Source organism: Nocardia sp. CA-135398, assembly GCF_050955845.1.
Classification (GTDB): Bacteria; Actinomycetota; Actinomycetes; order Mycobacteriales; family Mycobacteriaceae; genus Nocardia.
The window spans coordinates 859,630-916,186 of sequence record NZ_CP192084.1 but is presented as its reverse complement, the minus strand read 5'-3'; the positions used below and the strand labels follow the sequence as shown (position 1 = coordinate 916,186).

Annotated in this window: 56 protein-coding genes; 24 read left to right on the top strand and 32 right to left on the bottom strand. The window is 66.0% G+C overall.

Going from position 1 to position 56,557, the window contains the following annotated elements; all coding sequences use genetic code 11:
- The first annotated feature begins 70 nt into the window (after positions 1 to 70).
- Together ACQP1T_RS04260 and mscL are read left to right on the top strand one after the other, a co-directional pair.
- Positions 71 to 805, top strand: coding sequence for an SDR family NAD(P)-dependent oxidoreductase (locus tag ACQP1T_RS04260; RefSeq protein WP_433758655.1), 735 nt, complete (start codon positions 71 to 73; stop codon positions 803 to 805).
- A 124-nt stretch (positions 806 to 929) separates the two neighbouring features.
- Positions 930 to 1,376, top strand: a complete 447-nt coding sequence (mscL, locus tag ACQP1T_RS04255) for a large conductance mechanosensitive channel protein MscL (protein WP_433758654.1) — start codon at positions 930 to 932, stop codon at positions 1,374 to 1,376.
- Between the two features lie 50 nt (positions 1,377 to 1,426).
- Here the strand turns inward: mscL and ACQP1T_RS04250 are convergent, their stop codons facing one another.
- The 5 genes from ACQP1T_RS04250 to ACQP1T_RS04230 form a co-directional block, all read right to left on the bottom strand.
- Entirely contained in the window at positions 1,427 to 3,802 is a 2,376-nt protein-coding gene (locus tag ACQP1T_RS04250; protein ID WP_433758653.1) for an ATP-binding cassette domain-containing protein, read from the bottom strand.
- A 174-nt stretch (positions 3,803 to 3,976) separates the two neighbouring features.
- A complete protein-coding gene (locus tag ACQP1T_RS04245; protein WP_433758652.1) occupies positions 3,977 to 4,387 on the bottom strand; it encodes a VOC family protein in 411 nt (136 codons plus the stop codon).
- 20 nt (positions 4,388 to 4,407) lie between these two features.
- Positions 4,408 to 4,842: a helix-turn-helix transcriptional regulator gene (locus tag ACQP1T_RS04240; RefSeq protein ID WP_433758651.1), complete on the bottom strand. Its 435-nt coding sequence runs from the start codon at positions 4,840 to 4,842 to the stop codon at positions 4,408 to 4,410.
- Positions 4,843 to 4,880: 38 nt separating this feature from the next.
- Positions 4,881 to 6,122, bottom strand: coding sequence for a L,D-transpeptidase (locus ACQP1T_RS04235; protein ID WP_433758650.1), 1,242 nt, complete (start codon positions 6,120 to 6,122; stop codon positions 4,881 to 4,883).
- 67 nt (positions 6,123 to 6,189) lie between these two features.
- Positions 6,190 to 7,296 (bottom strand): UDP-N-acetylmuramate dehydrogenase, encoded by a 1,107-nt coding sequence (locus ACQP1T_RS04230; protein ID WP_433758649.1) that lies wholly within the window; start codon positions 7,294 to 7,296, stop codon positions 6,190 to 6,192.
- 25 nt (positions 7,297 to 7,321) lie between these two features.
- Here ACQP1T_RS04230 and ACQP1T_RS04225 point away from each other — a divergent pair, with 25 nt between their 5' ends.
- A complete protein-coding gene (locus ACQP1T_RS04225) occupies positions 7,322 to 7,807 on the top strand; it encodes a DUF2505 domain-containing protein (protein WP_433758648.1) in 486 nt (161 codons plus the stop codon).
- Here the strand turns inward: ACQP1T_RS04225 and ACQP1T_RS04220 are convergent.
- Positions 7,779 to 8,324, bottom strand: a complete 546-nt coding sequence (locus ACQP1T_RS04220) for a VanZ family protein (RefSeq protein WP_433758647.1) — start codon at positions 8,322 to 8,324, stop codon at positions 7,779 to 7,781. The genes ACQP1T_RS04225 and ACQP1T_RS04220 overlap by 29 nt on opposite strands.
- 121 nt (positions 8,325 to 8,445) lie before the next feature.
- Between ACQP1T_RS04220 and ACQP1T_RS04215 the strand changes: the two genes are divergently transcribed.
- Both ACQP1T_RS04215 and ACQP1T_RS04210 read left to right on the top strand, forming a co-directional pair.
- The gene (locus ACQP1T_RS04215) at positions 8,446 to 8,967 is read left to right on the top strand and encodes a DUF2505 domain-containing protein (RefSeq protein ID WP_433758646.1); all 522 of its coding nucleotides are present in this window, start codon (positions 8,446 to 8,448) and stop codon (positions 8,965 to 8,967) included.
- Positions 8,937 to 9,740: a class I SAM-dependent methyltransferase gene (locus ACQP1T_RS04210; RefSeq protein WP_433758645.1), complete on the top strand. Its 804-nt coding sequence runs from the start codon at positions 8,937 to 8,939 to the stop codon at positions 9,738 to 9,740. The genes ACQP1T_RS04215 and ACQP1T_RS04210 overlap by 31 nt, the downstream gene beginning before the upstream one ends.
- Positions 9,741 to 9,820: 80 nt before the next feature.
- Here the strand turns inward: ACQP1T_RS04210 and ACQP1T_RS04205 are convergent, their stop codons facing one another.
- Together ACQP1T_RS04205 and ACQP1T_RS04200 are read right to left on the bottom strand one after the other, a co-directional pair.
- Positions 9,821 to 11,302: a hypothetical protein gene (locus tag ACQP1T_RS04205; protein WP_433758644.1), complete on the bottom strand. Its 1,482-nt coding sequence runs from the start codon at positions 11,300 to 11,302 to the stop codon at positions 9,821 to 9,823.
- Positions 11,303 to 11,396: 94 nt separating this feature from the next.
- The gene (locus ACQP1T_RS04200; RefSeq protein ID WP_433758643.1) at positions 11,397 to 12,005 is read right to left on the bottom strand and encodes a type IV toxin-antitoxin system AbiEi family antitoxin domain-containing protein; all 609 of its coding nucleotides are present in this window, start codon (positions 12,003 to 12,005) and stop codon (positions 11,397 to 11,399) included.
- Positions 12,006 to 12,104: 99 nt separating this feature from the next.
- Between ACQP1T_RS04200 and ACQP1T_RS04195 the strand changes: the two genes are divergently transcribed.
- On the top strand, positions 12,105 to 12,833 hold the full coding sequence (locus ACQP1T_RS04195) for an LmeA family phospholipid-binding protein (protein ID WP_433758642.1): 729 nt from the start codon (positions 12,105 to 12,107) through the stop codon (positions 12,831 to 12,833).
- Positions 12,834 to 12,985: 152 nt separating this feature from the next.
- Here ACQP1T_RS04195 and deoC read toward each other — a convergent pair whose 3' ends face one another.
- Positions 12,986 to 13,672 carry a deoxyribose-phosphate aldolase gene (deoC, locus tag ACQP1T_RS04190; RefSeq protein ID WP_433758641.1) on the bottom strand — a complete coding sequence of 229 codons (687 nt, stop codon included), beginning with the start codon at positions 13,670 to 13,672 and terminating at the stop codon, positions 12,986 to 12,988.
- A 140-nt stretch (positions 13,673 to 13,812) separates the two neighbouring features.
- Here deoC and ACQP1T_RS04185 point away from each other — a divergent pair, with 140 nt between their 5' ends.
- Positions 13,813 to 14,367 carry a GNAT family N-acetyltransferase gene (locus ACQP1T_RS04185; RefSeq protein ID WP_433758640.1) on the top strand — a complete coding sequence of 185 codons (555 nt, stop codon included), beginning with the start codon at positions 13,813 to 13,815 and terminating at the stop codon, positions 14,365 to 14,367.
- A gap of 105 nt (positions 14,368 to 14,472) precedes the next feature.
- Here ACQP1T_RS04185 and ACQP1T_RS04180 read toward each other — a convergent pair whose 3' ends face one another.
- Entirely contained in the window at positions 14,473 to 14,748 is a 276-nt protein-coding gene (locus ACQP1T_RS04180) for a hypothetical protein (RefSeq protein WP_433758639.1), read from the bottom strand.
- 94 nt (positions 14,749 to 14,842) lie between these two features.
- On the opposite strand from ACQP1T_RS04180, the gene purU reads away from it, so the two are divergent.
- Positions 14,843 to 15,733 carry a formyltetrahydrofolate deformylase gene (purU, locus tag ACQP1T_RS04175; protein ID WP_433758638.1) on the top strand — a complete coding sequence of 297 codons (891 nt, stop codon included), beginning with the start codon at positions 14,843 to 14,845 and terminating at the stop codon, positions 15,731 to 15,733.
- A 4-nt stretch (positions 15,734 to 15,737) separates the two neighbouring features.
- Here the strand turns inward: purU and ACQP1T_RS04170 are convergent, their stop codons facing one another.
- The 5 genes from ACQP1T_RS04170 to ACQP1T_RS04150 form a co-directional block, all read right to left on the bottom strand.
- On the bottom strand, positions 15,738 to 16,772 hold the full coding sequence (locus tag ACQP1T_RS04170) for an alpha/beta fold hydrolase (RefSeq protein ID WP_433758637.1): 1,035 nt from the start codon (positions 16,770 to 16,772) through the stop codon (positions 15,738 to 15,740).
- A 713-nt stretch (positions 16,773 to 17,485) separates the two neighbouring features.
- Complete coding sequence (locus ACQP1T_RS04165) at positions 17,486 to 17,782, bottom strand: DUF2516 family protein (protein ID WP_040696344.1); 297 nt, start codon at positions 17,780 to 17,782, stop codon at positions 17,486 to 17,488.
- A 72-nt stretch (positions 17,783 to 17,854) separates the two neighbouring features.
- Positions 17,855 to 18,502: a heparin-binding hemagglutinin gene (locus ACQP1T_RS04160; RefSeq protein WP_433758636.1), complete on the bottom strand. Its 648-nt coding sequence runs from the start codon at positions 18,500 to 18,502 to the stop codon at positions 17,855 to 17,857.
- Positions 18,499 to 18,999 carry a helix-turn-helix domain-containing protein gene (locus tag ACQP1T_RS04155; RefSeq protein WP_062983652.1) on the bottom strand — a complete coding sequence of 167 codons (501 nt, stop codon included), beginning with the start codon at positions 18,997 to 18,999 and terminating at the stop codon, positions 18,499 to 18,501. Before ACQP1T_RS04155 ends, ACQP1T_RS04160 begins: the two co-directional genes overlap by 4 nt.
- A 164-nt stretch (positions 19,000 to 19,163) precedes the next feature.
- On the bottom strand, positions 19,164 to 20,486 hold the full coding sequence (locus tag ACQP1T_RS04150; RefSeq protein ID WP_433758635.1) for a DUF445 domain-containing protein: 1,323 nt from the start codon (positions 20,484 to 20,486) through the stop codon (positions 19,164 to 19,166).
- Positions 20,487 to 20,720: 234 nt separating this feature from the next.
- Between ACQP1T_RS04150 and ACQP1T_RS04145 the strand changes: the two genes are divergently transcribed.
- From ACQP1T_RS04145 to ACQP1T_RS04100, 10 genes are all read left to right on the top strand, one after another.
- A complete protein-coding gene (locus tag ACQP1T_RS04145; protein ID WP_433761967.1) occupies positions 20,721 to 21,401 on the top strand; it encodes a TetR/AcrR family transcriptional regulator in 681 nt (226 codons plus the stop codon).
- A 157-nt stretch (positions 21,402 to 21,558) separates the two neighbouring features.
- Entirely contained in the window at positions 21,559 to 22,998 is a 1,440-nt protein-coding gene (locus tag ACQP1T_RS04140) for an ABC1 kinase family protein (RefSeq protein WP_433758634.1), read from the top strand.
- Between the two features lie 27 nt (positions 22,999 to 23,025).
- Positions 23,026 to 24,279 carry a saccharopine dehydrogenase family protein gene (locus ACQP1T_RS04135; RefSeq protein ID WP_433761966.1) on the top strand — a complete coding sequence of 418 codons (1,254 nt, stop codon included), beginning with the start codon at positions 23,026 to 23,028 and terminating at the stop codon, positions 24,277 to 24,279.
- A gap of 219 nt (positions 24,280 to 24,498) precedes the next feature.
- On the top strand, positions 24,499 to 25,131 hold the full coding sequence (locus ACQP1T_RS04130) for a class I SAM-dependent methyltransferase (RefSeq protein ID WP_433758633.1): 633 nt from the start codon (positions 24,499 to 24,501) through the stop codon (positions 25,129 to 25,131).
- Positions 25,132 to 25,264: 133 nt separating this feature from the next.
- Positions 25,265 to 25,681 (top strand): hypothetical protein, encoded by a 417-nt coding sequence (locus ACQP1T_RS04125; protein ID WP_433758632.1) that lies wholly within the window; start codon positions 25,265 to 25,267, stop codon positions 25,679 to 25,681.
- A 3-nt stretch (positions 25,682 to 25,684) separates the two neighbouring features.
- Positions 25,685 to 26,344 (top strand): hypothetical protein, encoded by a 660-nt coding sequence (locus ACQP1T_RS04120; protein ID WP_433758631.1) that lies wholly within the window; start codon positions 25,685 to 25,687, stop codon positions 26,342 to 26,344.
- On the top strand, positions 26,341 to 27,036 hold the full coding sequence (locus ACQP1T_RS04115; RefSeq protein ID WP_433758630.1) for an ESX secretion-associated protein EspG: 696 nt from the start codon (positions 26,341 to 26,343) through the stop codon (positions 27,034 to 27,036). The genes ACQP1T_RS04120 and ACQP1T_RS04115 overlap by 4 nt, the downstream gene beginning before the upstream one ends.
- Before the next feature lie 213 nt (positions 27,037 to 27,249).
- On the top strand, positions 27,250 to 28,095 hold the full coding sequence (locus tag ACQP1T_RS04110) for a polyphosphate kinase 2 family protein (protein WP_433758629.1): 846 nt from the start codon (positions 27,250 to 27,252) through the stop codon (positions 28,093 to 28,095).
- Positions 28,096 to 28,221: 126 nt separating this feature from the next.
- Entirely contained in the window at positions 28,222 to 29,013 is a 792-nt protein-coding gene (locus ACQP1T_RS04105; protein WP_433758628.1) for a DsbA family protein, read from the top strand.
- A complete protein-coding gene (locus ACQP1T_RS04100) occupies positions 29,010 to 29,576 on the top strand; it encodes a vitamin K epoxide reductase family protein (protein WP_433758627.1) in 567 nt (188 codons plus the stop codon). Before ACQP1T_RS04105 ends, ACQP1T_RS04100 begins: the two co-directional genes overlap by 4 nt.
- On the opposite strand, the gene ACQP1T_RS04095 is transcribed toward ACQP1T_RS04100, so the two are convergent.
- Positions 29,573 to 30,691: a S1C family serine protease gene (locus tag ACQP1T_RS04095; RefSeq protein ID WP_433758626.1), complete on the bottom strand. Its 1,119-nt coding sequence runs from the start codon at positions 30,689 to 30,691 to the stop codon at positions 29,573 to 29,575. The genes ACQP1T_RS04100 and ACQP1T_RS04095 overlap by 4 nt on opposite strands.
- A gap of 108 nt (positions 30,692 to 30,799) precedes the next feature.
- Between ACQP1T_RS04095 and ACQP1T_RS04090 the strand changes: the two genes are divergently transcribed.
- Positions 30,800 to 31,852 carry an NAD(P)-dependent alcohol dehydrogenase gene (locus ACQP1T_RS04090; RefSeq protein WP_433758624.1) on the top strand — a complete coding sequence of 351 codons (1,053 nt, stop codon included), beginning with the start codon at positions 30,800 to 30,802 and terminating at the stop codon, positions 31,850 to 31,852.
- A 46-nt stretch (positions 31,853 to 31,898) separates the two neighbouring features.
- The gene (locus tag ACQP1T_RS04085; RefSeq protein ID WP_433758623.1) at positions 31,899 to 33,086 is read left to right on the top strand and encodes an AI-2E family transporter; all 1,188 of its coding nucleotides are present in this window, start codon (positions 31,899 to 31,901) and stop codon (positions 33,084 to 33,086) included.
- Here the strand turns inward: ACQP1T_RS04085 and ACQP1T_RS04080 are convergent, their stop codons facing one another.
- Entirely contained in the window at positions 33,087 to 34,382 is a 1,296-nt protein-coding gene (locus tag ACQP1T_RS04080) for a phthiocerol/phthiodiolone dimycocerosyl transferase family protein (RefSeq protein WP_433758621.1), read from the bottom strand.
- Positions 34,383 to 34,515: 133 nt separating this feature from the next.
- On the opposite strand from ACQP1T_RS04080, the gene ACQP1T_RS04075 reads away from it, so the two are divergent.
- Positions 34,516 to 35,076, top strand: a complete 561-nt coding sequence (locus tag ACQP1T_RS04075; RefSeq protein ID WP_433758619.1) for a TetR/AcrR family transcriptional regulator — start codon at positions 34,516 to 34,518, stop codon at positions 35,074 to 35,076.
- Between the two features lie 148 nt (positions 35,077 to 35,224).
- Here the strand turns inward: ACQP1T_RS04075 and ACQP1T_RS04070 are convergent, their stop codons facing one another.
- The 5 genes from ACQP1T_RS04070 to aceA form a co-directional block, all read right to left on the bottom strand.
- A complete protein-coding gene (locus ACQP1T_RS04070; RefSeq protein ID WP_433758618.1) occupies positions 35,225 to 35,791 on the bottom strand; it encodes a TetR/AcrR family transcriptional regulator in 567 nt (188 codons plus the stop codon).
- A complete protein-coding gene (locus ACQP1T_RS04065) occupies positions 35,791 to 36,210 on the bottom strand; it encodes a VOC family protein (RefSeq protein ID WP_433758616.1) in 420 nt (139 codons plus the stop codon). The genes ACQP1T_RS04070 and ACQP1T_RS04065 overlap by 1 nt, the downstream gene beginning before the upstream one ends.
- Positions 36,211 to 36,318: 108 nt before the next feature.
- Positions 36,319 to 38,625, bottom strand: coding sequence for a 5-methyltetrahydropteroyltriglutamate--homocysteine S-methyltransferase (gene metE, locus ACQP1T_RS04060; RefSeq protein ID WP_433761964.1), 2,307 nt, complete (start codon positions 38,623 to 38,625; stop codon positions 36,319 to 36,321).
- A gap of 339 nt (positions 38,626 to 38,964) precedes the next feature.
- Entirely contained in the window at positions 38,965 to 39,834 is an 870-nt protein-coding gene (locus ACQP1T_RS04055; RefSeq protein WP_433758615.1) for a 3-hydroxybutyryl-CoA dehydrogenase, read from the bottom strand.
- Positions 39,835 to 40,229: 395 nt separating this feature from the next.
- Positions 40,230 to 41,519, bottom strand: a complete 1,290-nt coding sequence (gene aceA / locus ACQP1T_RS04050) for an isocitrate lyase (protein ID WP_433758614.1) — start codon at positions 41,517 to 41,519, stop codon at positions 40,230 to 40,232.
- Between the two features lie 431 nt (positions 41,520 to 41,950).
- Between aceA and ACQP1T_RS04045 the strand changes: the two genes are divergently transcribed.
- Positions 41,951 to 43,072: a lipase family protein gene (locus tag ACQP1T_RS04045; protein ID WP_433758613.1), complete on the top strand. Its 1,122-nt coding sequence runs from the start codon at positions 41,951 to 41,953 to the stop codon at positions 43,070 to 43,072.
- Here ACQP1T_RS04045 and puuE read toward each other — a convergent pair.
- From puuE to uraD, 9 genes are all read right to left on the bottom strand, one after another.
- Complete coding sequence (gene puuE, locus ACQP1T_RS04040) at positions 43,069 to 43,974, bottom strand: allantoinase PuuE (protein ID WP_433758612.1); 906 nt, start codon at positions 43,972 to 43,974, stop codon at positions 43,069 to 43,071. The genes ACQP1T_RS04045 and puuE overlap by 4 nt on opposite strands.
- A 5-nt stretch (positions 43,975 to 43,979) precedes the next feature.
- On the bottom strand, positions 43,980 to 44,963 hold the full coding sequence (gene alc / locus ACQP1T_RS04035) for an allantoicase (RefSeq protein ID WP_433758611.1): 984 nt from the start codon (positions 44,961 to 44,963) through the stop codon (positions 43,980 to 43,982).
- Positions 44,964 to 45,031: 68 nt separating this feature from the next.
- Positions 45,032 to 46,219: a DUF6986 family protein gene (locus ACQP1T_RS04030; protein WP_433761963.1), complete on the bottom strand. Its 1,188-nt coding sequence runs from the start codon at positions 46,217 to 46,219 to the stop codon at positions 45,032 to 45,034.
- Between the two features lie 41 nt (positions 46,220 to 46,260).
- The gene (locus ACQP1T_RS04025; RefSeq protein ID WP_433758610.1) at positions 46,261 to 49,230 is read right to left on the bottom strand and encodes a molybdopterin-dependent oxidoreductase; all 2,970 of its coding nucleotides are present in this window, start codon (positions 49,228 to 49,230) and stop codon (positions 46,261 to 46,263) included.
- Positions 49,227 to 50,084, bottom strand: a complete 858-nt coding sequence (locus ACQP1T_RS04020) for an FAD binding domain-containing protein (protein WP_433758609.1) — start codon at positions 50,082 to 50,084, stop codon at positions 49,227 to 49,229. Before ACQP1T_RS04020 ends, ACQP1T_RS04025 begins: the two co-directional genes overlap by 4 nt.
- Positions 50,085 to 50,571: 487 nt before the next feature.
- On the bottom strand, positions 50,572 to 51,933 hold the full coding sequence (locus ACQP1T_RS04015) for an 8-oxoguanine deaminase (RefSeq protein WP_433758608.1): 1,362 nt from the start codon (positions 51,931 to 51,933) through the stop codon (positions 50,572 to 50,574).
- Between the two features lie 5 nt (positions 51,934 to 51,938).
- Positions 51,939 to 52,844: a factor-independent urate hydroxylase gene (gene pucL / locus ACQP1T_RS04010; protein WP_433758607.1), complete on the bottom strand. Its 906-nt coding sequence runs from the start codon at positions 52,842 to 52,844 to the stop codon at positions 51,939 to 51,941.
- Between the two features lie 7 nt (positions 52,845 to 52,851).
- Positions 52,852 to 53,169: a hydroxyisourate hydrolase gene (uraH, locus tag ACQP1T_RS04005; RefSeq protein ID WP_433758606.1), complete on the bottom strand. Its 318-nt coding sequence runs from the start codon at positions 53,167 to 53,169 to the stop codon at positions 52,852 to 52,854.
- Entirely contained in the window at positions 53,166 to 53,669 is a 504-nt protein-coding gene (gene uraD / locus ACQP1T_RS04000) for a 2-oxo-4-hydroxy-4-carboxy-5-ureidoimidazoline decarboxylase (protein ID WP_433758605.1), read from the bottom strand. The genes uraH and uraD overlap by 4 nt, the downstream gene beginning before the upstream one ends.
- 140 nt (positions 53,670 to 53,809) lie before the next feature.
- Between uraD and ACQP1T_RS03995 the strand changes: the two genes are divergently transcribed.
- Both ACQP1T_RS03995 and ACQP1T_RS03990 read left to right on the top strand, forming a co-directional pair.
- A complete protein-coding gene (locus ACQP1T_RS03995; RefSeq protein ID WP_433758604.1) occupies positions 53,810 to 54,397 on the top strand; it encodes a nucleotidyltransferase family protein in 588 nt (195 codons plus the stop codon).
- Between the two features lie 14 nt (positions 54,398 to 54,411).
- Complete coding sequence (locus ACQP1T_RS03990) at positions 54,412 to 55,449, top strand: XdhC family protein (protein ID WP_433758603.1); 1,038 nt, start codon at positions 54,412 to 54,414, stop codon at positions 55,447 to 55,449.
- A gap of 2 nt (positions 55,450 to 55,451) precedes the next feature.
- Here ACQP1T_RS03990 and ACQP1T_RS03985 read toward each other — a convergent pair whose 3' ends face one another.
- Positions 55,452 to 56,543: an ABC transporter substrate-binding protein gene (locus tag ACQP1T_RS03985; protein WP_433758602.1), complete on the bottom strand. Its 1,092-nt coding sequence runs from the start codon at positions 56,541 to 56,543 to the stop codon at positions 55,452 to 55,454.
- Positions 56,544 to 56,557: the final 14 nt, after the last annotated feature.

The following is a 56,557-nucleotide window of genomic DNA, read 5'->3' as shown; positions in this document are numbered from 1 at the left end:
CCGGTCCGCTGCGGTGATCCGGGCAACAACCGAGCTCACCAGCAAACCACCTGCACTTAGGATCGGATCCATGAGCATTCGCACTGCCGTCGTGACCGGAGCCAGTTCGGGAATCGGCGAAGCCACCGCCCGAGAGCTCGCCAAACAGGGCTATCACGTGATCGTCGGCGCGCGCAGGCTCGATCGGCTGCGGCGCCTGGCCGACGAAATCGACGGTACCGCACTCGAACTCGATGTGACCTCGGAAGATTCCGTGCGCGCGTTCACCGATGCGATCGAGAACGCCGATGTGCTCATCAACAATGCGGGCGGCGCGAAGGGTCTGGCCCCGGTGGCCGAGGCGGATCTGGACGACTGGCGCTGGATGTGGGAAACCAATGTGCTCGGCACGCTGCGGGTGACCAAGGCCTTGCTGCCGAAGCTGATCGCGTCGGGTGACGGGCTCATCGTCACCATCACCTCGGTCGCCGCCTTCGAGGCCTACGACAACGGGTCCGGCTACACCTCGGCCAAGCACGCACAGGCCGTACTGCACCGCACATTGCGCGGCGAACTGCTCGGCCAGCCGGTGCGGCTCACCGAAATCGCGCCCGGCGCAGTCGAAACCGAGTTCTCGCTGGTGCGATTCGCCGGGGACGAGGAGCGTGCGGCCAAGGTGTACGAGGGCATCGATCCGCTGGTCGCGCAGGATATCGCGGAGATCATCGGGTTCGTGGCGTCGCGACCGTCACATGTGAATCTGGACCAGATCATCGTCAAGCCCCGTGACCAGGCCGGGCCGGGTCGCTTCGCTCGCCGCGGCTGACGTAATCGGCGATACTCCACCCGAATCGAATGTTTCTCGATTGCTGAGAATTCGCTCATGCTTGGCGAGAACGTTAGCATCGGGTGCTTGAAACGCGTTTAGACCGGATTGGAGTGGCTCGCCCATGCTCAAGGGTTTCAAAGATTTCGTGATGCGCGGGAACGTTATCGATCTCGCTGTCGCGGTGGTCATGGGTACCGCGTTCACCGCGGTGGTGACGGCGGTGACAAAGGGAATCATCAATCCGCTGCTCGCGGTATTCGGTAAGCCCAATGAGCTGGGACTCGGCGTTCAGCTGGTCTCGGGTAAACCGGCCACCTTCATCGCGCTCGGGCCGATCATCACCGCGCTCCTCGACTTCGTGCTGGTCGCAGCGGTGTTGTACTTCGTGCTGATGGTGCCGATGAAGACGCTGAAGAACCGCTTCGGCACCGCCAAGGTGGCCGAGCCGTCCGAAATCGAATTGCTGATCGAGATTCGCGATCTGCTCGCCAAACAGCAGAAGGATTCGGTCGTCGATGCCGAATCGTTCGGTAAGGACGGTTCGCTCGTCAAGGAGAATGCGCGGTAATCGCCACGCATTTCGCCCCCGCACGGTCGTCCGAGCGGGGGCGATTTCGTTTATGCGCCGACGTATGCCGCCAGATGTTCGCCGGTGAGGGTGGCCCGCTCGGCGACCAGGTCGGCGGGCGTGCCCTCGAAGACGATCTTGCCGCCGTCGTGGCCCGCCCCGGGACCGAGGTCGATGATCCAGTCGGCATGAGCCATGACCGCCTGGTGGTGCTCGATGACGATCACCGACTTACCCGAGTCGACCAGCCGGTCGAGCAGGCCGAGCAGCTGTTCGACATCGGCGAGGTGCAGGCCGGTCGTCGGCTCGTCGAGGACGTAGACGCCGCCCTTCTCGGCCATATGGGTGGCCAGCTTGAGCCGCTGCCGCTCGCCGCCGGACAGCGTGGTGAGCGGCTGGCCGAGGGTGAGGTAGCCGAGCCCGACATCGGCGAGCCGGTCGAGGATCTTCTCCGCGGCGGGTGTGCGTGCCGCGCCGTCGCTGAAGAACTCCTGCGCCTCGGTCACCGACATCGCGAGCACCTCGCTGATATCGCGGCCGCCGAGGTGGTACTCGAGCACCGCGGCCTGGAACCGCTTGCCCTCGCACTCCTCACAGGTGGTCGCGACACCGGCCATCACCGCCAGGTCGGTGTAGATGACGCCCGCACCGTTGCAGTTGGGGCACGCGCCCTCGGAATTCGCACTGAAAAGTGCTGGCTTGACGCCGTTTTCCTTCGCGAACGCCTTGCGGATCGGGTCGAGCAGTCCGGTGTAGGTCGCCGGATTGCTCCGGCGGGAGCCGCGGATCGGGCCCTGATCGACCGACACGACGTCCGCGCCGGCGGGTATCGATCCGTGCACCAGCGAGCTCTTACCCGAGCCCGCGACGCCGGTGATGACGGCGAGCACACCGAGTGGAATGTCCACATCGACATCGCGCAGGTTGTTTGTCGACGCACCGCGGATCTCCAACGCGCCGTTGGGCTTTCGCACCGTGTCCTTCAATGCGGCGCGGTCGTCGAAGTGGCGGCCGGTAATGGTGCCGCTGCCGCGCAGCCCATCGACGCTGCCCTCGAAGCAGACGGTGCCGCCGCCCGTACCCGCGCCGGGCCCAAGGTCGACGATGTGGTCGGCGATGACGATCGTCTCCGGCTTGTGCTCGACGACGAGCACCGTATTGCCCTTGTCCCGCAGCCGCAGCAGCAGTTCGTTCATCCGCTGGATGTCGTGCGGGTGCAGACCGGCGGTCGGCTCGTCGAATACGTAGGTGACGTCGGTGAGCGAGGAGCCGAGGTGGCGGATCATCTTGACGCGCTGCGCCTCACCGCCGGAGAGCGTGCCCGCGGGCCGTTCCAGCGAGAGGTAGCCGAGGCCGATCTCCACGAACGAGTCGAGGGTGTGCCGCAGCGAGGTCAGCAGCGGCGCCACCGACGGTTCCTTCAGCCCACTGACCCATTCGGCCAGATCGCTGATCTGCATGGCACACGCGTCGGCGATGCTGATGCCCTTGATCTTCGACGATCGCGCCAACTCGCTCAGCCGGGTGCCGTCGCATTCCGGGCAGATCTGGAAGGTGACCGCCCGCTCCACGAAGGCCCGGATATGCGGCTGCAGCGCGTCGACGTCCTTGGCCAGCATCGACTTGCGGATCCGCGGGATCAGACCCTCGTAGGTCAGGTTGATGCCTTCGACCTTGATCTTGGTCGGTTCCTTGTAGAGCAGATCGTTGAGTTCGCGCTTGTTGTACTTCTCGAGCGGCTTGTCCGGATCGAAGAAGCCGCAGCCGGTGAAGATGCGTCCGAACCAACCGTCCATGCTGTAGCCGGGGATGGTGAGCGCGCCCTCGTTCAGCGATTTGGTTTCGTCGTACAGCTGGGTCAGATCGATATCGTTGACCGAACCCCGGCCCTCGCAGCGCGGACACATGCCGCCGGTGATGCTGAAGCTGCGGCGCTCCTTCACCGTCTTCCCGGCACGCTCGATCGCGACCGCACCCGCGCCACTGATCGAGGCGACATTGAAGGAGAACGCCTGCGGCGAGCCGATATGCGGTTTGCCCAGTCGGCTGAACAGGATGCGCAACATGGCATTGGCGTCGGTGGCGGTGCCGACGGTGGAGCGCGGGTCGGCGCCCATGCGCTGCTGGTCGACGATGATCGCGGTGGTCAGCCCGTCGAGCACGTCGACCTCGGGCCGCGCCAAGGTGGGCATGAAGCCCTGCACGAAGCTGCTGTAGGTCTCGTTGATCAACCGCTGCGACTCGGCGGCGATGGTGTCGAATACCAGCGAACTCTTGCCCGAGCCGGAAACCCCGGTGAACACCGTCAGTCGGCGCTTCGGGATTTCGATGCTGATGTCCTTGAGATTGTTCACGCGTGCGCCGAGCACGCGGATCAGATCGTGGCTGTCGGCAGCGTGCGTTCGCGTGTCCGTCTTCTTGGCCATCTGATCGCTTCTCCATCTGGTTGCGCGGGCCGCATGCGCGGTCTCCGTCGGAGTCGACTAGCTCGATCTAATCAGCTTCGAGCAGTGCGTTTCGGTACTTCTCTTGGTGGTAATTGCCCGGCTCGACGCCGGTGACCCGCGGTCGCCACCGGTGTCGAAACGGTGCTGCGATGCTCAGCTCAACTGCTGGATACGGACCATGTTCCCGGCGGGATCGCGGAAGGCGCAGTCGCGAACCCCGTACGGCTGATCGGTCGGCTCCTGGACGACCTCGGCATTGGTGGCCTGCACCTTCTCGAAGGTGGCGTCGACATCCTTGGTAGCCAACAGGATGCTGGCGTAGGTGCCCTTGGCCATCATCTCCGCGATGGTGCGGCGCTCGTCATCGGTGATGCCCGGATCGGCGGCCGGTGGGTGCAAGACGATGGATGTGCCGGGCTGGTCGACCGGGCCGACCGTGAGCCAGCGCATTCCATTGAATCCGACGTCTTTGCGCAGCTCGAAGCCGAGGGCGTCACGGTAGAAGGCCAGCGCGGCCTCGGGGTCGTCCTGTGGGAGGAAGCTCGCTTGAATGGTGATGTCCATGGCTTTCACGCTAGTTGCTGCTAGGTGACCCCCGCTTCTCGATTCCTGATCGGTCTGGTCACCCGTTTCACGATCAGCGTCGGCAGATCCACCGTGGCGTGCTCGGCCTGCTCCCGGTAGGCGCTGGGCGGCATCCCGACCAACTCGGTGAACCGAGTGCTGAAGGTGCCCAGCGACTGGCAGCCGACCGCGAAACAGACCTCGGTGACGCTGAGATCGCCACGCCGCAACAGCGACATCGCGCGCTCGATGCGCCGCGTCATCAGGTAGGAGTACGGCGACTCGCCGTAGGCGAGCTTGAACTGACGGCTCAGGTGACCGGCCGAGATGTGCTCGTCACGCGCCAGCCGCTCGACGTCGAGCGGCTGCGCGTACTCCCGGTCGATCCGGTCGCGGACGCGACGCAGGCGCGCGAGCTCGCGCAGGTTGTCCGCCGGGGCGGGTCTACTGGTCACCTGACCGATCGTCGCACGTCGCGCCGGGTTTGCCTAGCTCAGCGACCACCGGCGGGCAGCGGCGGCACCGGGGTCGCGGACACCGGATTCTTGGGCTCGCCCTGCAATGCCGACAGCCCGGTCCAGGTATTCCAGTCGATGGTCCAGTCGTAGAGATCGCCGTCGGCGGCCGACAGTGCGATCGATGTGCCGGTCACCTCGACCGGGTCGCCGTAGAGCGCGGTCGGGAAGAAGGCCTGCGCGTCGGTCGGCGAGAGGTTGATGCAGCCGTTGGTGACATTCGAAGAGCCCTGTGCCGAAAGGGATTGCGGGTTGGCGTGGATGAATTCGCCGTTATTCGAGATGCGTACGGCCCAACGTTCGCGAACGTTGGTGTAGAACGGCGGATTCGACATCATGAAATCTTCGTACTTCTCGGTGACGACGTGCACACCGGACCGCGTGACATTGCGCGCCTCATTGCCCTCGCCATAGCTGACCGGGAAATCGAAGACGACCTGTCCGTCGCGCACGACCTGCATGCGATGGCTCGGTGCGTTGGCCTTGACGATCTGGCTGCGGCCGATCCGGAAATCCGAAGTGAGATCGGAATATCCGTAGTTTCCGCCGCCGAGATCCAGACCGTAGAGCTTGGCCGCGACGTGCACGGTGGTGCCCGGCGCCCAGTAGTCCTTCGGCCGCCAGTGCGCGCGCGAGCCGCCGTTGTCGTCCGGGAACCAGGCCCAGGCGCCCTCGGTCGGCGGGTTGGTGGTGACGGTGAGCGCCTTTTCCACCGCGGCCTTGTTCTGCACAGAACCCTTGAACTGCAAGATGATCGGCGCGGCGATGCCGACTTCCTGGTTATCGGCGATATTGAGCGTCGCGGGGAAGGTGTTCTTCGGTGCGATGGTGGTGAAGGCACCCTCGATCGGGACCTGCTTGTGGTCGGGCCCGACGGCGGTGCCGGACCAGGTGTATTTGGCGTCGTAGCCGAGCGGTTCGGTGGTCTTGTAGCTGTGCTTGTCCGCGGCGAGTTCGCCCGCGACCTGCTTGCCGTTGGCGTTGCTCAGCGCGATCTGATCGATGGTGCCGTCGGTGACGGTGACCGAGATCGGTGCGGTCGGATTGACGTTCTTGGCGTCGGCGGCAGGGGTCAGCGTGACCTTCGCGACGGGGGTGTTGTCTTTGGCGGAGTCACTTCCGCCTTTGTCGGACGTGCATCCGGCCACCAGCGCGACTACCACGAGCAGCACGGCGGAGACGGCGGCGGCCGGTCTGTGGATGACTGGACGATGGCTCACTTCATCGAATTTACGCGGCGAAAACCGGGTGTCCGGCCCGCGAAGAGTGTGGTGTCCGTTTCACCGTTTAGAGATCCACCCCGATGGGTACCGGCTCCGGTTCCAGTCGGATACCGAATCGCTCGGCGACACCGTCGCGGACCGTGCGGGCCAGTGCGACCAGATCGGCGGCGGTCGCGCTGCCGCGATTGGTCAAGGCCAGCGTATGTTTCGTGGACAGCCGGGCCGGGGCGTCCGGACCCGGGAAACCCTTGGCGAAACCCGCCCGCTCGATGAGCCAGCCCGCGGAGAATTTCACCCCGTCCGGCGCCGGATAGGTCGGGATCGTGACGTCGCCCACATGGGCGATGATCGCAGCCTTCACTTCCTCGACCCGATGGTTCGCGACGACCGGATTGGTGAAGAACGAGCCCGCGCTCCAGGTGTCGTTATCGGCCGGATCCAGCACCATGCCCTTGCCCGCGCGCAGCTTCAGCACCGCCGCCCGGACCTGATCGGCGGGACGTGAGTCACCGTTGCCCGCGCCGAGTGCGTGCGCGAGTTCGCCGTAGCGCAGCGGTGCGCTCGAGCCGTCGGGATCGAGTGCGAAGTCCACCGCGAGCACGACGGCGGTATCGCGATGCTTGAGTGCGCTGGTGCGGTAGCCGAAGCCGAGTTCGGCCGGTTCCACCCAGCGGATCTCGCCGCTGGCCCGATCCAGCAGCCGCACCCGGCGCAATAGGCTCTCGACCTCCACGCCGTACGCGCCGACATTCTGTACCGGCGTCGCACCGGCCGATCCGGGTATGCCCGACAGGCATTCCAGGCCGCCGAGCCCGGCCTCGATCGTGGCCGCGACCACCGTGTCCCAGTTCGCCCCGGCCTCGGCGACAACGCCGTTCGCGCCGATCTCGACCGCCTCGTTGCACACCCGGACCACAACACCGTCGAAGCCGTCGTCGCCGATGAGCAGGTTGGATCCGCCCGCGAGCAGCAGTAGTGGAATGCCCGCGGCGTCCAGCGTCCGGACCGTCGCGACCAGCGCGTCGGTCGTCGCACACTCCGCGACCGTGGCCGGACCGCCGACCCGCAATGTGGTCAGCTCGGCCAGCCGGACCGATTCGCGCAGCCGCGCACCGCTATCGACCAGCAGCTCGCGCAGCTGGTCCGCCGACACCACCCGTGAAGTTCGCACGCCCCAGACGGTAGCCTGTTCGACCATGGCTACACCCCTGGCGTACACGGCTCGCTACTCGCATCCGGTCGCCGCCGTACGCGCGGCCTTCGCCGATGAGCAGTATTGGAAGGACCGCATCGCCGAGGTGGGTGGCGAAAAGGCCCGGCTGGATTCGGTCACTGTCGACGGCGACCAGGTCAAGGTCGAGATGGTGCAGGTCATCGCGGCCGAGCTGCTGCCAGCCGCGATCACCGCGGTGCGCCCCGGCGATCTGATCATCCCGCGCACCGAGACCTGGACCGGCGATTCGGCCACCTTCACCGCACGGGTCGAGGGTGCGCCCGCCGAGGTCCGCGGGAGCATCGAGCTCACGGCCGACGGCTCCGGTTCGGTCGCCGAGACCGAGGGCACCATCGAGGTGAAGATTCCGCTGTTCGGCGGGAAGATCGAGGCCGCGATCGCGGAGCGGTTGACCGAACTGCTGACGAACGAGGAAGAGTTCACGAACAACTGGCTCGCCGAGCACTGAGCTTGGTCGGCGCGGCCTCTGGTGAGCTCGACACCCACCAGCGATTCGACGCCAGTCCGGCGAGCATGGCTCCGATCGCGTTGACGAGGACATCGTCGACGGACGAGTGGCGGCCGATGCCTGAAGCGAACTGGGACATCTCCACGACGATGGACAGCACCGCGCCGACCATCAGCAGCCGCCACAGGTCGGCGAACCAGGCCCAACGGATCGGCAGCAGAAAGCCGAGTGCGGCGAATACCAATAGGTTTCCGCCGAGCTGCTCGGCGACTCGATCGTTGCGCAGCTGATCGATCAGATCGCACAACGGCACCGCATTCACAGAACGACCGGTGCCCGTCGGGGTGAGGATCATCCACAACCATGGCGCGGTGCCGACCACCATGCCGACCTCGCACAGGGCATTGCGCCACGAACCCCGCCGCCGCGCCAGCCACCACGCGAGAGCAACGGCGAGCGGAAGTGCTGCGACCGTCGCCGTGATCACCCCGCCCCACGCCTCCCACGTCCTGTTCATACTGCGATTCTGTCCTGACGATGTGCGGATTCCGCATGGCATGGGTGTGGAAATTGTGGCGGATCCCCAGACCCAACGCCGAGCGATGCGGCGGCCACCGGTCCCGGTAACGTAACCCCACATGGCTCGCCGACTGGACTATTCAGCCCGCTTCCCGCTGCACACCACCAAAGAGCTCTACGCGGCGCTGTCGACCCGGGAGTACTGGGAAGACCGGTGCGCGGAGATGTCGAAACTAGCGCCCGGTAATGAAGTCGCCAGCCTCGATGTCAGCGACTCGGGTATCGACATCGTGCTCCACCACATCCTGCCGCGCGACATGCTGCCGGAGATCGCGCAGACCGTCATGCGCAAGGACATGGTGATCACCCGCAAGGAGAGCTGGGGACCGTTCGACGAGAACGAATCCGTCGGCAAGTTCTCGGCGTCCATTCCGGCCGGGCCCGGCAGCCTCGGCGGCACCATTCGCCTGTTCCCCACCGACACCGGCTGCACCATGCGGTTCTCCTCCGAGGCCAAGGTGTTCATTCCGATGGTCGGCCCGCGGCTCGAACAGCTGATGCTGGTGAACCTGGTCGACCTGTTCCGCGCCGAGGCCGAGCAGACCGTGAAGTGGCTGGAAGAGCAAAACCCGACCCGCTGAGACCGGTCGGCACCATCACCAGGGGCACCACCGGTGTCAACCGACTGCGGCGCAGCGACCGCTGGCTGATCCACGACGAGCTGGTCACCGGCCGACTGCGCGATGCGCCCGATCCGCTGGTCGTCGACCTCGGCTATGGGGCGAGTCCGTGGACCACGTTGGAGTTGGCTCGTCGACTGCGGATGGTCCGGGCGGATGTACGGGTGGTCGGGCTGGAAATCGATCCCGAACGAGTGGTGCCCGGCCGCGACGGCGTCACCTTCGCGCGCGGCGGTTTCGAATTGGCCGGACTGCGGCCGGTGCTGGTGCGCGCGTTCAACGTGCTGCGCCAATATCCGGAGTCCGCCGTTCCCGATGCCTGGGCCACCATTGTGTCCGGGATGGACCCCGCCGGTTTACTCATCGACGGCACCTGCGATGAGCTGGGCAGACGGTGCGCCTGGGTGCTGTTGGATCGATCCGGGCCGCGCTCCCTCACGCTGGCTTGGGATCCGTTCACCGTCGAGCGTCCGTCCGATATCGCCGAGCGCCTGCCGAAAGTATTGATCCACCGCAACATTCCCGGCGAACCGATCCACGCGCTGCTGACGGCCGCTGACCGCGCATGGGCCCGCGCCGCGCCGCTCGCCCCCTTCGGCCCCCGAGTGCGCTGGCGTGCGGCGGCCGAGTATCTGCGCCAGGAGGGTTACCCAGTCCGCACCTACCGCCGCCGCATGCGCGACTGCGTGCTCTCGGTCCCCTGGTCCACCGTCGCACCCAACCCAACAGCGTAGATCAAGATCAGGTGGCGGCTTCTCGACCGATGCCGCCATAGATTCCCCTGGTCTTGAAATGCGGCGGCGGCGCTCGGTTGTCAGGGGCGGTCGAGGAGCGCGCGGAAGTAGCCGGTCAGGGTCGCGAGGGGGAGGATCGAGGTCGGCTCGTAGGGCTGACGCCAGAGGCCGCCGTGGGCGGCACCGGCCACGAATAGGCCCTCGGCGTTGGTGTCGGCGGGTGTTTCTGGTGGGGCGAAGAGGTCGGCAACGAGCTTGGCCGCCAAGAGGGTTCGGGCGGTGTCGGGGTCGAAGACTTCGATGCCGAAGTGGTGGGCGCCGCGGTAGGAGGCGGCGAGGGAGCGTTGGGCGCGCAGGGATTTCGTCCTGGCGGGTGGTGCGACGGCGCATGAGACCGTGCGGCCCGCGGTGTGCGCGAGGATCGTGCGCCACCGCAGGAGACGTTGCGCCAGTGCGTGATTCGGGCCCTGCGCGGGAAGCAGGGCTTCGGCGACACTCCAGGTCGCGCCGAGGTGGTCGGGATTGGTGGTGCGGTAGTTGGGCCGGTACAGGGCCGATGCGGTGAGCACGCGCAAAAGGTGCGGGCCGACGCCGCGCTCGCGCAGGCGGGCGTGGGCATCCGCGATGACGTCCTCCGGGACGGCGTAGCAGTCGGTCGGCGAACCGAGGTATGCGACGGCAGCGTCATCGCGGTGCTCGAGCAGATCCTCGACGAGGACATCCAGCGCGGCGGCCAGCCGAACTCCTTGCGGTCCCGGACCATTCGCGTACAGACCGAACACCGGGCGCGCGTCGTGGTCGAACTGCGCGCGTATCCAATGCACCAATGCCGGGAACTGCCTGGTGATATCCGCGCCCGGCCCGGCCGTGACGGGATAGCGCAGTCGACCCGCACCCGCCTTCGCGATATCCGAAATCCCTTGCCACCGCTGCGGTCCGGGCAAATCGATCGCGAGAACGTCAGCGCCCCATCGCAATAGCGGGCGCAGCGGTCCGAGTTCGGCCGCCGCCCCGGTGACGATTACCCGGAATCCGGGCAGCGACAACCACTCGGGATGATCGATCACCCGCTCCACCGCCGCCGCGAAAGCGGGCTCGATAATGCCGCGGCGCCGCCAGTCGGTCAGCTGCTGCCACAGCACCTCCTCGGCCAATAGCTCTCCGCGGAACGGAATTTCGAGCCGAGGCGCGGGTTTCGCTGTCCCGTCGATCCGGCCGGTCCGGAGTCCGTCGGGTGTGGCGATCGCATCCACGTCGACGCTGTGCAGCGGTGCGATGGTGTGCCCGGTCACGAAACGCAGCAGCTGGCGTGCCGCCCGCAACCCGTCGGTCGCGATCCCCGCCGAGACCGCCGGCGAGCTCGCGGCCAAGGCGGTCATGGCACGGAAGATGCCGCGGTAGGCACAGTGCCAGTCCCGGCAGGTTTCGACCTGTTGCGCGAGGTCGGCGTCATATCTGCGGACCGCGTCGGCGACCACGGCGGTGGCGAACATATCGCCGATGCGCTCGGGCGCTCCGGACGGAAAGACGAGATCCCACTTGCCCTGACCTACCGTCCCCATGGTCAGTCACCATGCCATGATTGCGCGCCGGGCAAAACTGGAGATCGACCGAATTGATAGCAGAATCGGATCATTCGCGTCTGCACCGCGCCGATCAGACGGCGGTGAGGGCCCGGTACACCCGGACCGCCGCACGCGGGGGTAGCCGCGTACTCGCGGAACGGATTTCATCGGTATCGCAGCGATGGATGGCCACCGCGTCGCCGACCACCTCATCCAATGCGGATTGCCCGATAGCGGCCTCAGCCAGATCGAGCACCGTGCGCACGGGCGTGGTCACCAGAAATCCACCCGCGGATTCGAGATCGGCCGGAATCAGCTGGCGGCGCAGCACCACCAGCCGCGGGGTGATCGGTGGACGGCCCGCACCGACCGACATGTGCAGGAATCGCGGCCTCAGTCGACCGAGTCCGTGCAACTCCGCAGCACTCTGATGCGAGACCGCGGCGGCACCGTCGAACCAGGCCGCCCACATGGCGTATTCGTCGAGCGGGCCGGTGGGCCAGTCGGCCAACCGCAGGAGCCCGACCCCGGCCCGCGTCACCGAGCCGTCGCCGAGACCGGCGCGAACGTGCGCCTCACATCCGGCGCGCAGTACCTGTCTGGTGGTGAAGAACCCGGCATGACGCCCGGCCAATCGCCGCAGTACACGCCACCCGTGCTCGGTGGAATCGAGTGCGCGGCCCGCCGCATCGCCAGCCATGTCGACCAGGCTACGCTCGAATTCTGTGTCGCATGTCACAACCGAACCCCTCACAGCGCCCACAGAGCGAGCTCAGAAACGTGGGGAAGAATCGAGCCCATGAGTATGAAGAGCCCATCTACCCTGACGGTCAACCGGCGCGCCCTGGTGATCGCCCTCGTTGTGGTCGCGATTCTGCTCGCTACCGTGCTGGTCGGCGGGGAGGCATATGCGCGGTACCAGGTTTCGAGGTGTATCAGCACCCAATTCGAGAAGGATATGGGTTCGAAGATCGATGTGAGCTTCGGAGCCAAGCCGATGCTGATCACCTGGATCGACGGGAAGGTCGATCAGGTGAAGGTGGACAGCGACGATTCCAAGTTCGGTCCGGCCGTCGGCATGGTGGTGCACGCCAGATTCAACAACGTCGAGGTCAGCAATAGCGGCAGCGGCAGCACCATCGGCAGCTCCTCGGCCGATGTCACCTGGGGCAACGACGGCATCCGGGAGACGCTCGGCGGACTGGTCAGCGGTGTGTCGTCCTCATCGTCGACCGGGATGCTGACCCTGGATGTGCTCGGCGGGCTCGCCCAGCTGCAGGTGAAGCCGGAGATCAAGGACGGCACCGTGCAGGTCGAGACGAAGTCGGCGGCGCTGCTCGGCATGGGGATACCGACCGATCTGGTGTCGGGCATCGTCGAAGTGTTCACGCAGAGTCTGCAGAGCTACCCGCTCGGTCTGAAGGCCACCGATGTCAAGGTCACCGATAACGGCATCGTGGTGAAGCTGGCAGGTGGGCGGACCGAACTTCCCGCCGCGGAGAACAACAGCGGCAGCGTCAGCTGCTGATCCAGCGTCGGTCGGCGAGCCGCGGCGCGACATCGGTGGGCGCGTCGCGTCGGACGGCGGACTTTCGATCGGCGAAATGGCGGTCCAGGTCGGCATTTCCATGGTTGTATCGGCGAATCCGGCACGCCCGTCGTCGGATTCGCCGGACTGGTTCAGGCGGGAAATCCCTCCAGCACCGCACGGGATTTCGAGAGTCCGAGGCGGGTCGCGCCCGCGGCGATCAGTTCGGCGGCGGCCTCGGAGGTGCGGATGCCGCCGCTGGCCTTCACACCGAGTCGTCCGCCGACGGTCTCGGCCATCAGCTGGACCGCGTGCACGCTGGCACCGCCGGAGGGGTGAAATCCCGTGGAGGTCTTCACGAAATCGGCACCGGCGCGTTCGGCGGCGCGGCAGACTTCCACGATCGCGGCATCGGACAGCGCCGCCGACTCGATGATCACCTTGAGTACCGCGCGATCCCCCATTGCCTCGCGCACGGTCACGATATCGGACAGCACCGCGCTGTAATCGCCTGCGCGCGCGGCCCCGACATCGATCACCATGTCGACCTCGGCCGCGCCCTGCTCGATCGCGAGGCGCGCCTCGGCGCCCTTGACGAGCGAATGGTGCTTCCCGGAAGGGAATCCGGCGACCGTCGCGACCACCACTCCGGCTGCCCGAATCGGCAGCATGGACGGCGATACGCAGATCGCGTACACGCCGAGTTCGCGTGCTTCCACCACCAGCGCGGCCACCTCCGCGGCCGTCGCCTCCGGCGCCAGCAGCGTGTGATCGATCATGGCGGCCACCTCAGCCCTGGTCAGCGACGCGGAATTTGCCACAAGGTGAGAGTCTGGCATACCGGCGGCGAATTCCATTGCGTGCCTCGGGCACATCGCGCACACTCGATACTGTCGGTGGAGCTAGACAGCGCTTGCGACTGCCCGGCCGATGTTGCGCAGTTGCGGATGGCCCCAATCGTTCAGGAGGAGACGACACTGTGCTGATCCGTCGCGAACGCGCCGACGATGCCGCCGCGATCGCGGCCGTCCACCGCAGCGCCTTCGGACCGCAGTACGCGAATGCCGACCGGGAGACGGCCGAACTCGCCGACGACAGCGCGGCCGACCCACCCGAGGTCGACCTGATCACCCGGCTGCGCAGCGACTCCGGCTGGATTCCCACCCTCTCGATGGTCGCGGTGGAACACGACAGCGTCATCGGCCACGTCTGCCTCACCCGCGCGGGCGTCGGCCCGTTCCCGGTACTCGCCCTCGGCCCGATCGGCGTCCTGGCCGAACATCAGGGCAATGGTGTCGGCGCGGCCTTGATGCACGCCGCCATCGGCGCCGCCGACGCCCTCGATGAACCCCTGATCGGCCTGCTCGGCCACCTCGACTACTACCCGCAATTCGGTTTCCTCCCCGCCGCCCGCCTCGGCATCACACCGGACGAACCGGCCTGGGTTTCCCATTTCCAGGTGCGCACGTTGTCGGCGTACGACTCGCAGATCACCGGCGAATTCCGTTACGCGGAGCCGTTTTACGAGTTGTAGTTCCGCGGGCCAGGCGAGGTTGGGGATCCAGGGGGAGGGGTGGCCGGATCGGGATGGTGGCCGGAAAGGTCGAGAAGGGCGCTGCAGGAATGCATTCTCGGCGGGTCACGGGTGGTGGAGCATGGTGTAGACGTAGGAGCGTTCGTGTTTGCGGGTGACCCAGGCACCTTCGGGGGGAAGGTTGCCTTGGCCGGGGTCGTCGAAGGGGCGACTGAGGACTTCGTCGGAAGCGGTGCAGATGGACCAGCCGAAGTCTGGGAGGCGGCGGCACCAGAGGTCGTGATCGATTCGTTTGTACGACGGGTAGCCGTAGGCCCAGCCGTCGCGCACGAATTCATACGTCAGCCCATCGAGCTGTCGTACGAACTTCACCCGTGTCACATTCCCATTGTCGGCTTTCGCGCAACACTCGCTCAACACCCGCCGCGTGCCGGGTGCCGCCGGTGGCACATAGTCGACCTGGGAGGATGAGCGCATGAGTTCCGCTCCACCTGCCTTGGACGACCGACGCTTCGTGCTCACCCTCGGGTGCCCGGACCGTCCCGGCATCATCGCCAGGATCACCTCCTTCATTGCCGAGTTCGGGGGGTCCATTGTGGAGGCGGGCTACCACTCCGATCCGGATATCGGCTGGTTCTTCACCCGCCAGGCGATCAAGGCGTCGACGGTGCCGTTCGGCATCGCGGAACTGCGCGACCGATTTGCCGGAGTCGCGGCCGACTTCGGCACGGAGACAGAGTGGCAGCTGCTGGACTCCGGTGAACGGCGCCGGGCTGTACTACTGGTCAGCAAGGACGGCCACTGCTTGCACGACCTGCTCGGCCGCGCCGCCAGCGGTGAACTGCCCGCCACCATCGAAGCGGTGATCGGCAACCACCCGGACCTCGCCGGGATGACCGAGGCGCACGGCGTGAAGTTCCACCATGTGCCCTTCCCGAAGGATCCGGCCGAACGCGGCCCTGCCTTCGAGGAGGTCCGCGCCCTGGTCGATGCCCACGACCCGCACGCCGTCGTGCTGGCTCGCTTCATGCAGGTACTCCCCGCCGACCTGTGCGAACACTGGGCAGGCAAGGCGATCAATATCCACCACAGCTTCTTGCCCTCGTTCGTCGGCGCCCGCCCTTACCACCAGGCCTTTGCCCGCGGCGTCAAACTGATCGGCGCGACCTGCCACTACGTCACCGCCGAACTCGACGCGGGGCCCATCATCGAACAAGATGTGATCCGCATCGACCACGCGGACGAGGTCCGCGATATGGTCCGCCAAGGCCGCGATATCGAACGCGTGGTCCTGGCCCGCGGACTCCGCTGGCACCTCGAGGGCCGAGTCCTGGTCCACGGCCGCCGAACGGTCGTCTTCTCCTAGAGACTCAGCCTGCTGCTTTCGCGGGCTGACGCACCGAATCGACGATCAGCGCCAGTTCCTCGTTGAACCGCTCGTACATCTCGGTGTTGCCCAGATGCCCCTGCGGGAGCACCTCGTACTTGACCAGACTGCCTGTCTCCCTGAGCATTTCGGCGATTCGCTCGGCGTGCACGGGCGGGGTCATATCGTCGAACTCACCGGCCAGGATCGTGGTCGGTACGACGAGGTTGCGGGCCGATTCGCCGAGATCCAGTTCAGCGAGCAGGATCCCGAATTTCGCACGGACGCGGGCAGGGCAGGAGCGGACGACAGCGAGGCTGTAGTCGACCACGTCCCCGGTGGAGCGCAGGCTCATGATCTGTCGGGTGAAGGCCCACTTCACCGGTGCGATCGAGGGGAAGACGATCGCGGCGCCGAGGCCGAAGCGCCCGATGGCGGGCGGCAGCGCGATTCGCCGGTTCAGCAACGGGAGTGGTGCATTGAAGAATGGGAGGACGGTCGTCTCGGCGATCAGTCGGCCCGGCGCAGTGTTGGTCAGCAGTACCGCGCATGCCTGCTTCGCGACTCGGTCCGGATAGCGTCCGGCCCAGGCCTGCAGGGTCATCCCGCCGAGACTGTGGCCGACCACAACCGCGCGCTCACCCTTGCGCAGGGTGGCGTCGAGCACAGTGGCCAGATCCTCGGCGAGCAGATCGGTGGTCAAACGGCTGGAGCCGAGCTCACTCTCGCCGTGGCCGCGCACGTCGTAGACGACTATGCGGTACTGGTCGGCGAATTCGTTGATCTGCGCATTCCAGTATTCGATGGCGCAGGTCCAGCCGTGTACCAGCACGATCGTCGGCGCGTCGGCGGGTCCGTAGACGTGTACGCGCAAGCGCGCACCATCACGGGTGACGACCGGAACGACCTCATGGGGCGCGGTCGGCGGATTGAACGCCGCGGTCGCATAGGTACGGGACCTCAGGTTGGCGCGGTGTGTGTGAAACAACCCCCGGACCCGCCCAGGGAAGCCCACCAGCGCAGGCGGCATTGCACGCATCGGACACTCCTTTGTGTTACTCCCCGATACACTAACTGCAAACCGCCGTGCTTGCTAGTGCAAGCACCCCAAAAGTTATCCGAACTTCTCCCCACCCTTCTTTGTGATCGCTCACAAAACCGGCTCCAACCACCCAGCCGCCCGAGCCCCCGAACCGCCCGTCACCAGCATGAGCCAGCCATTTTGCATACGTGCGAGCCGCCTCGGAATTGCATCCCGCTCCCCGGGCGGATCGCCCCAAGTCGATCGAAAATCCAGCTCCGCCGCTGGGCTGGCCGGTGTCGCGGTCGGCTTCGGCTTCCTGGCGGAATGCGCCAGGATTTGCGAGCGTGGGCCGGGCCAGCGCCCGCATCTGCCTCACCCGGCTGCCGCGGGCCGCCCGAAACCACCCAACACATAGCCGGTCCAGCATGTTCGCCCAAAACCTCGTCGGCCTTCAGGCACCCGCCACCAGGTCGACAATCCCTGTCGCGGACGACGAATACCGACGCGCAGACCACAAGCGCTCGATCCCCGATCAAGCGTCACCGCACCAGTTCGAACCGCGCTGACCTCAGTCGGTTTTCGGCCGCGCATCAATCAAGTGCGCACGCAGCGACCGAGTGCACAGCGCAGCAACCGCGCGGATCACACTGAACCTCGGCAACTTTCGGTCACGCACCAAATGCGCACCCCGAACCTGAGCCCCCACCCACCCGAAGCCGGGTCATCGACTACCAGCGCGGCCCGCGCTGAATCTCATCCACCTTCGGGCGCACATCAGCCAGATACACGCCGGTCGCGATAATCGACACCAGCGCAAGCAAACTCGTGACGCTCAGTGACAGGAGCAGGAACAGCAGGGCCGCGCCGAGGATTGCGATCCAGATCGGTTTGGTCAGCTTGTCCACTGCGGTAAAGGCGTCGGGGCGCTGTCGGATGGCGTGGATCAGCGCGAAAATCGTCGCGCCGAGCGCCAAGAGCCGCAGCCCGTACAAGATCCAGCTGGCCAATCCGTGCGCTGTGTCCACCAGCCCATCATAGAAGCAACGACCCCGCACACGTCGGTGTGCGGGGTCGTCAGCGTGGAGAAGGGAAGGGCGTCAGGCCTTCTTGGGTGCCGCCTTCTTGGCCGCCGTTGCCTTCTTGGCGGGCGCCTTCTTGGCCGGAGCCTTCTTGGGGGCTTCACCGTCGGTGGCGGGCACGGTCTCGGTGGTCACCTCGATGACCTCGGCCTCGACGACCGGATCGACCGCGTCCTCGTCTTCCTTGGCCGGACGGCCGATCAGCTCGTTGACCTTCGCGAGCGCATCCTCGGCGCGGCTGGCCGCATCCTTGTACAGGGTCTCGACGCGCTCGATCTGATCCTCGACGAGGTGGTTGGCGCGCAGCCGCTCGACGGTCTCCTCGCCGCGCACGGCCAGATCCGCGTACAGGTCGAGGACCTGGGTGTAGTACTTCTCGGCGAGCGCCTTCAGCTCCTCCGAGGTGAACTTCTCGCGCAGCTCGGCGAGGTCCTCCGGCAGCTCCGAGGGCAGTCCGGACAGCCGCTCGCGCAGCGTCTCGAACTGGGCCCGGACATCGGCGGGCACGTTGGCGAAGCGCTCGCGTGCCTCTTCGACGCGACCGCTGACATCGGCGGTCGCGGCGCGCTCACGGACCTGGCTGACGGCGTCGACCACCGCGGTGTACACGGCGTCGCCGGCACCGACGGTTGCGAACAGTGGCTTGATGGTGGTGTTTTCGGTCATTCTTCGTTCTCCTGGCGTGGCGGAGTTGGTGATGTGCTCGGAACGTCGCTGTCCCACTCGTCCCCCCCTGGTTCGCTTCCTCCGTTTTCCCGGCGAAACGATTCATAGATGTCCAGCAGCACCTGCTTCTGCCGCTCGCTGATCGACGTATCGGCAAGCAGGGCATCCCGGACCGGACTGTGCGGCCGTTGCTCGAGATAGCCAGCCCGTACGTACAACACCTCCGAAGAGACGCGCAGTGCCTTGGCGATCTGCGCGAGTACTTCGGCGGACGGATTGCGCAATCCGCGCTCGATCTGGCTGAGGTATGGATTGCTGACTCCCGCCAGCGTGGCGAGCTGACGCAACGAGACTTGCGCGGCTTCTCGCTGTGCCCTGATGAAACCTCCGATGTCGTGTGCCGCGTTGGCCACACGCGCCGCCTTTTCGCCGACACCGCTGGATCTCTCCTGCGACTCGTCGGTGTACTCGGCGGAACCTTCGGGCTGGTCTGCCATCACTCACCTTCTGGCGGTTGTACGTTTCCGATTCTAAAGCAGGGTGCTAGCTATTGCAAGCACGCTGTTAGCACCCTTTCAGCAAACTTTCAGCGCGCTATGTTCGATTCGCGGCGCTCACCAGCCCTCTGCCTCCTCCGGGCCTATCGCTCACGCCGCGGCGGTCAGCCGCCGAACATCAAATGCGAAATCGTGTAGATCACCAGCCCTGCCAGCGATCCTACGACCGTGCCATTGATGCGAATGAATTGCAGATCACGCCCAACCTGCAATTCGATCTTCTTGCTAGCTTCCTCGGCATCCCATCTGGCAACCGTGTCGGTGACCAGAGTGGTGATCTCCCCGGCATAGTTTTCCACCAGATACCGCGCGCCGCGGTCGATCCAATCGTCGACTTTGGCACGCATCTCGGCATCGTCGCGCAGCCGCTCCCCGAGCTGCTGCACGTTCTCGGCGACCTTGCGCCGCAGCGTGGAGTTCGGATCGTCGGCCGATTCCAGGATCAACCGCTTGGCCGCGCGCCAGGTCGCCTCGGCCATGCCGGTGATCTCCTCGCGCCCCATGATCTGGGCCTTGATCCGCTCGGCTTTCTTGATCATGGCGTCGTCGTGCTGGAGGTCGTAGGCGAATTCCTCGAGGAACCGATTCGCCGCGAGCCGCACCTCGTGTTCCGGATTCGAGCGCACCTTCCAGGTGAACTCGACCAGCTCGCGATAGATCCTTTCTGAAAGCAGAATGTTTACGAATTTCGGAGCCCATTGCGGCGCGTCCCGCAAAACGATCCGGTCGATCGTTTCCTGCGAACCGAGCGCCCATTGGTGCGCACGCTCGGCAAGCATGTCGAGCAGCGGTAACTGCCGATTGTCGGCAAGCAGCTCGGCGAGCACCCGGCCGATCGGCGGACCCCACAGCGGTTCGGCGATCCGCTTGACGATGGTGTTGTCGATCACCTGCTCGACATCCTCGTCCCGCAGCACCCCGACCACCGCGCGCAGAATGGTCGAACTCTCCTGCGCCACCCGGCCCGCATGTCCGGGATCGGCCATCCAGCGCCCCACCCGCCAGGACACCTGCGCCGAATTCACCTTCGCCGAGACCACGTCCGGGGCAAGGAAATTCGATCCGACGAAGGCGCCAAGACTGGCGCCGAGCTGATCCTTCTTCTTCCTGATGATCGCGGTATGCGGGATCGGCAGGCCGAGCGGATGGCGAAACAGCGCGGTCACGGCGAACCAGTCGGCGAGTGCGCCGACCATGCCCGCCTCGGAGGCAGCCCGCAGGTAACCGACCCAATCATCGCCCGCCCCCCGCGATTCCAGCCAGCGGCAAAACAGATAGACAGCCGTCGCGAAGGCCAACAACCCGGTGGCCAGCGCCTTCATCTTGAACAGATCGCGGCGCTTGCCCGCCTCGTCGACGAAGGCCGCGAAACTGGTCGGTGCGGCGGACATGGGCGCATCGAGCACCGCGCCGGGAGATTTCTCCATGACACCCATTCTGCTGTGTGTTGCGGACCGACCTCCCGGCCGATCACAAGCGACACGCAACCGACGCCGAATGGCCCGTTGATGTGCAACCTGTCGCAACCGACACCCAAACGCGCATATGGGTCGTTGCCTGGACCTAAGCTGGTGGTCCACGACCCAACACGAACGAGGGAGCTCACGCTGTCCACCGATGACCTTGTCGATGTCGGCGAGCTTGCCGAACGACCGGCGGCGGTGCGCACCGGCCGGACGGACGGCCGCAAGCGCCGATGGCGGCAGCACAAGATCGACCGCCGCGAAGAGCTGGTCGACGGCACCCTCGCGGCTATACGAACCCGCGGCAGCAATGCGGGCATGGACGAGATCGCCGCGGAGATCGGCGTCTCCAAGACCGTGCTCTACCGCTACTTCTCGGATAAGAACGACCTGGTCCACGCGACCATGCAGCGGTTCATCGAGACCACCCTGATGCCCAGGGTGTACGAGGCGATCAGCCTCGACGCGGACGAGTACCACCTGGTGCGTTCGGCCCTGGCCGCCTACGTCGGCACGGTCGACGAGGACCCGGAGGTCTACCGGTTCATCATGGGCAACGGCTCGACCGACCAGTCCTCGCTGGCCGAATTCGAGAAGCTCTTCGCCGAGGTCGTCACCACGGTCATCATCGATCGCGGCGCCGAGCACGGCTTCGCGACCGAGGGCGCCCTGTTGTGGTCGTATGTGCTGGTCGGCGGCATCCAGTTGGCGACGCACTGGTGGACGACGGATAAGGCGATGTCGCGCGAGGAAGTCATCGACTACCTGACCATGATGGCCTGGAGCGCCATCGAGGGGATGGCGCGCGCGGGCGGCTCCCGGGCGATCTTCAACGCCCAGCCGCACATCCTGCCGGAACCGCCACAGGCCGGTGCCTGAGCGCTAGCTCGTGATCGCCAGCTGTTCAATCGCCCGACTTCGCGCGCTAACAGGCCGCTAGCTGGGGCGCTAGCTGAAATAGTGACGGCGGTCTCGACATTGCCGCGAGGTTGGCTACTCTGAAGCCCAGCGCGTCGGCACCAATGGAGGTACCTCGATGGCGAAGCAAGTGCCGACTTCTCGGCTTGCTCGTGGCACCAAGCTGGGTGCGGTGGCAGCCAGTTCGGTAATCCGAACCCAGCGCACACGCCTATCCATGCGGGGCCGGTCGGCGGCGGTACGCGCGAAGATGGCCGAGGAGTCCATGATCCGCACCACCGAGCAGGTGGTCACGGTCCTCGGGACCATGAAGGGCGTGGCCATGAAGCTCGGCCAGATGATGTCGGTGCTCGACCTCGATCTGGTGCCCGAGAGCCATCGTGAGCGCTTCCAGAAACGACTCGCCGTGCTGCGCAATGCCGCGCCGACGGTGTCGTTCGAGTCGATGCGACAGGTGATCGAGGAGGATTTCGGGCAGCCGCTGGACGCGATATTCGCCGAATTCCAGCCGGAACCCATTGCCGCTGCCTCGATCGGGCAGGTGTATCTGGGGCGGCTGCACGACGGACGTCAAGTCGCGGTCAAGGTGCAGTATCCGGGCATCGATGCGGCGGTGCGCGCGGATCTCAAGAATCTGGCCATGTTCCGGCGCGTACTGCAATCGGCGATGCCGTGGGTGACGCCCGCGGTACTCGACGAGTTGCGGCTGAATATGGAAAGCGAACTCGACTATCACGCCGAGGCCGATACCCAACTCCAGATCGCCGAGCTCTACGCCGGACATCCGTTCATCATGGTGCCGCGCTCACTGCCCGAACTCAGTACCACGCGGGTACTGGTCAGTGAATATGTGGCGGGCATGGGATTCGAGGAGATCCGTCAGCTGCCCGCGGCCGAACGCAATCGGATGGGCGAGATCATCTATCGCTTCTATGTCGGTTCGCTGTTCAGCTTCAACGAATTCTGTGGCGATCCGCATCCGGGAAATGTGCTGCTGGCCAACGACGGTCGGGTCGGCTTCCTCGATTTCGGCCTGTTCAATCGGATGGATCCCGAACATGTGCGGTTCGAGACGATCTGTCTGCGCGCGGCGGCCGAGGATCGGGCAGAAGACCTGCGGCAGTTGATGATCGAGCGCGGCGTGATCGACTCGCCGGAGGAGATCGGCGCCGAAGAATGCCTGGAGTATGTGCTCGCGGCCTCGGAATGGTGTCTGATCGACGAGGAACTGACCATTACCCCGGAGCTGGCCAGCGGCGCGTTTCTGCTCGCGGTGGATCCGCGGGCCAGTGAATTCGCCGGGATGAAACAGCAGAATCTGCCGCCGGAGCATCTGTTCTCCCGGCGTGCCGACTTCCTCACCTTCGGCATGCTCGGCCAGCTCGAATGCACCGCGAACTGGCACAAGATCGCCCGTGAATGGCTCTACGACGAGGCGCCGGTCACCGATTTGGGTAAGGCGCATCGGGAGTGGTTGAACGAGCGCAAACCGACGCCGACCAAAAAGCCGCGGGCTCGGGCGAAGAAGCCCGCCACGCGCGGTTCCGGCGCCAAATAATCCAGCACAGCAGCTATCGAACGGAAGATCATGGCAGACAACCGAGAATTCGACCTAGTGCTGTTCGGCGCAACGGGTTTCGTCGGCAAACTCACCGCGGAGTATCTGCTCGGCGCGGCGCCCGCCGAGGCGCGCATCGCGTTGGCGGGACGCTCACTCGACAAATTGACAACGGTCCGTGACGAACTCGGCCCGGCCGCCGCGAATTGGGGTCTGGTGGTTGCCGATTCGACCGACCAGGCCGCGCTCGACGCACTGGCCGCGCGCACCACTGTCGTGGTGACCACCGTCGGCCCGTACCTGCGCTACGGCCTGCCGCTGGTGGCCGCGTGCGCGAAGGCCGGGACCCACTACGCCGACCTCACCGGTGAGCCGCTGTTCATCCGGGACGCGATCGACCAGTACCACGAGCAGGCCGTGCAGACCGGCGCGAAGATCGTGAATTCCTGTGGCTACGACTCGATTCCGTCGGATCTGAGCGTGTACCAGCTGTACAAGCGCACGGTCGCGGACAATACCGGCGAACTCGAGGACACCACGCTGATCGCGTCGCTGAAGGGCGGGGTGAGCGGCGGCACCATCGACTCGGGCCGGGCCATGATGGAGGCCATCGCGGCCGATCCGGCCAAGGGTTCGGTGATGAGCCACCCGTACTCGCTCAGCCCGGACAAGTCGATGGAACCCGATGTGGGTCGGCAGACCGATCAGGCGCTGCAGCGGGCCAGCGGCATCGACCCCAGCCTGGACGGGTGGGTCGGCACCTTCGTCATGGCCGCGCACAACACCAAGATCGTGCGCCGTACCAATGGTCTGCTCGGCTGGGTCTACGGCAAGAATTTCCGCTACCGCGAGGTGATGAACGCGGGCAAGTCGGCCGCGGCGCCGCTGGTGGCCGCCGGTATGGCGGGCGGCATCGTGGCGACGATGACGGCCGGTGCGGTGCTGTCGCGAGTCGCGGTGGGGCGCAAGCTGCTCGACCGGATCGTGCCCAAGCCCGGCACCGGGCCGAGTGAACAGGCGCGCACCAGTGGCTGGTTCACCATGAAGACCTACGCGCGCACGTCTTCAGGGGCGAAATACGTGGCAACCTTCTCCGGCACCGGCGATCCCGGCTACCAGGCCACCGCCGTCATGCTCGGACAGGCCGGACTGTGCCTGGCATTCGATAGTGCGAAGCAGCCGGAATTGGCAGGCATCTTGACCCCCGCCTCCGCGATGGGCGACGCACTCACCGACCGGTTGCGCGCCGCGGGCATGACCATCGAGGTCGTCCGCACCTAGCGAGGCGGCGTCCGTCCGGCCGCCGTCCCACATACCTTCCGCGCACGCCGCAGACCTTCTGCGGACCTCGCACACCGACTCTCCGCGCGACACACCGCATCAGGAACGCGAAGTTATGCGAGACCTAGTGCGTGGCGGAAGTCCGCAACGAGGAGGAGCGCGAATGAGTTGGCTAGTTGGGTGGGGTGCTGTGGTAGTGCTGTCAGGCGGGGTGCTGTCGTGAATCTGGCTCGACGCACGATGAACGCGCCCGCGCTCGCCGCGATTTACGAGAAGGCTTGGCGGCCCGCGTTGTTCTATCTGGCCAGTGGTCGCAGCACGGCCGCCGATCGGCGCGACGCAGTGAGCACGCTGCGCCTCGACGGCTCCAAGAAGGTGCTCGATATCGCTTGTGGCCCAGGCAATTTCACCCGTTATCTGAGCAATGCGCTCGGCGGTGACGGCTACGCCATCGGTCTGGACTACTCCGAACCGATGCTCGCCCGAGCCGTCACCGATAACGCGGGGCCGCGCGTCGGCTATCTCCGTGGCGACGCGCGCACCCTGCCCTTCGCCGACGGCACCTTCGACGCCGTGTGCTGCTTCGGGGCGCTCTACCTGATCCCGGACCCGATCGCGGCGACCCGTGAAATGATCCGCGTCCTAGCCCCCGGCGGCCGCATCGCCATCACCACAAGTCACCGCGCCGACAACCCGTTCGGCCACGCGAGCCGGGTCGTCGGCGGCTGGAGCGGACTGCGCGTCTTCGACGACGAAACCTTCCCACGGTTGTTCGCGGAAGCGGGCCTGATCGATATAGATCAACAAGTCCATCGGCTCCTGCAATACGTCAGCGCCACTCGCCCGCGCTAGGACCCACGCTGTCGTGCGTCACATCACATCGGCGCGAGGTCGTGGACGAGCACAAGCGGGTTACACCGATCGATACCGAACGGTAAAGTGCGCGCAAGCGGTGGGCGGACCGAACGTGAGGGGGGCGACCCAGATGGCGGTACCGGATACCGGTCAGCGGATGGCCAGGCAGTTGTATGCCGCCGCCACCGGAACCAGCGGCGGTGCACCCTTCGAACTGGCCGAGGATGTCGCCGAAAACCTCGCGGCCGCATGCGACAAGCTCGTCGAGGATCTGCAAAAGGCCACGGCCACCGGACATCTCGTCACCGAGGTATCCGGCTTTCCCAACCTGCCGACGGGGCACGGCCTGGCAAAAGGCTTCGGCGACAAGGGCACTCAATTCCTCGACACCGTCACCGCGTTCCAGGAAACCGCCCTGCTGTACAAGGCCGCCTATCTGGCCGCGGGCAAACGTTTCGAGGATGCCGAGGCCGCGAACCGCGCCGCACTACAGCTGATCACCGACTACCTGGAGCCGCGCGGCGAACAGAACGACGGAAACAACTGACCCATGGCCGATTCCGTCACCAAGGCAGCCGCGGACGCCATCCGAGTGCAGCAGCGCGCCGTCGCCGCGGCGGCCGGATCGGCAAGCGGCGGGACCGATCCCGCGTACGCACCCGAGCGCGAACTGTTCGGCGCCTATACACACCAGGAGATCTGGGATCTGGTGCACGAGGTCATCGATCCCGCCGCCCTCGGCCGGGTCGCCGATGCCTGGCGCGCCAATGCCACCGCGGTCGCCGAGGCATTCCAGGCCTTCTCCGATGCCACCAATCGCGAATTCGCGCACTGGTCCGGCCTCTCCGCCGATGCCGCGCTGCGCGCCACCCGTGAATTCGTCCGCGCGGGCACCGAGGCGCACGATGTCTGTCGCGCGGTACAGCGCCTGATGGAGCTCAATTCCGATGCGGCGCAGGCCATCCGAGCGGCGATTCCGCCCCCGCCGCAGTATCGTGCTCTGGAAGATCCCGCCGCCGAAGCGATCCACGGCGGACAACGCAGGATGGACCACGACATGGCCGCTGCTACGGCGCAGGCCGATGTCCAGGACACGATGACCTATGTCTACACCCCGATCATGCCCGCATCCGGCGACTGTGTCCCCCGATTCACCGCACCGCCCGACGGACCACAGATCGCGCGGGCCGATGCCGGGGGCGCACGGTGAAATGGGTATTCACCCCGGACGAATTCACGCATGTCTGGGAGAACGAAACGAGTCTGGACCGCCGCCCCTACCCGGTCAATCTGGCGCCCGCCGCCACCGTGCGCACCGAATCCGATTACGCCGCACTGCGACTACCCCAGCGCTTCGCCCGCCAGGCCGATGCCGATCTGGCTGCCGCGCTCATGCTGTGCGCCCGCTCCGACGCCACCACCATCACCGTCTCCGGTGAGTCGGGGGCCAAGCGGATCCTTGTCTTCGCCGCGGTGGTGCACAACCACGCGGGCATTCTGATCGCCGATATCGACAAGGTGACGGTGCGTATGTGCCACGCCCGCACCCTCGGCAGACAACTGGTCGAGATCATCGGCTCGGCCCAGCCGGGCAAGCTGGCGGCCATGCGGGAGCCGCAGGACGCGGTATTGAACTCCGAGGAGGGCGACAGCGCGACCAACGGCCACCGCCGCGCCGCCCGTTTCCGCCAGACCCTACGAAAACCGGTGGACGGTCGCGGCTTCATCACCGTGACCGTGGAACCGGAAAACCCGATGTCGCCGCCCACCCGGCACCGCAGCTGGCTCGATTTCACCGACGACGGACGCTATCTCCTCACCACCTCGCACGAGCTGACCCTGACCCCGGTCACCGACGAGGATTTCGCCGACCAACTACTCCGCCTAGCCCAAATCCGCTGACTTCGCAGCCGTTGAACAAACGCCAGGTCACAGCTTCCCCAACCACCACGGAGCGAGTCTTACGAGCGACCGTTCGCGGCCCGTCTCGCGTCCGAGCCGTCGAAGCGCATGCGCCGCAGGCGCGAGTCTCGACGGCTCGGACGCGAGACAGAAGGGGGCCGCGAACACGCCGCGCCGGAGGCGCGGCCAAAGACACAGCCATAAGATACATCGATGGCGAAGAAATGGTCTCTGCCGCCGGTTCAGGCTCTGCGGGCCGATGGCTTGCGCATCGCTGATCTCGACGCCGCCGGTACGCCCGGATTCAAAGGTGACAAGAGGCAGGGCCAGGGACTGCTCGCCGAACGCACCAGCGTGCTGTCGGATCTGCAGGAGCGGCTCTACGCCAACGGCCGTTCCGGCGATACCCGCAGTGTGCTGCTGGTGCTGCAGGGTATGGATACCGCGGGTAAGGGCGGCATCGTCCGCCACGTCATCGGTTCGGTCGATCCGCAGGGCGTCGACCATGCTTCCTTCGGCGTCCCGACCGAGGAGGAGAAGAGCAATCACTTCCTGTGGCGCATCCGCAAGGCACTGCCGCGCGCGGGCCAACTCGGCGTCTTCGACCGCTCGCACTATGAGGACGTGCTGGTCGTGCGGGTGCACAATCTGGTGCCGCCGGAGGTCTGGGAACCGCGCTACGACGAGATCAATACCTTCGAGCGGGAACTGGTCGACCAAGGCACCACACTGGTGAAGGTGGCCATGTTCGTTTCGCTCGACGAGCAGAAGAAGCGGCTGCGCGAACGGCTGGACCGACCGGATAAATATTGGAAGTTCAACCCCGCCGATATCGACGAACGTGGCTACTGGCCCGCCTATCAGGAGGCCTACCAGGTTGTGCTGGACCGCACGTCGACCGACTACGCACCATGGCATGTGATCCCGGCCGATCACAAGTGGTTCGCCCGCCTCGCGGTCACCGAACTGCTCATCGATGCGCTCGACGGGCTGAAACTCGACTGGCCACCGGCCCAATTCGATGTCGAGGAGCAGCAGCGCCGCCTCACCCGGGCGTGACCAAGGTTCCTCTCAGGTTGAGCACGGATGATGTGGCCGTGCCCGTCCACGCCCCGGGGCAGTTCCGGATCTACCATCGTGGCGGCAGGAAACCGGCAGGCAAGCGAAAGGCGTGGTGAACGCACGGTGAGCAAAAAACCGGGTGGTAAAACGAATCCGCTCATGGCGGCGGAGCGCGCGGACCGCAACCGCAAGATCCTCATCCAGGTGGGCGTGGCCGTCGTGCTGGTCGGGCTCATCGCGGCGATCGGCATCGGTATCGCGGTGAAGAACGCCGACAAGAACGATCTGGGCGCCACCCCGTCCATTGCCGCCACCGTGAGCCAGCTGCCCAATGGCGCCACCGCGACCATCACCGACAACGGTGCGGTCCGCATCGGCAAGCCGGATGCGAAGGTGACCGTCCGCGTCGTCGCCGACCTGCAATGCCCGGCCTGCAAGGGCTTCGAGGCCGCCAACGCCCAGGCCATCAAGAATGCTGTCGACGATGGCACGGCCATCGTCGAATACAACATCATCTCGTTCCTGGACAAGGCCTCCACCACGAAGTACTCCTCGCGCGCTGCCAATGCGGCCTACTGCGTCGCCGAGGCGGATCCGTCGAAGTACCTCGGCTGGTTGGCCACCATGTACGAGCAGCAGCCCGCCGAGGGCAGTGCGGGGCTGACCGATGACCAGCTGATCACCATCGCGAAGGGCGTCGGCCTTCCCGATTCGGTCGGGCAGTGCATCAAGGACAACAGCTACAGCAAGTACATCGGGGCCAAGACCAAGGACGTGCTGAACAGCGGAGTCAAATCCACCCCGACGGTCTTCGTCAACGGCGCCCAGGTGAACAACCAGGACCTCGCCTTGCCGAACGGTCAGTTCAAGCCCGACGCGATGGCAGCGATCATCGCGACCGCCGCGGCCAAGTGAGCAACACCTCTTCCAGGTCCGCCTGGGTGCTGCTGATCGGTGGACTGGCCGGATGGCTGGCCTCGGTCACGCTGACCATCGAGCGGTTCAAACTGTTCACCGATCCGAGCTACCGGCCCTCGTGCAGCATCAACCCGATCCTGTCCTGCGGCAGCGTGATGACCACCGAACAGGCCGCCAGATTCGGATTTCCCAATCCGATTATCGGCATCGTCGGTTTCTCGGTGGTCGTCACACTCGCGGTACTCGCCGTCGCCAATGTGCGCTTTCCGCGCTGGATCTGGGGCGGCCTGTGGGTTGGCACCGCACTCGGCACGATCTTCATCGGCTGGCTGATCTTCCAGAGCCTGTACCGGATCGGCGCGCTGTGCCCGTATTGCATGGTGGTGTGGGCGATCATCACGCCGCTGCTCGCGGTGGCCACCGAGCAGGTGTGGGGTGGTGCGCGCGGACCGATGCGGATCGTCGTCGAGTGGCGGTGGACCTTCGTCGCGGTGTTCTACGCCGTGGTGCTGCTGCTGATCTTCCTGAAGTTCCAGGACTACTGGCTCTCGCTGGTCTAGTTCGGTGTGCCGAGCGCGAGCACCACGGTGACCGTGCGCCGCGCTCCGCCAGCACCGAGGACACCCAGCGCAACGATGTCATCGGGTTTGTGCACATTGATCGCGGCCCGCAATGCCCGCGCGGTGGTGATGTCACGACCATCGATCGAGGTGATCACGTCGCCATCGATGAGTCCGGCGGCGGAGGCCGGTAATCCGTACAGTGCGACATCGATCCGTGCCCCACTCGGTTTCGCATCGGAGATCAGAACGCCGAGCGTCGCGGTCGGCCCGATGTGCACGGTTTCGGTGGGCGTGCCGGAACGGATCTGGCCCACCACCCGCATCGCGGTGTCGATCGGCACCGCATAGCCGTTCGGGGTGCGCCCGACCTCGCGCGAGGTCTCGCCGGACGCGGCGGTGATCACGCCGACCACCGTGCCACCGGGATCGGCGAGCGCACCGCCGGACTGTCCGGCAGTGACCGGCGCCGCGATCTCCACCATCCCGGTCAGCGATTTGCGGGTCAGATCCGAGGAATTGAGCGCGACGATCGAACTGTTCAGATCGGTGATGTTGCCCTGGATCGAGGTCGGCGTGCCGCCCGCACCGCCCGCATTGCCGATGGCGAGCACGTCCTCGTGCACGCGCAGTTCGGCGGAGCTGCCGATTCGCGCGATGGTCAGATCGGTGGCGCCGATGAGTTCCAGCAGCGCGATATCGGCGTTGGCGTCGTAGCCGAGTACCTTCGCGTCGTAGACGGCGCCGTTGCCCACATCGGTGACCGTCACGGCTTCGGCGCCCTTGACCACATGATGGCTGGTCAGCACCTGTCCGTCGGCGGTGAGCACGATTCCGGATCCGGCCGCGCCGAGTCCGAACGGCCGCGAGGACGTGCTGATATTCACCAGTGCCGGTTCCACGGCCTGTGCCACCGCCGCCGGATCCAGCGGCGGCAGCGGCTCGAGCAGGGCGGGCGGGGAATTGTCCGCACTCGAGGACGACGACCAGTCGGGCAGTTCACCGCGGAAGCCGAAGAATGCGGCCACGGCGAGCAGGATGGCCGCGACGAGCGTCAACGCGCGCCCGCCACCGTCTCGCTGCCCCTCGGGCGCGCGGTGCCGCTCGTCGTCCATGCCGCTCTCCCGCCTCCGGCTGGGCCCTTGACCAATTCCATTGTGGCCGGAGATCTTTATTCGGCGTTGCGTTTGGCAAACCTCCGATGCGGCGGTAGGCATGTAAGCATGAGTGTTGCTGCCGCGTATGGGATGCCCGCGCCCGATGGCCCCTTCGAGAAGCTCTCGATCGAGCGGCGCGAGCTCGGGCCACGCGATGTGCTGATCGATATCAAATACGCGGGCATCTGCCATTCCGATATCCACACCGCCCGCAACGAATGGGGCGGTGCGATATACCCGTGCATCCCCGGCCACGAGATCGCGGGCATTGTCGCGGCGGTCGGTCCCGAAGTGACCAAGCATCGGGTCGGCGATCGGGTCGGTGTGGGTTGCATGGTCGATTCCTGCGGCGTCTGCGGGCCATGTCTGGCCAATGAGGAGCAGTACTGCGACAACGGGGCCACCATGACCTACGACAGCGAGGTGGACTCGTCCATCCAGCCGGGTGGGTACACCATGGGCGGCTATTCGACCCAGATAGTGGTGACCGAGCATTTCGTGCTGTCCATTCCGGAGGGCATCGGACTCGATGTGGCGGCGCCGCTGCTGTGCGCGGGCATCACACTGTTCTCCCCGCTGCGGCACTGGAATGCCGGACCGGGTAAGAAGGTCGCGATCATCGGCATGGGCGGACTCGGACACGTCGGGGTGAAGATCGCCGCGGCGATGGGGGCCGAGGTCACCGTGCTGAGCCATTCGCTCAGCAAGCAGGACGACGGCAAACGCTTCGGCGCGCAGCACTACTTCGCGACCAGCGATAAGCAAACCTTCCGCGATCTGCGCAACCGCTTCGATCTGATCCTCAATACCGTCTCGGCCGATCTGCCGATCGACAGCTATCTGCGCCTGCTGAAGTTGGACGGCACCCTGGTGATCCTCGGTCTGCCCGAGAACCCGTTGAGCGTCAAGCCTTTCACCATCGCCGGATACCGGCGGGCGCTGGCGGGCTCGATGATCGGCGGTATCGCGCAGACCCAGGAGATGCTGAACTTCTGCGCCGAACACGGGATCGGTGCGGAGATCGAGCTGATCTCGGCCGATGAGATCGATGGCGCCTACGACCGGGTCGTGGCCAGCGATGTGCGGTACCGGTTCGTGATCGACGCCTCGACGATCTAGTCCGTGTCGCTACGCCGATTCATCGCGGGTTCGCTAGCTTGGCGATGTGTTCGCGGATGAAGAGCAATCCCCACCCGCCGAACCGGCGGTGGTCACCGCAGATGTGACCGCGGGGCCGCCGCCGTGGCTGTTGCGAGCGTTCCTGCTCGCGGCGGCGGTGGTGGCCGGGCTGGTGTGCGGCTTCTGGATGCTGCAGAAATTGCAGGGTTTCCTGCTGGTGCTGCTGGTTTCGCTGTTTCTGGCGTTCGCCATCGAGCCAGCGGTGAATTGGCTTGCCGCGCGTGGGGTTCGGCGCGGGCTGGCGACCGGAGTGGTGTTCCTGGTACTGACCGTCGGGACCGTCGCATTCGTGTGGACGCTCGGCGCACTGCTGGTCGATCAGGTCACCACGCTGGTCAAGAATGCCCCCGATAATGCGGATCAGGCCGTCGACTGGGTCAATCGCACCTTCAAGACCGATCTGTCCGGCGATGATCTGCGGAAGTACCTCGGTGAGTGGAGTTCCACCATCGACCGCTATCTGGTCGGGCTGGCGGGCAATGCCTGGGGCGTCGGCACGGCCGCGATCGGGGCCGTCCTCCAGACCCTCGGCGTGCTGCTGTTCACCTACTACTTCGCCGCCGACGGACCGCGCTTCCGCAATGCGGTCTGCTCGCTGCTACCGCCGCGCCACCAGCGACATGTGTTGCGCGCCTGGGATCTCGCCGTCGACAAGACCGGCGGCTATATCTATTCGCGCGGACTGCTCGCGCTGTGCTCGACGATCGCGCACTATGTCGCGCTGCGCATCCTCGATGTGCCTTCCGCATTCGCCCTGGCACTGTGGGTCGGCGTTGTCTCGCAGTTCATTCCGACCGTCGGCACCTATCTCGCCGGTGCGCTGCCGGTGCTCGTCGCGCTGGTGCAGGGCCCGTCCACGGCGCTGTGGATTCTGGGCTTCATCGTGGTGTACCAGCAGTTCGAAAACTATGTCCTGCAACCGAGAATCACCGCGACCACGCTGGATATGCATCCTGCCGTCGCATTCGGCGCGGTCATAGCGGGTGCGGCGATACTCGGGCCGACCGGTGCGCTGCTGGCGATTCCGGTCACGGCGACGGTGCAGGCGTTCGCGGGCGCCTACATCCGTCGCTACGAGGTCGCGGACAGCGATGCCGAGAGGCCCGACCGGCCGCCGAAGAAACATCGAAAGTGGACCACTCGCCTCAGCGGCAGCGGTCGGCCACCTGAGTGATCATTCAATGCCCTGTAGTGCATCGATCAGTGCCAGGCCGACCTTGCCCATCTGAGCGCGGCTGTACAGGGCGGTGTCGTACTCGACCTGGATGGTCAGGCGCCCGCCGACGGTGAAGACGGTGAGTTTCGGCGGCATACCGGGACCCATGGCGTAGATGTCGTCGCGAATGCGGCGGATACCGTCGGGGGTCGAATGTGCCGGCAGGCGACCGATATTGGAGATGGCGACCGTTGGCGCGGCCGCGAACATCGCGGCGGTCGCCTCGTCCTGGACGCGCTGGGATGCGAGTAGGAATAAGGGAGCTTCGCGCTGCGCCATTGCGGCCGCCATGCCCGCGGCCACCACGTGTGCGATATCGATCGCCCCCGCATCCTCGGCGACGAGCGCGGCGGTGCCTACCCCGGAGGCACAATTCAGAATCGTATGCTCGGACACGGGCGGCTTCAGCTCGGATCGCATATCCACCGCGTGGCCGCAGAAGACCGGGAGCCCGCCGGTCGCGGGTTCGAGCTGGGCGCGGAATGCGACGAGTGCGGCGCCGACGAGCAGGCTGTTGACCGAAAGTCCGTGCGCGCGAGCGGCGTCGACCAGCTGCCGGGTTTCCTTGGTATCCAGTTCGATTCGCTGCAACGCGAATCGGCCGAGTGGATCGTCGCCGGTCCCGTCACCCTCGATCGGCAAACTCCGCGGAGCCGATTCCGGACCCATCATCGCGGCCCCGGCCCGGATCTGGTCGAGCCACCCGGTGATCTCCGCATCCGAGACAACCTCGGCGAGTCGGGTATCGACACTCGCTGGCAGGTCCTGATCGGAATCCGACTGTGGCAGCGCGGTTCCCGTCGCATGTGCGGTGTAGCGCTGCCACAGTTGCGCGAGTAACGCGAAAGCCGATCTGCCATCGGCGATTCCGTGATGGATGACCAGGACGATCCGATCGCGATCACCGTCGCGGAGCAGATGGGCCCGGAATAGGCCGTCGTGCCAATCACGTGGCGCATTGACCAGATTCAGGTACTCGGCTTCACCGCCGTCCGAGATCTCGAGGCGCGGACGGTAGGCATCGTCCCGGTGGAAATACAGCGTGCCGTCGGCGTCGGCCACCGGCTTGCTGCGCAGCAGTGGATGGTCGGCCGCCAGTTCGTCGAGTACCCGGCGCAGGATCCCGACATCCAGCAGACCGTGCACGGTGGAACCGATGAACAGCGGCATACCGCCGGTCGGCACGCTGCCGAGATGGGTTTCGGAGCCGAAGTAGGTGAGCTCGAAGGGAGAAAGTGGTCGCTGTGCGGTCATTGGTCGTCTCGTACTTCCGTGCGGCGGGGCAAGCAATGTCCTCAACATACAGATGTTTCAAACAGTTGTCACAAACAATTGTTTGAAACGTTCGTCACAAACAGGTGTCTGCCGCGCTGATAGGGTGCGAGGCGTGGGAACCCGAGAAGATCTGCTCGCCGCGGCCAAGCAGTGCCTGGCCGAACGCGGATACGCACGTACCACCGTGCGGGATATCGTGGCGGCCTCCGGCACCAACCTGGCCGCCATCAACTACCACTTCGGCACCCGCGACAAGCTGCTCAACCAGGCGATGATGGAATCGAGCGCGGAGGCGGTCCAGCAGATTCTCGATTCACTTCCCGCCCGCGACGCCGCGGATCCGGCTGTGCGACTGCAGGACTTCTTACAGCAGCTGATCACCTCGTTCACCGAGAATCACGCGCTATGGACCGCCAATGGCGAAAGTCTGGCCCAGGCACTGCATTCCCCCGAACTGCGTGCCGAACTGGGCGCCGCCCAGGAACGGGCGCGCACCGAACTGTCCGACTTCTTCGGGCCCGGCGCAGAGGACGCCCGACTCGGCGCCGTCCTGCAAACCATGATCGGCGGGCTGCTGATCCAACACCTGATCGCCCCGGAAAACGCCCCTACCGCTGCCGACATCACCACAGGTCTGCGCACTCTGGGCACACTGCTCCCAGCTGGGACATAGCCTCCGCATCGTCGCCCAGGCGCGCGCCGTCCACAGACGTGCGCTGACCCTGCTCACCCTGGACGCCATCGCCCCGGTCGTCGGCGCGGTAATCGGCACCGTCATCCGGGTTCCGGCCGGGACGGTCGGCCGCTGTCATTCCGGTCGGTCAGCGAGTGATCGCGCGCAGCACGGCATCCACCGACTGGTCGGCGAGGGTTTCGTTCAGCGGCAGATGGCCGAAGAGGGCACGGTAGTAGATCGGTGCGGCCACCGCGTCGAGGACGAAGTCGAGGTCGATACCCGGATCGATATCGCCTCGGTTGATGGCCGATTCCAGGGCGATCGCGGTGGTTCGTCTGCGTGGTTCGAATACCGTTGCCAGGAAATGCGCACGTAGGTCCGGGTCGTTGGCGAGATCCGCTACCAGGGCGGGCAATACCTGACTCAGCGAGGTATCGCGTAGTGCGGCAACAAGATTCCGCATTGCGATGGTCAGATCCGCGCGCAAGTCGCCGGTGTCCGGGGTTGGTTGCAGTCCCAGTAGGTCCGCGACGACATCGATCACCAGATGACGTTTCGAAGGCCAGCGGCGGTAGATCGCCGGGCGATGCAGACCGGCCCGGGCCGCGATCTGCCCGATGGACAGTTCGGCATAACCGTTCTCGTCCAACAGCTTTCGCGCCGCAGCGAGCACTGCGGTATCGATGCGGTCCTCCCGCGTGCGTCCCGGCATCAGAACACCGGACGTGGCATCAGGACGACTCGCCAACCGTCCGGATCCGGAAAGGTCAAGCCGCCGTTGGCCGCCCAGTACGGATTCTCGGCGGGGACCGGCCGCACCCCGAATTCGCCGAGGCGCTGTGCGACGTCGTACATCTGGGTTTCGGTCGAAAAGTAGAGCACCAGTAGGTTTTCCGCGCTCGGCGCATCGCCGGGACTGCCGTCCACATGGGTGGTGAACTCCAGGTGATATCCGGTGCCCGGCAATCCGAGCATCACACCGTCGTAGCCCGCGTGGTTTTCGAATCGGTAGAGCTCGCGCAGCCCCAACCCCTCGACGTAGAACCGCACGACCTCCACCAACCGATCGGTGGGCCTGGCGATTCGAACCTGGGCCACCGGCAACGACTCGGGCCATGTCTGCTCAGCCATATCTCAACGATACGGTACGTACTGTACCGATTCGATATGGCATCCATCACCCGAGCCGCAAAAGACCGCCGCCACGTCGAGACATGGCGGCGGCCTTCGGCTTCGGTATTACTCCGGCGGCGTGGCCCGCCGACGAACACGGCGCGCGGCCGCGACCATATTGCGCAGCGAGGGCTCCAGCTGCCAGTAGTGCCGGGTCTTCAGACCGCCGTCCGGATTCGCCCACAGGCGTTCCGGACTGATGGCTTCGGCTGCGGCCGTGAGCAATTCGTCGAGCTCATCGATATCCGGGATCCGCGCCGAACGACTCTCGTAGACACCGGGACCGACGCCGTGACTCAGGCCGTGACCCGACGCGGAGTCCTCCTTCAGCGCCCTGAGCACCCATTCGATCGAGCGGGTCGCCACGATCGCGGTGACATCGGCGTCGAGCTCCTCGATCGCGTCGACCACCTCGGTACGACCCGAATAGCCGATATGCGTGTGGATCTGGGTCTCCGGCTTGACACCGGAGGTGGCCAGGCGGAAAGCCGCGACCGCCCAGCGCAGATATTCGGCGCGCCCCTGCGGACGCATGGGTAGCAGCTCGCGAATGGCGGGCTCGTCGACCTGGATGATCGAAATCCCGGCCCGTTCCAGATCCACGACCTCATCGCGAATGGCGAGCGCGACCTGATCGGCGGTCTCGTACAGCGGCTGATCCTGGCGCACGAACGAACGCGCGATCATCGTGACCGGACCGGTGACCATGCCCTTGACCGGCTTATCGGTCAACGACTGGGCATAGCTGATCCATTCGACCGACATCGGCGCGGGTCGTGAGACGTCACCGTAGATGATCGGCGGACGCACACAACGCGATCCGTACACCTGCACCCAGCCGAAGTGGGTGGTCGCGAAGCCGTCGAGCAGCTCGGCGAAGTACTGGATCATGTCGTTGCGCTCGTGTTCACCGTGCACGAGCACATCGAGGCCGATGTCCTCCTGCAGGCGGATCGTGGCCTCGATTTCGGCCTCGATCTTCTTGCGGTATTCGTCATAGGACAGCTTGCCTTCGCCAAGGTCGTAGCGGGCCTGACGAATCTTGGTGGTCTGCGGGAAGGAACCCAGCGTGGTCGCGGGCACCGGCGGCAGATTCAGCTTGCGCTGCTGGGCTGCGCGGCGCACCTCGTACGGTTCGCGCGAGCGCATACCGGGGGTGATCGCGTAAACCCGTTGCCGCACAGCGTGTTTCTGCTTGAAATGCACTTCGGTCGGCCGCTTGCGCCATTTGTCCGACGGCCCCTCGGTGAGGGCTTTGGCCAGCGAAACCACCTCGCCCACCTTCTGCCGCGCGAAGGCCAAGCGGTCGGCGACATTGCCCTCGATATCGTATTCGGCGAGCACGTCATAGGGCACATGCAGCAGTGTCGTGCCGGTGGACACCACGAGATCGGGGCACACCTTGGCCAGCTCGTTGAGGTATTCCAGCGTCACATAGCGGTCCGCGCGCCACACATTGAGGCCGCTGATCACGCCCGCGTACAAGCGCTTGCGCCGGATGCCCGGAATCTGCGCGAGTTCTTCCGGCTGGATCCGATAGCTGGCCAAGTCCAGTCCGATGGCCTCGACATTGGTTTCGGCCAGAATGCGCAGCGCCTCACCGAAATCGCCGTACTGCCCGGTGACGAGCATGCGGGGCCGCAGCGCCGAGGTCGAAAGTCGTTGGTAGGCACGCTCGAACGCGGCCAGCTCTGCCGGAGTGCGCTCACCGGTGAAGGACGGTTCGTCCAACTGCACACAGGTCGACCCGCGCTTGGCGAGGATTTCGAACAGCTCCTCGTACACCGGGAGCAGCTTGTCCAACAGGCTGAGGGTGTCGAAACCGCCCGCCTCACCGGGGATATGCCCGGCCTTGGACAGCAGCAGCAGCGACACCGGACCGAGCACCACCGGGCGCAGCTCGATATCACTGGCCTTGGCGCGATCCCATTCGTCGAGCAGCGCCTCCGGGTGCAGCGAGAATTCAGTGTTCTCGTCGAGTTCGGGCTGGCGGTAGTGGTAATTCGTGCCGAAGAACCGAACCAGCTCCAGCGGCGGCAGATCCGGACGACCGCGGGCCATCAGGAAATAGAAGTCCAGCGGGTGCAGCTCGTCCTGGTAGGGCTTGAATCGCGCGGGCACCGCACCGAACAGCAGCGCATTGTCGAGAATGTGGTCGTAGAAGGAGAAGGTGTTACCCGGCACCTGGGTCAGGCCGGTGGCGGCCAGCCCGCTGTACTGCCGCTCCTGGATATCGCGCCCGACCGCGAGCAGCTCGTCGCGGGAGACCCCACCACGCCAATAGCCCTCGAGGGCCCGCTTGAGTTCGCGGTGCGGCCCGATCCTCGGGTAGCCGAGAATGCTCGACCCGTATCCGTCCTGAACGTTGACCATGAGCGGGTTATCCCTTTCGATCACCTGCGCGATGTCCTCGACCCAGACCCCGCAACAGCGCTGCGCTCCCGGTATTGCAGCCGAGCCGCTGATCACGGCCCGACCTTTCTGCAGCCTATGCCGCTAAGAGCATCGGCAGGGTAAGACTCCGGCGGTCAGGTGACCGTTGACACCTGAGCAACCACCACGGAGCGAGTCCTACGAGCGACCCGTTCGCGGCCCGTCTCGCGTCCGAGTCGTCGAAGCGCATGCGCCGAAGGCGCGAGTCTCGACGGCTCGGACGCGAGACACCAGGGGGCCGCGAACACGCAGCGCCGAAGGCGCTGCCAAAAATACAGATCAGACCTTGTACTGGTAGAAGCCCGCGCCGGTCTTCTTGCCGAGCAGACCGGCCTCGACCATGCGCATCAGCAGCGGCGGCGCCGAGTACAGCGGCTCCTTGAACTCCTGGTACATGGAGTCGGCAATGGACTTCACGGTGTCGAGGCCGACCAGGTCGGTCAGCGCCAGCGGACCCATCGGGTGGGCGCAGCCGAGCACCATCGCCTTGTCGACGTCGTCCTTGGTGGCGAAGCCGGATTCGACCATCCGGATGGCCGAGAGCAAGTACGGCACCAGCAGCGCGTTCACCACGAAACCGGAGCGGTCGGCCGAGCGCACGACCTGCTTGCCGAGCACATCGCCGGCGAAGGCCTCGGCCCGCGCGGACACCGCCGCGCTGGTCTTCAGCGTGGTGACCAGCTCGACCAGCGGCAGCACCGGCACCGGGTTGAAGAAGTGCATGCCGACCACGCGCTCCGGGTTGGCGGTGGCGACGGCGATCTTCATGATCGGGATGGAAGAGGTGTTGGAGGCCAGCACGGCGTCCGGATCGGTGACCACCTTGTCGAGTTCGGCGAAGATGGCGGTCTTGACCTTCTCGTCCTCGAGCACCGCCTCGACCACCAGCTGACGGTCGGCGAAATCGCCGAGGTCGGAGGTGAACCGCAGCCGCCACGCGGCCTGTTCGCGCTCGCGCTCGGTGATCTTGCCGCTGCTGACGCCGCGGTCGAGCGAGCGCAGGATGCGGGCGCGACCTGCGGCGGCTAGCTCCCGAGTCTGTTCGTAGACGAGCACGTCGATATGCGCCCTGGCACACACCTCGGCGATTCCGGCACCCATCTGTCCGGCACCGATGATGCCGACGCGCTGAATCTTCTCGCTGCTCACGTCCCGCTCCTGCTGGTTTTGTCTGGCTGTCGGGTGGCTGGTGGCGAAGGACGCTCGGATGTGAGCGAGCCTTCGATGGTCCAAGGTATAGGGATGCCCTCCCCGCTGGGGCTGTTCAGCGGGGAGGGCGGTGTTGGATGGCCGCGCTCCGCGCGGCGTGTTCGCGGCCCCCCGATGTCTCGCGTCCGACCATTTCGAGCGACCTGCAAGCAGTCGCTAGCGGTGCCGTCGAGACTCGCGACTTCGTCGCATGCGCTTCGACGACTCGGACGCGAGACGGGCCGCGAACGGTCGCTCGTAAGACTCGCTCCGCCGGGGTCGGTTCAGCGGCGAACGCTGGTACACCCCGGTGTTCGACCGACTCCGACCGAGCGATGGCCATCGTTTGTGTCAGCTCAGTGGAATTGGCCCTCTTCGGTGGAGCCCTTGAGGGCGGCCGTCGAGGTGTTCGGGTCCACGGTGGTGGCGATGGTGTCGAAGTATCCGGCACCGACCTCACGCTGGTGCTTGATGGCGGTGAAGCCACGCTCGGCGGCGGCCTTGAACTCGCGCTCCTGCAGGTCGACGAAGGCGGTCATGCCCTCGCGGGCGTAGCCGTAGGCCAGGTCGAACATGCCGTAGTTGAGCGAGTGGAAGCCGGCCAGGGTGATGAACTGGAACTTGAAGCCCATCGCGCCGAGCTCACGCTGGAACTTCGCGATGGTCGCGTCGTCCAGGTGTGCCTTCCAGTTGAAGGACGGCGAGCAGTTGTAGGCCAGCAGCTGGTCCGGGAACTCGCCGCGGACGGCCTCGGCGAACTTGCGCGCGACCTCGAGGTCCGGCACGCCGGTCTCCATCCAGATGAGGTCGGCGTAGGGGGCGTAGGCCTTGGCACGCGCGATGCAGGGCTCGATGCCGTTCTTCACACCGAAGAAGCCCTCGGCGGTGCGGGTGCCGTCCAGGAACTCGCGGTCGCGCTCGTCCACATCGGAGGTGATGAGGGTGGCGGCCTCGGCGTCGGTGCGGGCGATGATGACCGACGGGACGTCGGCGACGTCGGCGGCCAGACGCGCGGAGGTCAGGGTGCGGATGTGCTGCTGGGTGGGGATCAGCACCTTGCCGCCCAGGTGGCCACACTTCTTCTCGGAGGCCAGCTGGTCCTCCCAGTGCACACCGGCGGCACCGGCGGCGATCATGGCCTTCTGCAGTTCGTAGGCGTTCAGCGCGCCACCGAAACCGGCCTCGGCGTCGGCGACGATCGGGGCCAGCCAGTTGGACACCGAGGTGTCACCCTCGACCTTGGCGATCTCGTCGGCGCGCAGCAGCGCGTTGTTGATGCGGCGAACGACGGACGGCACCGAGTTGGCCGGGTACAGCGACTGGTCCGGGTAGGTGTGGCCGGACAGGTTCGCGTCACCGGCGACCTGCCAACCGGACAGGTAGATGGCCTTGAGTCCGGCACGGACCTGCTGAACCGCCTGGTTACCGGTGAGGGCACCGAGGGAGTTGATGTAGTCCTCGTTGTTGACGAGATCCCAGAGGATCTCCGAGCCACGACGGGCGAGGGTGGCCTCTTCGACGACGGTGCCCTGCAGCTTCGACACCTGATCGGCGGTGTAGTTGCGGGTGACGCCCTTCCAGCGGGGGTTGGTGTCCCAATCCTGCTGGATCTCCGCAGCGGTCTTCGGGGTGCCGGCGTTCGACATCTCTGACTCCACTTCTTCGTTTCGGTGCCCCACGGTCGAGCATCGCTCGAACTGCTGTGGCGGCAATTTGCAGGCTTGCTAGGCCCATGGGGTGTACTTCCACACGATGGCACACCAGGAAATAGCCGTCTACCTGTTGCAAGTGTGAATCCGAGCTAGGTTTCGACCGGCATTTGCTAACTTTGCGAAATTTGCCTGCGAATTGCACGCGTGCAACCTACCCGCCGGTAGCTCTGACGTGCGGTTTTAGCGTAACGCTCGTACTGTTTGCGATCACCTGGCGGTCTACACCCGACGCGCCCGGAATTCCCGCTTTGTGAGCACCTTCACAAGCGCCCGTGTGGCCTGCGCCACCTCCAGATGGGCGCGATGGTTCGATGGACAGACTCGGTCCATCGCGGACAGACGTTCAGCGTCCGATAGGAGCTTTTATGCGGAAACTGTGGCTCACCGTTGCCGTCGTATGTGGTCTCGGCCTGCAGCTGCCCGCGGCGAGCGCCGATCCGGGCACGGTGGAATCCGTCGCGCCGCTGGCCGCCGTGGCGACGCCACCCGGTGCGGTGAATTCCAGCCGCATCCTCTACACGACGTCCACCGCGAACGATGTGCCGACGGTGGCCAGCGCCGCGGTCTACTTCCCGCCGGGGGCAGCGCCCGCGGGTGGTTGGCCGGTGATCGCGTGGGCGCACGGCACGGTCGGACTCGGCGACGACTGCGCCTACAGCATCGCCGGGCCGAGCGCGGTCGAGCGGGACTGGACCTATCTCGGCACCTGGCTACAGCAGGGGTACGCGATCGTCGCCGCGGACTACGCCGGACTCGGCTCGCCGGGCGAACACCCCTACATCAACGGACGCGTGGAAGCGCACAACGTCGTGGACGCGGTCAAGGCCGCCACCCGCCAGTACGCAACCCTGGCCGAGAAATGGGTGGTCGTCGGCCAGTCACAGGGCGGCGGTGCGGCCGTCTACACCGCGCGCTACGCGACCGAATTCGGTGGACCCGAACTCGACTACCGGGGTGCGGTCGCCACCGGTGTGCCCGCCTATATCGAGGATGTCGTGCCGCTGCTCGGCCCGCATGTGCCGCCGGTGAAGCTGTCGGATTACACCACCGCGTACGTGCTGTACATCCTCAATGGCCTCCGCACCACCTACCCGGAGCTGGACATCGAGTCGTACCTGAACGACTCGGGTCGCGACTGGCTCGCGCGGGCCCGCGAGGCCTGCGTCACCCCGCTGCGCGACGAACTCGCGGCCGACGGCGTGGTGGCCGGTGACCTGTTCGCGCGCCCACTGCTGCTGATCCCGGATCTGCACGGACTGCTGACCCGCTATCTCGGCCTGCCCGAATCCGGTTACGACAAGCCGCTTTTCCTGGGTCAGGGATTGCGCGACACCGACGTCGTCACACCGGAAACACTGCGCTTCGCGGCGGTGCTCGTGGCCAACCGGCAGCCGGTCACGTTGCGTGTCTATCCGGATGACCACAGCGGGGCGGTCAATGGGTCGCTGCCGGATTCGCTGCCGTTCGTGCGGAATCTTTTCGCCTAGCCACCGACCGCCGGATGCACCCGACGCCAGTGTTCGGCGATATCGATGCGACGCGCCACCCACACGTCGGCGTGCGACTGGACGTGGTCGAGAAAGCGTTCCAGCGCGGCTATGCGCGCGGGGCGGCCGACCAGCCGACAGTGCAGACCGATCGACAGCATCTTCGGACTGCCCTCCGCGCCTTCGCGATAGAGCACGTCGAAGGCGTCGCGGAGGTGGGCGAAGAATTGTTCGCCGCTGGGGAACCCCGCCGGTGAGGCGAAGCGCATGTCGTTGGTGTCGAGGGTGTACGGGACGACCAGGTGGTTTCGGCCGTACACGGTGACCCAGTACGGGAGATCGTCGGCGTAGGAGTCCGAGTCGTAGACGAAACCGCCGTGTTCGACCACCAATTCCCTGGTGTGCGGGGAGTCGCGGCCGGTGTACCAGCCGAGCGGGGCCGCGCCGGTGAGTTCGGTGAGGATGCGCACGGCCTCGGCCATATGCTCGCGCTCGGTGTCGCGGTCGGTGAGCTGGTAGGACTGCCAGCGCAGGCCGTGGCTGGCGATTTCGTGACCGAGTTCCCGAAAGGCGGCCACCGCCTCCGGATTTCGCTGCATGGCGCGGGCGACGGCGAAGATGGTCAGCGGTAGGTCGCGGCGTTCGAAGACCCGCAGCACCCGCCACAGTCCGGCGCGGGAGCCGTATTCGTACAGCGATTCCATGCTCATGTGTCGATTCGGAAAGGCTTGCGCGGGAGTCATTTCCGAGAGAAACGTCTCCGAATGCGGATCGCCGTCGAGCACATTGTGCTCCGCGCCCTCTTCGTAATTGAGAACGAATTGGACCGCGATCTTCGCACCATCCGGCCACTGCGGATCCGGTGGCGTCGCACCGTAGCCGACGAAATCTCGTTCGCCCACGCCGCTCAGCCCCCGAGTTCGCCGTAGAGGCGCAGTCGCGCGAGCCCGCCGTCGGGATAGATGTCCAGGCGGACCTCCTCGACCGAGGCCGCCATCGGCGCGATCGCGAAGCGGTGCCTGGTATCGGGCAGCAATTCGGTGCGCGGCAGCAATTCGAGTTCGGTGCCGTCGGTGGTGCGGCCGGTGAGCCGGGCCGAACCGGGGCTGTTGCCGAGGAAGTAGGACGTATCGATCTCGGCGAGGCGGATGAGGCCGGGTCCGGCCAGCCGGATCTGCACCCAGTCGTTGCTGTCGTCGCGGCGGCGGGCGGTTTCCCAACCGTCGCCCATTTTTCGCGCCAGCCCCGGATAGAGCAGCTGATTCGGCGAACTGTAGAAGCGGTTGGAGCAGTCGAGGACCAGGGCCCCGTTTTCCAGTGCGGCCAAGTCCAGGGGGCCCAGGCCGAGCAGCTTCGGGTCGGGCCTGCCCTCGCCGTGTACCCGCAGCCGGGCCACGCCGCCGTCCGGGTGCATGGTGAGTTTCACATGGGTCCAACGGTTTTCGTTCTCGATCGAGAACGGATTGCGGCTGTCGCCGGTTACCGGGGCATGGTCGATCAGGGGCACCCAATCGTCGCGTTCGGCAATGGTTTCCGCGGCCGGATAGCCGTCGATCTCCAGCGCGGAGACCGAAACCGCGGGCGGATAGTTGCCCTTGAACCATGCGGTGTCCACCACGATGCCGCGGATCACTCCGGGTACGCCCAGGCGCACGATGGCGGAATCGTCGCCGGGGCGGCCGCGGTGCCTGCGGGTTTCCCAGCCGTCGTAGATCTGGCCCTTGTGTCCGAAGGTCGACGGTCGGTATTCCGACGGACCGGGATTGATCAAATTCTCCTTCTCGGCGAAGAATTCGTCATCGGCCCAGATGACCGAGCCGCCGAGCGGACGGACCGCAAGATCGGGCAGCAGCCTGAAATCCCCTGCGTCGCGCCGACCATCGCTACTCATAACACCTCCTGTGTAGTGGGCCGACCCCTCGCCCGGGCCCCTCGTGGAATCGCTACCCGAAGCTTCACTCATTTCGCCTCCTGCGGAATCGGCTCGCGTGCGACGAGCGCCCGCAGCACCTCGGGAGTCAGTACCGGAGCGAGTGCACGCAGTTCATCGGCGGTGCGTGCGCCGCAGTTCACGCCGCGCAAAACGGTGGCCGCCAAGGCTTCCGCGGTGGCGGGCTCGTCCATCACGCCGCCGGAGCGCCGGTCGAGGTAGGCGACCAGACGTGGCACCGCGACGTCGATGGCTCGACGGAAGAATTCGTAGGTGGCCAGCCAGCGGGTGATCAGGTGGCCCGGATGCATATCCCAGCCCTGGTAGTAACCCAGGCGCAGCGCCCGGTCGACGAGCCGATGATGGTTGCGCAGTGCGGATTCCGGATCGCGGTCCGGCACGATCTGGGTGGAGCCGTCACAGATCCACACCCCCGTTTGGGCCGCGGCCACCTGCATGACCGACTTCGCATAGTCCGCCGCCGGATGGTCGAGCGCCTGATCGGGCGCGGCGATACCGCATGCGGCGGTGTAGTCATAGGTGCCGAAATGCAAAGCACTGCAACGACCTTCGGACAGCCGGATCATCTTGGCGACCGGCGCGCTGCCGTCGGCGGCGATAATCGCCTGCGGGCTTTCGATCTGCAGTTCGAATCGCAGCGTGCCCGCATCGAGTCCGGAGCCGCGCTCGAGTCCGTCACACAGCGCGACGAGCGCGGAAACTTGTTCCGCCGCACGAATTTTCGGGACGGTGAAGACGAAACCCGGCGGCACGCCACCCGCGGCATCCAAGACCAGCTCGAGGGTGCGCAGAGCACGAGCGCGTTCGATAGCCGCCAAACCCTTCATCCGGATACCGAGGCTGGTCGGCCCACCGGATTGCTTCACCCAGTCGGCGAGTGCCGCGCCCGCATCGGTGGCGGCCCGGTCCTCCTCGGCGTCGGCGCGGAAGCCGTAACCGTCCTCGAAGTCGATGCGCAGATCCTGGATGGGTCGCTGCTCGAGTTGTCCGCGCACGGCGGGCAGCGCGTCGGTGCCGTCGATTCCGGCGAGCAGGTCGTGATGGCGATCGAGCAGTTCGATCGCCGCCGTGCCCCATTCGGCGGGGGTCGTGGCGGTGGCCCGGTCGGCGGGAACGTAGGCGGTATGGATCGGCTGGACCCGGCCGCCGGGGCCCGGGTACCGGGTCCGCAACTCGGCGTCGACGGTGTCGAGCATCGCGTCGACGCGAGCGCGGACATTCTCGGGTAGCCGTGTACTCACCCTTGGTCTCCTTCCTGAAGGGCGCGCCAGATCCGGTCCGCCGTCATCGGCAAACCGGTCTGTCGTACCCCGACAGCATCGCGGATGGCATTCGCCAGCGCGGGGGCGACCGGGTTGTACGGGGATTCGCTCATCGACTTGGCACCGAGTGGGCCCAGGTCATCGGCGGTTTCGGCGAAGTAGACCTCGGTGTGCGGCAGATCGGCGAGCTGCGGGATGTGATAGTGCCGCAGCGTCCGCGTGGTTACCTCACCTCGCACGGAGCGCATGTCCTCGTAGAGCGCGGTGCCGATGGCCTGTGCGACACCGCCGACCACCTGGCCGCGGCACTGCGCCGGGTTCAGCACCGTGCCCGCGTCGGCGGCCTGGACGGATTGCAGGATGCGCACCAACCCGGTCTCGGGCTGCACGGCGACCCGGAATGCCTGCACATTGAAGCTGACCGAGCGCGGGCTGCCCGCGTGTTCGCCGTATCCGGACAACGCACCGTCGGCCAGGAGTTCGGTGGCTTCGATCAGTCGATCGCCACAGCGGACGCCATCGGCCACCAGGACGCATTCCGCTTCGGCGCGACCGGTCAGCTTGGCCGCCCGGACCAGGATGTGCTCGCGCAATGCCACGGCCGCGGCGTAGGTGGCCTTGCCCGCGACGGTGATGCCGGTGGATCCGAAGGCGCCGGTGTCGTGTCCGACGACGTCGGTGTCCGATTGACGGATCACTACGCGGCGCACGTCGGTGTGTAACGCTGTCGCCGCGAGTTGGGCGTGCACTGTTGTGGTGCCATTGCCGAATTCGACTGTGCCGACGCGGAGTTCGTAGCGACCGTCGGGTAGCAGGGTGACGGTCGCTTCGGAGCGGTGGCCGCGCGGTGGGATGGTGGCGATCATGGCCAGCGCCATCCCGGTGCCGACCTGCCAGTCCGACCCTGGAGCGCGAACCCCATTGCCGCGCAGCAAAGCTCGTTCGGCGAGATCGATACATTGATCGAGGCCGTAGCTGCCGAAGTCCAGATCGCTGTCGCCGACTTCCGCACCGACGAACGCGTCGCCGGGGACGATGACATTGCGGCGGCGGAATTCGAACGGGTCGATATCGAGTGCGCGCGCCAGTTCATCCATGGCCGATTCGACGCCGAAAATGATCTGCCCGAGGCCGTAGCCGCGAAATGCGCCGGAGGGAATGTTGTTGGTGTAGACTGTCTTCGCCTCGACGCGCTTATTGGCGCAGCGGTAGACCTCGATGGATTCGCCGACGCCATGGAACAGCACACCCGCACTGTGATTGCCGTAGGCCCCGGCATCGGCGAGTACGTCGATCGACAGTGCGGTCAACATGCCGTCGGCATTCGCGCCCGCGGTGACAGCCACCCGCATCGGATGACGGCAAGTGGCACTGGTGAATTCGTCGGAGCGGGTGAATTCGTACTGCACGGGTCGGCCGGTGCGCAGCACCGCCAGTGCTATCAGATCCTCGGCCAGCATCTCCTGTTTGGCGCCGAACCCGCCGCCGACGCGCTTGGCGAATACCCGCACGCGGTCCCGCGGCAACCCGAATATCTGACACAACTCGTCGCGCACCAGGAACGGGACCTGAGTGCTGCAGCGGATGACCAGCCTGCCGTCCGCGTCCACCCAGCCGATACCGCCGTGGGTTTCCAGGTGCACGTGCTGGCCCCGCGGCGAATGCCAGACACCGCTGACCACCTGCGCCGCCGCGGCCAGGCCCGCTTCGAGGTCGCCGACCTCCCCGTCGATCTCGGCGATCACATTGCGTTCGGTATCGGCGATGCGAGCCGAATCCGGTTTACCGCCGTGCAGTTTCGGCGCTTGCGGCCGCAATGCCTCGACCGGATCGAATACCGCTGGCAGGATGTCGTATTCGACCTGTATCGCCCGGCAACCCGCGCGGGCGATATCCAGACTTTCCGCCACCACGACGGCGACCCGCTGTCCGATGAATCGCACCGTGCGATCCAGCACGTAGGTGTCGTCCGGATCGTCGACTCGGAGTTCGTGACGGGCAGTGGAAAAGGCGATGTCGGGAGCGTCGGCGTAGGTGAGCACCGCATGTACGCCCGGCAGCTTTTCGGCGGCGGAGGTGTCGATGGATACGATTCGCGCGTGCGGATGCGGGCTCGGTAGGACGGCAATATGCAGTGGGTCCGTGGGCGGCGCTACGTCGGCATCCACATCGGCGGCCGCATCCTGCGGACGGACATCGAAGGTGAAAGGCTCTGTGCCGGTGACTACTCGCGGTCCGGCGGGGGCACCGACATCGGTGCCCGCATGCCCAGCGCCACCTACCGTGGCGACATCGAGGTCCGTGTCGCCAGCGCCACCTACCGCGGCAACATCGGCACCCACGTGCCCAGCGCCACCGATCGCGGCGGCATCGACGCCCGCATCGCCAGCGCCACCTATCGCGGCAACATCGGCACCCGCATGCCCAGCGCCACCGACCGTCGGGACATCGGTGCCCGCATGCCCGACGCCATCTACCGTGGCGACATCGGGGTCCGTGTCGGGCGCGGTACCGACCAGCGCATCGGCAATGGCGCGATATCCGGTGCAGCGGCAGAGGTTTCCCTTCATGAGCTCCGGTAGGTCCGCCGGGTCCGGAGCGGCCGGGCCGTCACAGCCGAGGCCCGCGGCGGTGACCACCATGCCCGCGGTGCAGAAGCCGCATTGGAAGGCGGCGGAGTCCAGGAAACGTTGCTGGACCGGGTGCGGCTCATCGGGGGTGCCCAGTCCGGCGGCCGTGGTTATGGTGCGGTCGGCGGCACGGTAGGCGGGAATGATGCACGAGTGCACCGGAATTCCGTCGAGCTGCACGGTGCACGCACCACAATCGCCCGCATCACAACCTTTCTTCACCGCGAAATGGCCGTGTTCGCGCAATAACGTGCGCAGGCACTGCCCGGGACGCGGCTCGGCCTGCACCGACTGACCGTCGACCTCGAATCTCATTGCTCGTCACCGACTTCAGCGCGTAGCTCGGCAGCGACCTCACCGGCGAGCACACCGGCGACATGCCGACGCCAGTCCGGTGCGCCGTGCGGATCGTCGAACCACAGCGACGGGTCGATGTCCGCCACCGCACCCCGTACCTCGGCAGCACCGGGCATCGCATCGAAATCCAGCACTATCGGCTTTGTCGTCGCGGCGGTGATAGTCAGCGCGCAGCGTCCCTCGACCTCGCGCCGACCCATGACAACCGCACCGGAGCGACCGAGCGGAGCCAGCGCGATCTTCCGGAATGCGGTGCGCGCGAGCAGACTTCGAGTCGGAACGGTGATCGATCGCAACACTTCCCCCGAGGCGAGAACGTTACGTCCCGGCCCGAGCACGAACTCCCGCAAGGGAATCCGCCGATCCGAGCCATCCGGCGACCACACCAGCGCGACACCGTCCAACGCCACCAGCGCCCCCGACACCGCCCCGGCGGGCAACGACAGACACACATTCCCACCCACCGTCGCCGTCCGCCATATCTTGTGCGACGCCACCAATGCCCGGCACGCCCGCGCGAACAACGCCGTCCCCGGCCACTGCGCCCGCAACACCTCCGCCCCCAATTCCCGCCCCACCCCGGCCCCCGCCAACTCCGCCAACGTGCAGGTGGCCGCGATCTCCAACCCCTCCCGCGTCTCCGTCAACGCAGGCCACCCGAGTGCGGTGATATCGACCAGGCGATCCAACTCCTCCTGCGGTTCCGAGAACAAGAACGTCCCCCCGGCGAGCACCCCACATGACCCGCCCAAAAAGCCGAGGTCAGCCCGCCCCCGAGCCACAACCACATCCCGAATCGTGTCCAGATCCACGCCACACCTCGCTCCACTACCGCTGCCGCCACAGTAGAAGCCGTGGGTTGCCGCAATGTTGCGCAACACCCGCCCCAGGTTGCGCGGCCGTTACCCGCCGGATGCGCGCCCACGCCCTCGGCCACCGAGCCACGCAGTCCGAGACGCCTCTGTTCCAGTATCCAGCAATACCGTCTGATCAGGACATTCGCCTCAGCCAGACCTCCCCGGATACGCGTTTGCCGCCAAGTGCCATCCCAGGCCGTACACGGCGGACCGGGCCTCGTTGCCCACCCGGGTGCAGCCGTCACACGATTGAACCGTCGCTGGAGCAAGGCGTTGCGGCGTCAGAACGCCGAGCGGGATTCGCAGCCGATGCGCTAGCTGGAATCGCCGGACATCCGCAGCCTCGGAGATGGCTCGATCGGCCTGTCCAACTCTTGCGTTCGGCGCCTGTTCCGATCATGACCGGGTCCTGGTCCGTGCTGCACACCTGCGGGTGACGGCGCTACCCCGCCTTCGCGACCAACGCCGCCTGTGCGTGCGCGACCTCGCCGCCGATTTTCTCCTCGTCGACGGTGCGCACCTCGCCATCCCGAACTACCGTGCGCCCGTTGACGATCAATGCGGCCAGCGGCGGTGCGGAACCGAGAATCAACGCGGTGACGGGATCATCGATGCCCGCGTGTGCGGGCGTATCGAGCCGCCACAGCGCGAGATCGGCGAGCTTGCCCGGTTCGATAGACCCGATTTCGGCTTCCCGCCCCAACACCCGTGCTCCGCCGATAGTGGCCAGCTCCAAGGCTTTTCGAGTACTGATCGCCCGCGGCCCGCCCTTGGCTCTGGCATAGAGCAGCGCATTGCGCGGCTCCTCGATCATCGAACTGGATTCATTGCTGGCCGCACCGTCCACACCGAGCCCCACCGGCACTCCCGCCCCGACCAGATCGGCCGTGCGCGCCGTGCCCGCACCGATCCGGGCATTCGAAGTGGGGCAATGTGCCACGCCGGTACCGGTTTTCGCCATGGTGGCGATGGCGGCATCATCCAGGTGGATGCCATGTGCGTACCAGACATCCGAGCCGAGCCAGCCGAGCCCCTCCATGTACTGCGCGGGTGTGCAGCCGAATTTATCCGCACAGAACTGCGCTTCATCGATCGTCTCGGCCAGATGCGTATGCAGACGAACGCCGAGATCCCGTGCCAGCACGGCGGATTCGCGCAGCAACTCGGTGGTCACCGAAAACGGCGAACACGGTGCGAGGGCGATCCGCAGCATCGAATCGAACGACGGATCATGCCAGCGCGCAACGGCATCCGCGCTCGCGGCGAGAATGGCGTCGAGGCTCTCCACCACCTCGTCGGGCGGCAGGCCGCCCGAACTCCGCCCGAGATCCATCGAGCCGCGGGTCGGATGGAATCGCACCCCGACCTCGGCGGCCGCGGCGATCTCCGCGCCGAGCAGATCGCCGCCTTCGCGCGGGAATACGTAGTGATGGTCGGTGGACGTAGTGCAACCGGTGCGGGCCAGCGCGGTGAGCGCACCGGTCGCGGCCACACGAACCGCGTCTTCATCGATGCCAGCCCAGATCGGATAGAGCGTGGTCAGCCATTCGAACAGGGTGTTATCCGCCGCCAGGCCCCGGGTGATCCACTGGTAGAGATGATGATGGGTATTCACCAGCCCGGGCGTGAGCAGGCAGCCACGGCCATCGATGCGGTGCACATCCGCGCCGAGATCGGGCGCATCACCCGCACCGACCGCGGTGATCCGATTGCCCCGCACCGTCACATACCCGCGGCGGTATTCGGTGCCGTTCGGATCGACGGTCGCCACGGCGCACCCGTCGATGACGGTCGTTGTCGTCATGGCACCTACGGTAGCCATGCCGGCCCGGCTTCCGGGGCATCTTCCCGCTGCACAGTGGCATGGATGAGCCCATACGGCCGATCGTCGGCGTGAAAGACCTCGCCGTTGTTCTCGATGCCGAATCGAGCGAGGTCGTAGTCGAAATGATGCTTATTCGGTGCGGTCAGCCGGATTTCGGCGAGCACAGGAAAGGCCTCGAGCGCGGCCTTGCCCATCTCGAACAGCGTCTGCTGCATAGCCTTCGAATGCAGCGTCGCGAAGACCTCGACCATCCGCTGCCGGACGCCCGCGTACACCGCATCCCAGTCCACGCCGGTCGTGGCGGCGAACCGCCACTGCGCGACCAGGGAGGTCGCGAGCATGCGGTCGTGCGTCGGCGCGAGCACGGTGAAATCGTCGGTGAGGAAGTCGCCGAATTCCGACCCGGTCGACTTGAGGATCACCAGATCCTTGACCCCGCCGATCACCCAGGCCTGCTGCCGTTCGCCCTTGCCCGCCACCGTGACCGTCGCGGTCCGCACCTCGGAACCCTGCCGCACCCAGGTGTGATCGTGCTCGCCGCCGTCGACGGTAACGCGCTGCCAGGCATACTCCTCGATCTCGATGCGCGCACTGTCGACCGGCGCGATCTCGTCGACGAAATGCGCGGCGAGGGTGCGCGCGTAGTCCTCGATCGGTTGCAGCCCAGGCTTTTTCGCGTACGCGTACGCGGTCTGCTTCTGGGTATCGGTGGGCAGTACCTTCGACTGGTCACCTGCGACATAGGCATCGGCGAAATCGCCACGCAGCACCGTGGTTACGTTCACATCGCGGATCTCGTGGCGCGGCTGGTCCCGGTAGATCCGGACGATGCGGTTCTCCGCCTTTCCGTACCGGTTGTCGGACAGCACGATCGGCCCGGTCAGCTCCATGAATGGCTCAGCTCCCTCGGTAGGTGGAAAAGGCGAAGGGCGACAACAGCAATGGGACGTGATAGTGCCGCTCTTCGATGACAACGAAGGTGATGGCGACCTCCGGATAGAACGATTCGATCTCGCGCGCGGCGAAGTATGCGCCGGTATCGAACACCAGCCGATACGTGCCGGGCGGCAATACCGCGGCGAGCGCGGCGATCCGGCCGTCGTCATCGGTGGTTCCGGAACCGAGCACCTCGGTATCCCGATAGAGCACCACCGCGACACCGGCCGCGGGCGCACCCGCGACGGCATCGAGCACATGGGTACTGAGCGAGCTCATTCGCCATCCCCGAGCAGCCGTGCCAACCGAATCCGATTGATCTTCGCCAATTCCGTTCGCATAATCCGCCTTTCGGTCTCCGGATCGTTTCCGAGCCGGGCGGTGAGCAATTCCAGCAGCTCGTCCGCGGACTTACCGGTCGCGCACACCAGATAGATATGGCCGAACTTCCGCTCATAGGCCAGATTGCCCTCGGCCAGCCCCTCCCGCACCGCATCCTCGGCCCGGGCCACCCCGGCCTGCTCACGAGCCGATGCCGCGGTATCGGGCCTGGCACCGATGCGCGGATGTCCGTCGAGGGTGCGATCGATTTCCGCCTCGGACAATTCGGCCAGTACCGCATCGGCCCTCTCGAATAGGGCATCGACATTCGGGTACGGCCGCCCGGCGACCAGCGCACGCGCCCATTCCGGCGAAGAGCAACACACGAGCAAGGCCGCATTCGCCTCCGCTTCGGGCAATGCGTCGAATTCCGCGAGGCCCAACCCGTCGTATGTCATCGGACCAGCATCGAATACGACCGACCCGGTCGCCAGTCGAACGGGATAGATCACTTCCGGCGTGTCGTAGGCGTCCGACTGTCGACGTCACAGCACTTTTCCGTAACCAATCGGCTACGCGGCCGGGCTACCGTCTTCACATGGCTGCATCACCCGAACCGGTCTGCGCGGGCATTGTCCTGGCCGCGGGCGCCGGAACGCGTTACGGGATGCCCAAGGCATTGGCCGAGGGCGGCGCCTGGCTGCGGTCGGCGGTGGCGGCACTGCGCGACGGTGGCTGCGATCCGGTGATCGTGGTGCTCGGCGCGACCGGACCGTCACCGACCGCGGTCGACCTACCCGAGGGTGTCGATCATGTGTGGGCAGCCGACTGGGCCACCGGACTCGGGGCCTCGCTGCGGGCGGGTTTGCGAGCCGTCGCGCACACGCCCGCCGAGTACGTCGCGATCATGCCGGTGGATACGCCCGATGTCGGGGCGGATGTGGTCGCGCGGGTGGTCGCCGCAGCGTATGCGGCACCGACCGGCCTGGCCAGAGCTGTGTTCCACAGCACACCCGGACATCCGGTCGTGATGTCGGATAGGCATTGGACCTCGGTGTATCAAGCCGCCGTTAGAGATTCCGGCGGGCGCACCTATTTGATCGGTAATAACGATATGGTGTGCGTCACGTGCGACGATTTGGCGACAGGCGATGATCGTGACTTCCCGGCCACGCCGCACGCGTGAGCGGAGCTGAACAGATGCGGGACATCGTCGACGACCTATTGCGGGTGTGGCATTCGGGCCGGACAGGTGGACTGGCCACCGTCGTGCGAACTGTTGGTTCCGGACCGCTGCCGGTCGGCACATCGATCCTGGTAGATGCCAATGGCGCGGTCTACGGTTCGCTCCTCGGCGGCAGTGTCGAGACGACCGTGATCGAAGCGGCGGCCGATGCCGCGCGCAGCGGTCGACGCGGTCTGCACCGTATCGGCGTCCCACCAGGCGAGCCCGGATTGGACTCCGGCGGCATGGTCGATGTTTTCGTCGAGCCGTTCTCGCGCAGGGACTTTCCGGAATTCCCCTCCATCGCCGCGGAAATCGCCGCGCACCGCAGGGTCACCCTGTTCACCGTGGTGTGGAATCCGGATCCGGATCTGATCGGACAGCATCTGATCACCCCGCAGCGGCATGCGACGGAACTGGTCGCGCTGCCCGAATCCGATGTATTCGTGGCCTCCTTCCCGCCGCCGCCCCGGCTGATCATCTTCGGCGCCAATGCTTTCGCCGCGGCGCTGACCGTTCAGGCCAAACTGCTCGGCTACCGCGTCACGATCTGCGATTCCCGCGACACCTTCGCAACGCCCGATGCCTTCCCGGGCGCCGAGGTGGTCGTGGACTGGCCGCACCGGTACCTGAACACCCTGTCGGCGGCGGGCGAAATCGATAGCAGCACGGCGATCGTCGTGCTCGGCCACGATCCGACCTTCGAAATCCCGCTGCTCACCGTGGCACTGCGACTACCCGAACTGGGTTACCTCGCCGCAAACGGTTCCTGGTCCGCACATCTGAGACGCATCGAAGACCTGAGAGCGGGCGGTTTCGACGACGCGACGCTGGCCCGCCTGCACTCCCCCGCTGGTCTCGATATCGGGGCACGCACCGCCGCCGAGGTCGCCGTTTCGATCGCAGCCGAACTGCTGCTCGCCCGGTCCGGAGCCGGGCGACAGCTCACCGAAAACCGGAGCGCCGAACCGGAATTCAGGGAATTACCGGCCAACGCCCCAGTGGCACTCTAGCTCTACTTCAGGCCCGGATTCTCCGCGTACACCTCGCGCAGCACCGAGAGGTCGAACAGCTGCTCGGCCTTGATATCGATCTTGGCATTGCGCAGCGCGGCGATATTCTGCTCGATCAACTGATCGGTCATCGTCAGCAAACCATTGGCGGTCGAATCAGCGGAGACGACGAGGCCGTTCTGCGCGGTCGCCTCCTGGGTCTGCTCGTTCAGATCGAGTTTCTGATCCTTGCCGTATACCTCGACCGCGAGTCGCGCCGATTCGGCCGGGTTCGCGACCGCATCCTTCCAGCCTTTGATCTCGGCGATCAGGAAGGCCTTCAGCTTGTCGCGTTCCTTATCGATGGTGGACTGCTTGACCGTCAGGGTCTCGGCCACCAGCGGCAGGTTGTAGTCGGCGAAGAGGAAGTTGATATTCGGGAATCCCTTGGCGGTCAACGTGATCGGCTCATTGGTGACATAGCTGACCCAGCCGTCCACCTCGCCGTTGGCCAGCGGTGTCGGATCGTATTGCGCGGGCACGATGGTCACATCGCTCGGCTTCATGCCATTGGCGTTCAGCAGCGCGTTGAAGATCAGCTGATTGGTGTCCTGGACGCCGATCTTGCGGCCCTTCATATCCTGCGGGGTCTTGATCGGCTTGGCGGCGGAGCTGACGATGCAGAACGGGTTCTTCTGGTAGGTGGTCGCGACGATCTTGGCGGGTAGGCCCTCCAGGATCGCGGGCGCGGTGGTCTGCGGGGCCGAGGTGCCGAGCCAGACCTTGCCGGTGTCCAGACCGGCCTCGACCGAGGTGCTCGCGGCGCCACCGGCGATCAGATTCACCGAACCGAATCCGGCCTCCTTGTAGTAGCCCTTGGCATCGGCGAAGTATTCGCCCGCGAATTCGATGTTCTTGAGCCAGGACAGCTGGATCGCGACGGAACCGTACTTGGATCCGTCCGCCACCGACCCGCCCGACGAGTCTTTCGAATCATCGCCACATGCGGCCAACAGGCTGGCACCGCCCAATGCGGCGCCGGCCAGCGCGGAGTAACGAAGCAGGGATCGCCGGTTCAGGTTCGGCCCGAACGTAGAGCGTTGTACGGGGTTCATGGGCCGAATCTAGG

Excerpts from the sequence above, each read along its gene's own strand:
- ACQP1T_RS04090 (WP_433758624.1), top strand. The coding sequence starts at position 30,800 with ATGAGTGTTGCTGCCGCGTATGGGATGCCCGCGCCCGATGGCCCCTTC.
- deoC (WP_433758641.1), bottom strand. The coding sequence starts at position 13,672 with ATGCCAGACTCTCACCTTGTGGCAAATTCCGCGTCGCTGACCAGGGCT.
- ACQP1T_RS04195 (WP_433758642.1), top strand. The coding sequence starts at position 12,105 with ATGAGTATGAAGAGCCCATCTACCCTGACGGTCAACCGGCGCGCCCTG.
- aceA (WP_433758614.1), bottom strand. The coding sequence starts at position 41,519 with ATGTCGAACGCCGGCACCCCGAAGACCGCTGCGGAGATCCAGCAGGAT.
- ACQP1T_RS04160 (WP_433758636.1), bottom strand. The coding sequence starts at position 18,502 with ATGACCGAAAACACCACCATCAAGCCACTGTTCGCAACCGTCGGTGCC.
- ACQP1T_RS04125 (WP_433758632.1), top strand. The coding sequence starts at position 25,265 with ATGGCGGTACCGGATACCGGTCAGCGGATGGCCAGGCAGTTGTATGCC.
- ACQP1T_RS03985 (WP_433758602.1), bottom strand. The coding sequence starts at position 56,543 with ATGAACCCCGTACAACGCTCTACGTTCGGGCCGAACCTGAACCGGCGA.
- ACQP1T_RS04250 (WP_433758653.1), bottom strand. The coding sequence starts at position 3,802 with ATGGCCAAGAAGACGGACACGCGAACGCACGCTGCCGACAGCCACGAT.
- pucL (WP_433758607.1), bottom strand. The coding sequence starts at position 52,844 with ATGGAGCTGACCGGGCCGATCGTGCTGTCCGACAACCGGTACGGAAAG.
- ACQP1T_RS04225 (WP_433758648.1), top strand. The coding sequence starts at position 7,322 with ATGGCTACACCCCTGGCGTACACGGCTCGCTACTCGCATCCGGTCGCC.
- ACQP1T_RS04030 (WP_433761963.1), bottom strand. The coding sequence starts at position 46,219 with ATGCTCGACACCGTCGACGCCGAGTTGCGGACCCGGTACCCGGGCCCC.
- ACQP1T_RS03990 (WP_433758603.1), top strand. The coding sequence starts at position 54,412 with ATGCGGGACATCGTCGACGACCTATTGCGGGTGTGGCATTCGGGCCGG.
- ACQP1T_RS04045 (WP_433758613.1), top strand. The coding sequence starts at position 41,951 with ATGCGGAAACTGTGGCTCACCGTTGCCGTCGTATGTGGTCTCGGCCTG.
- ACQP1T_RS04200 (WP_433758643.1), bottom strand. The coding sequence starts at position 12,005 with ATGGCTGGCGATGCGGCGGGCCGCGCACTCGATTCCACCGAGCACGGG.
- mscL (WP_433758654.1), top strand. The coding sequence starts at position 930 with ATGCTCAAGGGTTTCAAAGATTTCGTGATGCGCGGGAACGTTATCGAT.
- uraD (WP_433758605.1), bottom strand. The coding sequence starts at position 53,669 with ATGACATACGACGGGTTGGGCCTCGCGGAATTCGACGCATTGCCCGAA.
- purU (WP_433758638.1), top strand. The coding sequence starts at position 14,843 with ATGAGTTCCGCTCCACCTGCCTTGGACGACCGACGCTTCGTGCTCACC.
- ACQP1T_RS04205 (WP_433758644.1), bottom strand. The coding sequence starts at position 11,302 with ATGGGGACGGTAGGTCAGGGCAAGTGGGATCTCGTCTTTCCGTCCGGA.
- ACQP1T_RS04150 (WP_433758635.1), bottom strand. The coding sequence starts at position 20,486 with ATGGAGAAATCTCCCGGCGCGGTGCTCGATGCGCCCATGTCCGCCGCA.
- ACQP1T_RS04170 (WP_433758637.1), bottom strand. The coding sequence starts at position 16,772 with ATGCGTGCAATGCCGCCTGCGCTGGTGGGCTTCCCTGGGCGGGTCCGG.
- ACQP1T_RS03995 (WP_433758604.1), top strand. The coding sequence starts at position 53,810 with ATGGCTGCATCACCCGAACCGGTCTGCGCGGGCATTGTCCTGGCCGCG.
- ACQP1T_RS04215 (WP_433758646.1), top strand. The coding sequence starts at position 8,446 with ATGGCTCGCCGACTGGACTATTCAGCCCGCTTCCCGCTGCACACCACC.
- ACQP1T_RS04070 (WP_433758618.1), bottom strand. The coding sequence starts at position 35,791 with ATGCCGGGACGCACGCGGGAGGACCGCATCGATACCGCAGTGCTCGCT.
- metE (WP_433761964.1), bottom strand. The coding sequence starts at position 38,625 with ATGGTCAACGTTCAGGACGGATACGGGTCGAGCATTCTCGGCTACCCG.
- ACQP1T_RS04220 (WP_433758647.1), bottom strand. The coding sequence starts at position 8,324 with ATGAACAGGACGTGGGAGGCGTGGGGCGGGGTGATCACGGCGACGGTC.
- uraH (WP_433758606.1), bottom strand. The coding sequence starts at position 53,169 with ATGAGCTCGCTCAGTACCCATGTGCTCGATGCCGTCGCGGGTGCGCCC.
- ACQP1T_RS04140 (WP_433758634.1), top strand. The coding sequence starts at position 21,559 with ATGGCGAAGCAAGTGCCGACTTCTCGGCTTGCTCGTGGCACCAAGCTG.
- ACQP1T_RS04065 (WP_433758616.1), bottom strand. The coding sequence starts at position 36,210 with ATGGCTGAGCAGACATGGCCCGAGTCGTTGCCGGTGGCCCAGGTTCGA.
- ACQP1T_RS04095 (WP_433758626.1), bottom strand. The coding sequence starts at position 30,691 with ATGGACGACGAGCGGCACCGCGCGCCCGAGGGGCAGCGAGACGGTGGC.
- ACQP1T_RS04155 (WP_062983652.1), bottom strand. The coding sequence starts at position 18,999 with ATGGCAGACCAGCCCGAAGGTTCCGCCGAGTACACCGACGAGTCGCAG.
- alc (WP_433758611.1), bottom strand. The coding sequence starts at position 44,963 with ATGAGTAGCGATGGTCGGCGCGACGCAGGGGATTTCAGGCTGCTGCCC.
- ACQP1T_RS04080 (WP_433758621.1), bottom strand. The coding sequence starts at position 34,382 with ATGACCGCACAGCGACCACTTTCTCCCTTCGAGCTCACCTACTTCGGC.
- ACQP1T_RS04120 (WP_433758631.1), top strand. The coding sequence starts at position 25,685 with ATGGCCGATTCCGTCACCAAGGCAGCCGCGGACGCCATCCGAGTGCAG.
- ACQP1T_RS04260 (WP_433758655.1), top strand. The coding sequence starts at position 71 with ATGAGCATTCGCACTGCCGTCGTGACCGGAGCCAGTTCGGGAATCGGC.
- ACQP1T_RS04110 (WP_433758629.1), top strand. The coding sequence starts at position 27,250 with ATGGCGAAGAAATGGTCTCTGCCGCCGGTTCAGGCTCTGCGGGCCGAT.
- ACQP1T_RS04015 (WP_433758608.1), bottom strand. The coding sequence starts at position 51,933 with ATGACGACAACGACCGTCATCGACGGGTGCGCCGTGGCGACCGTCGAT.
- ACQP1T_RS04025 (WP_433758610.1), bottom strand. The coding sequence starts at position 49,230 with ATGAGATTCGAGGTCGACGGTCAGTCGGTGCAGGCCGAGCCGCGTCCC.
- ACQP1T_RS04245 (WP_433758652.1), bottom strand. The coding sequence starts at position 4,387 with ATGGACATCACCATTCAAGCGAGCTTCCTCCCACAGGACGACCCCGAG.